This is a genomic window from Actinocorallia longicatena (assembly GCF_039534125.1).
Classification (GTDB): domain Bacteria; phylum Actinomycetota; class Actinomycetes; order Streptosporangiales; family Streptosporangiaceae; genus Actinocorallia; species Actinocorallia longicatena.
Genome location: NZ_BAAAUV010000003.1, coordinates 1 through 55049 on the forward strand (window position 1 = coordinate 1; position 55049 = coordinate 55049).

A 55049-nucleotide genomic window follows, 5' to 3' on the forward strand; every position below is an offset into this window, starting at 1 on the left:
CCGGGCCGCCCGGGCGCCGCCGGCCAGCCCGGCGAGCAGGGCGGGCGGCGGGTCCGGCAGCCCGAGGACCAGCCGGGCCAGCCGTTCCCAGGGCGCCGCGGGGAGGCGGGCCGCGGCGCCGAGCCAGCCGACCAGCGGACCGGCCTCGGCCGGCTCCAGCGGGACGCCCGCCAGGAGCGCCGCGGCGAGCATGACCGGACGCCAGTCGTCGAGGGTCCGCTCGGTCCCCGCGGCCAGCGGCGTGGCGGCCAGCCACATCTGCTCGGCCTCGACCGCGCCGTTGCCCGCCAGCCGGTCCGCGAGCGGCCGGTCGGGGATGGCCGAGGCCCGGCCGCCGACGAAGTCGAACAGGTAGTAGCTCTCGAAGGCGCCCTCACTGAGGGTGAAGTCCGCGCCCGGGACCGTCCCCATCACGTGCTGCCTGGCCCGGCCGGGCCGGTGCTGGTAGGTCGCGAAGGACATCTCGCGGACCATCGCGGGCGGCAGCATGTAGGAGACCGCCGCGATCCAGTGGGCGATCCGGTCGGCGTCCCGCTCGTAGATGACGACCGACCGGTCCCCGATGGTGACGGCCCGCTCGACGGCGGCGAGCAGCGCCGGCAGCAGCCGCAGGAGGCCGCTCGACTCGAGGAAGGCGTCGACGGCCGGACGGGTGATCGGCCCGGTCGGCAGCGGCCCCGGCAGGGCGGGCAGGTCGGTGCCGTCAACGATCTTCCTGGCCCACACGGAACTGCGCCACAACTCGATGGGGAGCGTCCCGCCGGCCCGTCCCGAGACGGCATGGGCGAAGTAGTTGCCGAGCCGGCCGGAGTAGTCCTCGCCCACGAAGACGACCTGGGCCGTGACGTCGCCCTCGGGAGAGAAGCACAGGTTCACCGGGCAGGCCTCGATGTCGGCCTCCGTGGGGGCGTGCCCGACGTTCCGCGGCGCCTCGTAGGAGGTCAGCGCCTCGACCCTGCGCAGGATCTCGTCGGGGGTGCCCGGCGTGGCCGCGTTGAACTGGTACCCCGCGTAGCCGGACAGGCCCTTCTCGCACGAGGTGTAGTACATCTGCTGGTAGGACATGTCAGCTCCGGTGGTTGGCGATGACGTCGAAGCGGTTGAGCAGCCACAGGTAGGGGTCCTCGACCCGGTGCGGCCTGATCCCGTCGCCCGCGACCTTGCCGTTGCGCGGGACCGCGCCGAGCGCGGAGAGGCCGAAGAAGGAGTAGGCGGCGTAGTTGGCGCGCAGCAGCTGGTCGATCTGCCCGCCGTCCCACTCCTCCAGCAGCGCCCTGACGTGCTCGTGGACGGCCTCGGTGTCGGACAGGTCGAGGGCGGGACGGGCCGCGGAGGCCTCCTGGAGCAGGGGACTGTCCGGCTCGAAGGAGTCCCACAGGGCGTCCATCTTGGAGAACGCGACCGCGATCGGCGTCTTGATCTTCTTGCCGGGGCCGAGCCCCCCGGTCTCCCTCAGCAGGTCCGTCACCCGGGTCAGGACGTTGAAGGGGCTGTCGAAGCCCGCCCCCGTGCCGGGCATGGGGGTGTCGGGCCCGGCGCGGTCCCGGGCGCCCCGCATCTGCAACGGGTCGAGCAGCAGGATCACGCCGTCGGCCGAGCCCAGGTAGCGGGTGTTGAGGTCGACGCTGGCCCGGCTCGTCAGGTCCTCGCCCGCGGTGTCGAAGAACGAGGTGATGGTGTGCCGCTCGCGTTCGCCGAGCAGCCCGCGGCGCGGCAGCGACACCCGGTAGACCAGCGGCTGCATCTGCTCGGCGCCCGCGCTCTTGGTCGTGGCCGGAAGCGCGGACTGCTCGTAGAGCCCGTGCTCGAACCGCTGGGTGAACTGGTTGAGCGTGTGGTCGTCGCAGCCGTTCATGGACGCGTCGAACCGGCGGCCCACGCCGTGCATGAGCTCGTGCAGGAGCACCGTCATGTAGACGGTCTTGCCGCTCTCCTTGGCGCCGATCATGGCGATGAGACGGTTGTCGATCTTCCCGAAGTCGACGGGGAGCCTGCTGTGGCAGAACGGGCAGACCCGGTGGTGGGTCCTCGCCCCGCACAGTTCGTGGACGGCGTTCCGGTGGCGGCCGTTGCCCGCGAAGGTCGTGGGCAGGGCGTCCTGGATGCCGAACCGGTCGAACAGCACCGTGTCGCGGGTGAGCGGGCACTTCTTCCCGGCCGGGCCGATCAGCCCCGAGCAGCGGAACAGGATGCGCTTCTCGGCGAAGGAGTCATAGCAGTACGGGCAGACCAGGGTGGCCATTCACCAGGTCCCTTTCACTCGGTTGAGGATCACTCTGTCGGCGCCGTCTCCGTCGGCGAAGCAGACGAGCCAGGTGCGACGGGAGCGCGGCACGGTCAGGTCGACCTCGACCGGCGCCCCGGGGGCGAGCCGCGCCGCGGGGACGCGGCTCAGCACCTCGCCCTGCTCGGGGCGGAGCGGCAGGGTCGATCCGGTGCCGTGCACCACGATCAGGTCGGGCAGGTAGCAGGCCTCGTCGGCGGTGAGCCGCAGCCGGGCCCGCATCGGCAGGAACGGCAGCGACAGCCGCCGCCGGAACTGGTACCTGACCCGGACGCCCCGGGCCGCGATCCGGATCCGGACCGGCGGCGACTCCGCGACGCCCTCGGCGTCCCGGTCGATCACGTGCACGGCGACGCTCCCGCCGGACGCGCCGATCCTCAGCTCGCAGCCCCGGTTGTCGGTGAAGCCGCGCTTGCTGATCTCGCGGGTCTCGGCCGTGGAGGCCCCGGCCGGGGTCCAGGCGACCACCGCGGTCTTGGCGCCCTCGGGCCACTCCCAGCTCACCACGGCCTTGTCGCCGAGCCTGCGGCTGGTCAGGAACCGCACCGGCTGGACGACCTTGATCGAGCCGGTGGGGCCGATGATCGCGGTGCCGCCGCCGACCGTCACGGCCGTGAAGTACCGCCGCTCGGCGCCGATCGTCGTGGTCAGGCTCGACCAGACGCCGTCCTTCACGGGCGTGCCCGGCACCTCCCCGCCGTACCTGTCCACCTCCTGGACGGGCACCCGGTTCTCCTCCGCCCAGGAGGGCGGGGCCGCGGCGGACCTGATCACCACCCGTCCGCTGGAGGGGTCGCGCCAGCGGATCACGGCCGTCCCCGATCCCTCGGCCCGGACGGTCAGCGCCGCGACCCGGTGCGGGGCGGCCTCGGGGCGGGCCGTGACCTCGATCCCCTCGGACGCCTCGAGACCGCCGCCGGCCCGGTAGACGGCCTGGATCCGGTACCGGTACTCCGTGCCGGGCTCGACGCCGTCGTCGGCGAAACCGTCCCGGGACGCCCGGATCCCTTTGCTGGTCCTCCCGGCCCCGTCGAGCCTGACCACCCGGGCCTCGGCCAGGTCGGGATGGGCCGACCACGCCACCCGGACCGCCCGTTCGGTGGCCGTGACCACGACCTCGCCGACCTCGGGCAGATGCCGGACGGCCGGTGCCGGGGCCGGGGCCGACCACGCGCCCTCCGCCCGGCGGGAGAAGACCGTGTAGCGGGTCCGGACGCCGACCGGCGGGGCGGTGTCGGCGGCCTCGGTGCCGGTGAAGTCGCCGAGGACGGTCCCGTCGGCGGGGGCGGCGGCGGGCTCCCCCGACGTCCGGACGACCCGGTGGGTCACCGGTCCCGCGCGGACGTCCCCGGGCGTCCAGGAGACGGTCACCCGGTCGCCGGCCAGCGCCGCCGACACCCGGCGGACGGGCGGCGGCGGGATCGCGGCGAGCCGCCGGGGCAGTTCCTCGTCGTCGGCGGCCAGCCGGGCCGCGCCCGCGAGCTCCTCGGCGGCCTCCTCGCTGCGGCCCGCGGCGAGATGGGCGGACGCCCGCGCCGAGGCCTCTCCCACCTTGCGCAGGGACTCCTCGACCCGGGCCCTGACCTCGGCGTCCTCCGTGCCGAGCCCGCCCGCCAGCCGTTCCGCGGCCCGCAGGGCCCCCTCGGCGAGGGCCTCCTCGACCTGGGCGCGGATGCTCGTGCCCGCCCCTGCGGTGAGCCCCTCGGACAGGGCCAGCGCCAGGTCCTCGGCCTCCCTCGGGTCGAGGCCCAGGGCGATGGCCGCGTCGGCGATCAGCCTGATCGGCAGCCTGGCCTCCGCGGACGGCCGCAGGACCTCGGCGGTCTCCCAGACCAGCAGCGCGTCGACCGCGCCCGGCCGTTTCAGCGCGTTCTCCAGCACGCTCAGGATCCCGTCGGCCGCGGTCTTGCGCTCGTCCCGCGGACGGCCCCGGCTCTGCTCGACGACCTTCTGGACGTCCGCGGCCGTCAGCGCGGCGCCCGCGTTCGTCCGGAAGCCGCCGCGGAGCTTGAATCCCCGCCTGAGCACGTCCTCGCCGAACACGAGCTGCACCGAGAGCTTGAGCCCGAGCAGGGTGAGCTGCTCGCGCAGCGCCCGGTGCCCGGCCGGCGGGGCGGGCGGCTCCCAGAGCGGATCGACGACCCGCAGCCCGGCCTTCGCGAGATGGGCGCGGACGTCGGCCTCGCTCCACACCTCGCCCGCCAGATGCCGCACGGTCGCCCCCGACACGCACGGCGTGGTGGCCTTGAGGCCGTCGATCTGCTGGTCGAGCCGGGCCCGCGCGGCGGCGCGGCGGGCGGTCCGGTCGGCGGTGAACGCCTCCCAGGTCAGCTTCCCCGCCGCCGCCAGTTCCTGGTGCCCGGCCATCAGGGACTCGGCCAGCTTGAGGTACAGCCGCTTCTGGGTCAGGGAGCGCCAGTAGCGCTCCATCTCCTCCAGGTGGCGGGAGAACGCCGCGTCGTCCAGGCGCTTGTCCGGGTCGAGCGCGTACCGGACGAACAGGTCGTCCGGGCGGGCGCTCGCGGCGCGGCGGGCCGGGTCGAGCACGTCCCGCAGGTACGCCGTCTTGTCGATCACGTGTGGGCCCCCGCTCACTCACTCAGGGCGTAGCGGGCGACGGCGTCCCTGGCCTCGACGACGTCGTCGGCGGACAGGCCGTCGATCCTGACCTCGATGACCAGGTCCTTGCCGGTCCGCTGCTCGACCGCGTGCACCCGCAGGGTGCCCAGCTCGTCCATGGCGAAGGTGATGTCGAGCGGCGAGCCCTGTGGCAGCGCGGGAAGCCCGGAGATCTCGCCCTCGCCGATCCGCTTGTTGTCGCCGAGCATCGGCGACTCGACCGCGCCCGCCTGCTCCCAGATCTCGATGACGACCGAGGTCTGCTTGTCGTAGGCGGTGAAGAACCGCTCGGCCGGCGGGGAGGCCGGCAGCGGGCTGTTGGCCTTGAGGACGTGCTCGACCTGGAAGACCTGGCCGGCTCCGTCATCGGACTCCAGCACCTTGACCCCGAACGCCCGCGGCACGACGGCCGTGACCCGCTGGCCCGCCAGCTTCCGCACCTTCTCCGGTTCGAGCCCGAGCTGGTCGGCGATCTCGGCGACGGCCGCGTCCGACTGCTCGCCCGCGCCGCCGTCCGGGAGCTTGACCTTCACCGACTCGATCAGCGCGAACCTGGCCGCGCCCTTGGCGACCGCCAGATCGGGGTCGTGCAGCTTGGGCGCGAAGCCGAACCGCTCACGCAGCCCCGCCTCGACCGCGGGCATCCGGACCGAACCGCCGACCAGGAGGACGTCGTCGAAGGACATGACGCCGCGTTCCCTGGCGAGCTCGATGGTCCGCTCGGTGATGGTGAAGGTCCTGGTCAGCAGGTCGGCGGTCAGCTCGTCGAGCTTGTCGCGGGTCAGCTCCACCCGGGCCACCGCGCCGTCGAAGCGCATGTTGTGGCGGCGGGACTGGGCGCTGCTCAGGCCCTTCTTCAGGTCCTCGGCCGCGATCGCGAGGTCCTGGAGGAAGTCCTCGCTGTCGGCGGCGGAGGAGCCGGGGTTCTCGGCGAGGAAGCCCTCCAGCAGGTAGTCGGCGATCCGGGTGTCCCAGTCGGCGCCGCCGAGCTTGTGGTCGCCGTCGGTGCACACGACGTTGATGTCGCTGCCGTCGATGCGGATGACCGTGGTGTCGAAGGTGCCGCCGCCGAGGTCGTAGACCAGGATCGTGCGGTCGCCCTCGGTGGTGATCGCCTCGTAGTGCAGGGCGGCGGCCACCGGCTCGGGCACCAGGTTCAGCACGTTCAGCCCGGCGATCTTCCCCGCGTCGAGGGTGGCCTGGCGTTCGGCGACGCCGAAGTAGGCCGGGACGGTGATGACCACGTCCCTGACGTCCTCGTGGGTGAGCTCGGCCGTGGCCCGGGTCAGCTCCCGCAGGATGATCCCCGAGATGGACTGCGGGGTGTGGACGACGCCGTCGAACTCCAGCTCGAGCTTCTCGCCCATCTGCCGCTTGATCAGCGAGACGACCTTGTCGGGGTCGAGCAGCGCGGACTTCTTGGCCTCCGCGCCGACGACCACGTTCTGCGGGTTCTCGAAGTAGACGACCGAGGGGGTCGTGTCGTCGCCGAGGAGGTTCTGGGCGATCACCGGACGGCCGGAGTCGTCCATGTAGGCGACGCAGGAGTAGGTGGTGCCGAGGTCGATGCCGTACGTGGGCATGGGTCACTCGCTCTCTACGGTCCCGGCGGGGGCGCCGGGCTCGGGGTCGGGGGCCGGCTCCGGGGCCGGATCGGCGCCGGGGGCGGGCCGGTGGTTCCAGAACCGGACCTTCGCCGGGCGGCGGACCCGGCCGGTCTCCTGGTCGGTGAAGCCCGCGCCGAGCACCTTCTCGACGGTGTTGTGCAGGCCGGGGTCCTCGGCGGGGACGGTGCCGACGGGCGTGTGCCGGGACGGGTCGAACGCCTCGCCCCTCTTCGGGGCGAAGACCTCCAGGCCGCAGCGCTCCAGCGCCAGCTCGACGTCGTCGGCGAAGCTGCCGAACAGCCGGCCGACGGGCTCGCCGGACAGGCGCTCCGCCTCCCGGCCGAGGGCGTCGTACAGGCGCATGAGGTCGGTGACGACCGGTTCGAGGATGGCGCGGCGGATCCCTCCGCGCAGCACCTGGTTCTCCTCGTGCAGCCGGTCGATCACCAGCTCCCGGTGCTCGGACCTGCGGTGGAACCCGCTGATCTGTTCCTCCATCGCGTCGAGCCTGGCCGTCATCTCCGCGAGCGGCTCGGGCTCCGCCGGTGGCGCGGCCGGTGCGGGCGTCTCGTTCTCGAGCGTTTCTTCCATGGGTCCGTCCTTCGGTCAGCTGCGCGGCAGTCGGATCCGGGCCCTCGCCCGGGCGACCTGGTAGTTGATCCACTGCGCTCCCCGCACGTCGGTCAGATCGACCGACGTGCCGACGGTGAACAGGGAGTCCGTCGGCTCGCACCGGTCGCCGAACAGCACGACCGCCTTGTCCCCGCGGCGGCGCAGCGACGGCCAGACCATCCCGTGCGCCCCGGGGGCGTGCTTTCTGATCCAGGCGGCCCAGCGGCGGGTCCGGTGGTAGTCGCTCTGCGGGGCGTCGATGAGCCAGTGGTCCTGGGCGAGGGCGTTCAGCGCCTCCTCGGTCAGCAGGCTGACCAGGACCAGATCCCGCCGCACGCGCAGGCTCGTGGCGCGCCTGTCCGCGACCTGCCCGCGCAGGATCCGCCGGATCCCCTTCTCGTCGAAGGGCAGGTCGCGCAGGAGCGTCTCGGCCAGCGCGGTCGCGGGATTGAAGCCCGCGTACAGGAACGGGTAGGGCGCGGAGCGGGTGCCGTCGAACCTGTTGCCGCCGAAATTGTCGTCGGCGGGGCCGGGGTTGAACGAACCGGCCCCGTGCCCGGTCCCGTGGACGCGCCACAGGCGGGTGCCGCGGCTCAGCGTGACCAGCTCGGGCGTGGGGACGTACTTCGCCGGGGGCTCGTAGGAGGGCACCGTCATCCCTCCGTTCCGAGGGCGCGGGCGGCGGCCAGGAGCCGGTCGTCCGGGATCGCGCCGAGCAGGTCGGCCGGGACTCCGCCGAGCCAGCCGTTGCGGCCGAGCCACCACTCCGCCACCGCGAACGGGTCCTCGTCCGAGCCCAGCAGTGTGTTGATCTCCTGGACGACCGGCCGGGGCAGCCCGTCCGGGCCGAACTGGAAGGCGGGCCAGCGGGACGGTCCCGTCTCCGGATCGAGCCTGATCAGGCCGGGTGGATCGGGCGGCAGTCCCGCCGCGGCGAGATCGGCGGCGTCCAGCATCGCGGCGTCCGGGAGCAGGTCGGGGGCGGCGGCGATCTCCTCGCTGGTCGGCCGGGCCGGGTCGGCGCGCACGGCGAGGCGTTCGGCGAGCCCGAACCAGGCCTCGTCGTCCGGCCCGGCGCCGTGCTCGTCGCGGTCGCCGCCGCGCAGCTCCGCCCGGATCTCGTGCTCGTCGCCGAGGTCGAGCAGCAGCCGGGCGACCCGGACGGCGAGCGCCCTGACCACGACCGGATCGCCCTCGTCCGCGAGCTGTTCGACCAGGTCGTCGAGTTCCTCCCCGCGGCCCTCGGGAAGGGCCGAGCGGACCTCGGCCCAGTCCTCCCACAGCATCGTCAGGGCCCGGTGGGTGCTCACGAGGTCACCTCCGTGCGGGCCACGAGGCCGGTGGCCTCGGCGACGGCGGCGTCGTCCATGCCGATCGTCAGGTCGAGCTTCAGCTCGGCGCCGGTCCTCGGATCGGCGGCCGTGACGGTCAGCAGGCCGGTCTCGGAGACGTAGAAGGTGATGTGGAGCATCGTCCGGGCGGGGGTGCGCGGCGGCAGCCGGAGGACGCCCCGCCCGATCCGGACGTTGTCGTCCAGCTCGTCCGAGGGCGGGCCCGGCCGGGACTCCCAGACCTCGACCTCGACCATCGGCTGGTTGTCGATGACGGTGACGGCCGGGACGGGCCCGGTGTCGGCGGGCAGCCGCGTGTCGGCGTGCAGCAGATGGAACACCTTCAGCCGCACGTTGCCGGGGTCGGTGTGCAGCCTCGGATCGCTCTCGTCGGCGGTCTTCACCCCGAACGCCCGCGGCAGGACCCCGGTGGGCCGGCGCTTGCGCATCAGCTCCACCTGCTCGGTGGTGACGCCGAGCTGGTCGGCGACCTCCTCGGCGGGGCCCGGCAGGCTGATCCGGGCGAACAGGGCGGCGCCCCGCGCGACGGCCAGATCGGGTTCGTGCTGCCGCACCTCCAGCCCGAACCGCTCGCGCAGCCGCTCCGCGACGACCGGCATCCGGGTCATCCCGCCGACCAGCACGACCTCGTCGATCTCCTCGGGCCGCAGTCCCGGCGCCGCCGCCAGGGTCTCCTCGGTGATCTTCAGCGTCTTCTCGAGGAGATCGTTGGTGAGACGTTCGAGATGGTCGCGGGTGAGCGTCACGCGGGTGATGCGGCCGTCGAACCGGACCGGGTGCTGCCGGGACTGGACCCCGCTGAGGTCCTTCTTGATCTGCTCGGCGTGGTCGCGGAGGTCGAGCATGAAGGCGGCGTCGTCGGCCGGATTGCGGTCCGGGTGCTCGCGGACGAAGCCGTCGAGCAGGTGATCGGTGATCCGGGCGTCCCACTCGGTGCCGCCGAGCCGCAGGTCGCCGCCCGTGCACAGGACCGTGGCCTGGACGCCGTCGACCCGGATCACGCTGGTGTCGAAGGTGCCGCCGCCCAGGTCGTAGACGAGCAGGTGCCGGACCCGGTCGCTCTTGTGCGCCTCGATGTGGGAGAGCGCGGCCGCGACCGGCTCGGGGATGACGTCGAGGACGGTCAGCCCGGCGATCTGCCCGGCCCGCCGGGTCGCCTCCTTCTCCGCGACGCCGAAGTACGCGGGAACGGTGATCACCACGTCCGTGGCGGGCCCGCCGAGCTCGCGGGAGGCCGCCGCCGCCAGGTCCTTGAGCAGGTACGCCGAGATCGTCTCGGGGGTCTGCCGGATCCCGTGGAAGGCGTACTCCGCGTCCGGGTCTCCCATCTTCCGCTTGAAGAGCCGGGCGACCAGTTCGGGTGCGGCGAGCGCCGCGTTCCTGGCGGCCGCGCCGGTGATCACCTCGTGCGGTCTCTCGAAGTAGACGACCGACGGGGTGAGCCGTTCGCCGAGCGCGTTCCGCAGGACGACCGGATGGCCGGAGGCGTCCACGTAGGCGATGCAGGAGTTGGTCGTGCCGAGGTCGATGCCGAAGGCGGTCATGTCACCTTCCCTGGTAGGCGAAGGCGGCCCACGCCCCCGCGTCGGTCAGCGGGGCCCGTCCGGCCTCCTTGAGGAGGTCGCCGAACAGGTCGTCGGGGAGGTCCCGATCGGGGTCGAGCATCCATCGCTGGGTGGCGCGCAGCGCGCGGGCCGGGTCGGGCTCCCCGGTGGCCAGCAGGTGGTGGAACCGGATCATGAAGAAGGCCGAGGCCAGGTCGTTGACGGGCCAGCGCGTCCCGACCACGCCCGCCGCGCCCGCGTTGAGGAAGGCGGTGGCGAGCGTCAGGGACTCGTCGTGGTCGTCGGCGGACAGGTCGGTGCCGCACGCCCCGATGACGACCAGCGGTCCGGACGTCACGGGGGCCGCGGTGCGGTCGAGCAGTTCGTGCATGGCCAGCTCGGAGCCGCCGCTGAGCTTCAGCACCGTGTCGATCGGCCGGGCCTTCGCCTGGGCGTGGCAGCTGAAATGGATCATCGACGCGGTCCGGATCAGGCGCTTGACGTCCCCGGGCGTGGGCGGCTCGTACTCGTCGAACGTCACCGCGCCGGGGTGGATCCGGCCGAGGCCCTCCTGCTCGACGGACGACCAGAGGAGCCCGCTGTCGGGGACGCGCACCAGGGCCGCCTCCTCGCCCCAGGGCCGGGTGGTCCGGCCGGCCGCCTCGATGAGCTGCCGGGCCGACGCCGCGTAGCTGAGCACCGCGTCGGCGCAGACGGGACGGTCGCGGCCCTCGACGGCGCGGGTCGCGGCGTGCCACGGGACCTGGCTGAGCTCGCCCACCGGGACGAGGACCAGCCGGGGATCGGTGAGTCCCCGGTCCTCCGCCCACTCCAGGACCGTCCGCATCGCCGCGGGCCACGCCCACCGGCGGACGTCCTCGAGCGCGGCCGTCCAGGTCCCGTCCGGTCCCGTCTCGTCCAGGCGGGACCGCTGGGCCCGGACGAACGCGGGGACGGGTCCGCTCTCCCCCACCGTGAGATCGGGGAGCCGGCGCAGGTGGATCTCGCCCCGGGCGTCCACGACGGCCGCCGCTCCGCCGCCGTCCGGGACGGGCAGCGCCTCGGCCCGGGCGTCGTCCCTGGGCAGCAGGTAGACCAGGGCGTCGATGCCGCGGGCGGTCAGGACCTTCCCGATGTCGGCCGGGCCGGTCCTCGACCAGAGCCGGTCCTCGACGAAGGTGGAGCGCAGCTCACGCCTGACCCGCTCGCGCAGATCGTCGGGGACGGGCGGGACGACGCCCTCGTCCAGGAGCGCCGAGAAGAGCGTCCCGGCGTCGACGTCGAGCCTCGGGATCGGCGCTCCGGCCCTCGCCCACTCCTCCGCCATGCCCTCCCTGCCCTCGTCGGCGAGGATCTGTGCCGTGTTCCGGTCGGCGGTCGCGGTGTAGAGGATGAGGGCCCGCCCCGCCTCCAGGGCCTCGACGACGCCCTCCTTGATCCCCGCCGCGAGCGCGTGCCGGGCGACGTCCGCGGCCTCCCCGACCATCCGGGAGGCGATGGCGGCCGCCTGGCCGAGCGAGGACTGCGTCAGGACGGTCCACGCTCCCTCGTCGAGCATCGCCAGCCCGGCCTCGACCGAGCGGGCGCCGTCGCCGAGGTTGGCGTCGCCGCGCCGCCGGTGGAACTGGGCGAGCAGGGCGAGCACCGGGTAGCGGATCACCGCCAGGCCCGCGGCGGCGCACTCGTCGGCGCAGCGGGTGAGGACGACGATGGCGTCGCTGAGATCGGCGCGGTCGCCGGTCAGCAGGGACCTCATGCCGAGTGCGCCGCCGTGCTGCAGGGACGCGACCTGCCGGAGGAACCCCCCGTTGCCGGTCCGGTCGAAGCATCCGGCCGCCTCGACCGCCAGCCTGACGGCCTGGTCCAGGTCCGCGGGGCGGCGATGAAGCCCGCCGAGCACCGCCGAGAGGTTCGACGCCCTCAGCAGCTCCATGCCGTGGAAGGGCTGGTCGGGATCGAGGTCTCCGGCGGCGTCCAGCGAGGCCCGGATCTGGTCGATCAGCGGTTGCAGGGACGCGGCCAGGTCCTCGCGGTCGAGCGTTCCCGCCTGGGCGAGCTCGGTGACCGCCCGGAGCGTCTCGAAGCCGTTGATGCCGCGCTCCGTCGAGCCGTCCGGGTCGGCGGCTCCGCCGGACAGCGCCTCGATGTAACGGTCGAAGTCCTCGGTCCTCAGCTGCATCCGGGGCATGCCGCCCACCTCGCCGAAGGCGCCCGCCAGCCCGTCGCCGCGCAGGCGCGGCGGCCGCTCCGGATTCAGCGTGTCGAGGGCCGTCCGGGCGAGGTTCGCGTACACCCCGCTGGCGGTGAGGTCGTCGATCCTGCCCTGGTTGAGATGGCGCATCGCCAGCAGCGCGGAGATGATCTCCAGGGTCTGGACGAGGAGGCCCTGGTCCTCGCCGCCGTTCCGGAGCGAGGCCTCCAGGGCCTCGATCGCCGTGTCGAGCTCGATCAGCTCCCCGGAGTTCTGGGCCCGGAAGTAGGACATCAACGCGGTGACCAGGGGCAGCATCGTCCGGGTGACGACGTCGTCGGCCAGGCCCGCGCGCTCGGCGACCAGGGCCTCGATCCGGGCGGTGCGGGCCGGGGAGGAGTCGAAGCGCAGATGGCGCAGGGAGATCGCCATCAGGTGCGTCAGGGTGTCGAGCCTGCGCGGGTGCCGGGCGGGGAACTCGCGGAGCGCGGCCTCCAGACGTTCCAGCAGGGCCTCGCCGTCGCGGCGGGTCTCCGGGCCGTGCCTGGTGAGGCGCGCCGCCATGTCGAGGAGGGTGAGCAGGCCGGGGTGCAGCGGGTGGGCGGGACCGAGCGCGCGGGCGGCGTCCGTCAGATGGTCCAGCACGGTGACGAGCCGGGTCGGCCCGCCCGCGTCCAGGTCGAGGGCCGCGGCGACGCCCCGCACGATGTCCGCGATCGGATCGGCCGGGTCCGGGCTCGCCAGGCCGGCCGGGCCACCGGCGGCGGCGAGCCGGCCGATGACGGTGAGCCAGGCCGCGGGCGTCGCGAGATCGGCGGAGCGGACGTGCCGGAGGCGGGCCAGGGCCTCCGTGCCGTCGGCCGCGCCGGGCAGCAGCGCCGGATCCGCGACCAGGGAGACGAGGGTCGCCTCGGACGGCATCAGGCTCCGCAGCCAGGCCGGGGCCGGGCCGAGGAGCAGGACGGCCGCCCGCAGGAAGTGGTCGAGTTCGATCTCCTCCGCACCCGGCGGGGCCGCCGGGGGCCCGCCGAGGCACCCGAACGCCAGTGCCCGCGTCCTGGCCAGGAGCCTTCCGGCCGCCTCGTCGCCGGGGTCCTCCGCCAGGCCCGCCGCGAGGTCCTCGACCGCGACGGCCGCCTGGAGACGGGTGTCGGCGGTGACGCCGCCGGTCATGACGTCCCAGACCACCCGGCGGGCCAGCGCGGTGCCGAGCAGGAGCCGGAGCCCGGGATGGGCGGGCCTCAGGGCGAACGCCTCGCCGAGGTTCTCCGCGGCGAGGACGAGAAGGTGACGTGCCGCCTCCGTGAGCGCGTCACCGGCCTGCGCCAGTAGTTCGGTCCCCTGCCCGAGCAGCCGTTCCGCGGCCTCTTCCGGATCCTCTCGGAGATCATTCATCAATGATCTTCAAGTGCATGATCTTTCATGTCTTTCCGCTGATGGATTCCCCGTACCGTGCGCGGAGATGTTAATTCCGGATCATCCGGCCCTGCCACGGCTTTCCGCTTTTTGTCACCGATTCATGCCATTCACGTGACCTCAGTGGATCGGGCCCAGATTTCGGCGAACTGTTTGACCCAGTAGCGATACCAATGTCCGCTCTCACCGGGTGTCAGGGTCAGATGCATTCGCGCGGAACTGCTGTCGTTGGCGACCCCGTGCAGTTCGACCACGACGGTCCCGTCCTCCTCGGGGTCGATCGCCACGAGGCTGAAGCCGGGGCTGTAGTCCATGACCCGGCACGACAGCTCGCCCGGCAGGTCCCAGCTCCGCATCAGCCGCAGCCGGGACAGCGCCGTGTCGAGCGCGGCGGGCAGCGGCTCGATCGAGTGCTCCCCGGTGAGCTGCTCGGCGGCGATCCGCACGGCCTCCGTCGCGGACGGGTTCAGCACCACGCAGCGCACGGACGCACCGGGGTCCGCCAGCACCGACCGCAGCAGGGTGCAGTGCTCGGGGCTCAGGAAGTTCTTCCCCGCGGGCGCCAGGACCCAGACCTCCCTGGCCCGGGCCAGCCGCGGCGCCAGCGGGTTTTCGGCGAAGATCTTCCGATCGGCGAGGACCGATCCGGCCGCCCCTCCCCGGACGGCCGGATCGGTGCTCCGGTACACGAGCAGGGAGAGCGCGGCCAGGCAGACCGACCAGCGCAGACCCGGCGTGAGCACATCCCCGAAAACGGATAGCCCCGCCATACCGGCGGTCAGGACCGAAACCGCGTAAGCCTCCAAGTGCCGCTGTGCACGAAAATCTCCACTTATCCGGCGAAATGTGCTACGCACGATACTGGCCTCCGCTGACATATTCCCGCCGCGCGCCTCGTCCCGAAAATGGCAGAATGCTGCCAGAAGACGGACAGAAAGCGGCAGTGATCACTCATGGCGGACAGCGATGGCTTGTACCAGGAGCTCCGCGCCCTCAGCCGGGGCCGCGGCGTCCCCGGCAGTGATCTGCCGAGCCGGCTGGGCCCCTGGATCCCCGGCGACCGGCTCCAGATCGAGACCGAGCTCCGCCGCCGGATCGAGCTCCTCGCCCCCGACCTCGCCCTCGTCGCCCTGGCCTCACTCGGCCTGCATCCGGAGATCGCCGACCGGTTCCTCGCGGGCCGTCTCACCGCCCTGTCGGCCCGGCTCGGCCGCGACGACCGCACGGTCCGCCGCGCCATCGACCAGGCCTTCCGGCTGATCGCCGCCCGGCCGGCACCGGAGATCCGCGGCGGCGGCGTGACGCTCGAGGTCTGCCCGATCGAGCTCCTCACCGACGTGGACGTGCTCGTCTGCTCCGGCAACACCTACGTGGAGCTCGCGCAGAGCTACAAGTCCTCGGTCGCGGCCGCCCTGCGCCGGGCCGCAGCGGGCAAGGGCCCGGCCGGCGAGATCGTCGACGACGTCCTGGCCCGTGAGCTGTCCGCCTGGACCGCCGAGCACAGCCGCCCCGGCCTCCAGGTCGCCCCCGGCACCGTCATCCCCCTGGACCCCGGGGCCCTCCGCTCACGCGGCGTCCACCGCGTCTATTACGTCGCCATGGCCGTCGCCGTGCCGGGCTCGAACGACTACTCGCCGGCCCCCGAGTCGGTCGCCCACGCCGTCTCCGCCGTCCTGGAGACCGCCAGGGCCGACCCCGCGGTCCGCTCCGTCGCCCTCCCCTTCCTCGGCGCCGGCCGCTGCGGCCTCCCCGTCGAGACCAGCGCCCTGTGGACCAGGACGGCCCTCGAGAAGGACTTCTCCCGCGGCACCCCCCTCCGCGTCCACCTCGTCACCCGCCGCCCGTCCTACGCCCCCGTCCTCACTCCCCTCCTGAACTCCCTCCCGTCCTTCCGCTGACCGCCTCCCGGTGGGCGTCGAGCTCCTCGACGGCGCGTCCCTCGACGGCCCGGGCCACGGGAACGGCCAGCAGAGGAGCGAGCGAGAAGCGCATCCCGTCCACGAAGCGCAGGCCGTGGCCGGTGAGGGAACCGCTACCGGTGATCACCTCGAGGGTGCGGGCGACCGCGAGACGCCAGCGGGCGAACTGGTGGGCGGCCTCGGGAACGGCCGCCAGATGCCGCGCCCAGAACCCGGTGACCGCGAGGAAGGCGTAGGCCCCCTGCAGCAGCCCGCTGAGCGGCCGCGGGTCGGGCCGCCACGGCGCGTGGTACAGCGCACCGTCGTCGGCGTCGATCAGCGGCAGGAGATCGATGAGCGCACAGAGCTTAAGGTGCTGGGTCTCATGGACGAACGTGAGCGCGAACGTCAGCGGATCACCGGGCAGCGACAGGGCCAGGGCGCCGAACGACTCGCCGGACGTCGCGGCGACCTGAACACCGGAACCGGTCTCCAGAGGCACCACCGAGCGCAGTCCCGCGGCGGTCTCGGCGGCCGCGGCCGGGTGCTCGCGCGCCAGGAGCGTCCAGGCGTCGGCGAACCGGCGCCGCCAGCGCCCGTGGTCGGCGGGCGAGAGCCGCGCCGCCAGCGGAAGGTCGCCGGGGAAGCGGAACGGATCGAGGTCCTCCACGGACACGGTCAGGCCCGGCACGTCCAGCGTGCGCAGGGGGGTCCAGCCGGGACCGCCGATCCGGACGGCGGGTCCCGTGTCCGGAGTGATCGTCCGGTCCGCCGCCGAGACGACGGCCCTGGTCGCCCCGGGAAGGCTCGCCCGGCCGAGCGAGGGCAGGCTGAGCGCGGACCCGGTGACGGCCGTCTCGACCTCGGCGCGGAGCCCCGCCCGGAGCGCCGCCGCGGCCCCGACGGGAGCCAGCGCCTGACGGTCTCCGCGCCGCATCACGTGCAGGAGCCGGGCGCCGACGGCCGGATGGCGCAGAACGGCGTCGACGGCCTCGGGCGAGCGCCGGTGCGCGGAGGCGAGCACACCGCCGCGGTCCGCGTCGAGCGCGCGCAGCAGGAGCAGGGTCTTGCTGTACTGCGCGGCCGCCAGCAGCCGGACGGCCTCGGCGCCTCCCCCGCCGTGGGACAGCGCCGCGAAGACGCCCGGCGGGATCCTGTGACGGGTCGGTTCAGGCATGGCTTCCGATCCGGGTGAGGTCGTCGGTGAGGCGGCCGCGCACGGACGTGATGAGCGCGTACAGGTCGTCGCAGTAGACCGAGGGGTTGGCGAAGCCGCTGCCGGCCCGGTAGCGGTGGGCGTAGAGGCCGCCGCCGCAGACCCGGACGACCGGACAGGCTCGGCACTGCTCGCACAGGGCTCCGAGGCCGGTCTGCCGGGCCCTGACCGAGGGCAGCGGCAGGGCCGCGTCGAACGGATCGGTGGCGACGTGCAGGCCGGTGCCGGACGCTCCCTGGAACGCGATCTTCAGGATGTCCGACTGCTCGATCGAGCCGTCGGTCTCCACCACCGCGACGGCGACGGGGGCCAGCCCGAGCCCCTCGGTGCTGGTGCGCCCGCCGAGCAGCAGATGCAGCAGATCGCGGAACATCCTGACCTCGGTCACGGGCCGGGTGCGCCAGGCGTCGAAGGCCCTGAGCAGCCAGGCGGCGTAGGGCGTCCCGGCCGAGGGGAGCCCGGGAGGAGGAGCGCTCCAGGTGCCGTGCGGGAGGAGGAAGTCGATCTCGGGCGGATCGTGGGCGAGCAGGGCCTCGTAGACGGCGACGGGGTCGTTGCGCAGGTCGACGGTGCAGAGCAGCCCGCCGAAGAGGCGCCGGTGGCGGCCGTTGAGCAGGGCGATCCCCTCGGCGACCCGGGCGTGGCTGCCCCGCCCGTCGGCGTGCCGCCGGAGCCGGTCGTGCGCGGCGGCGTCCCCGTCCAGGCTCACCCCGATCCTGACGTCCAGGTCGTCGAGGGTGTCCAGGAGCGGCCCGGTGAGGAGGGTCCCGTTGGTCTGGAGGTGGAAGGAGACGGGCGCGCCGGCGTTCTCGCGCACGGATCTCACCACCTCGGCGATCCGCTCGCCCCCCGCGAGCAGCGGTTCGCCGCCGTGGAGGATCACCCGGACGCCCGTGAGACCGTGGGCGGCGATGTGCTCGCCGATGCGGGCGGCCGTCGCCGCGACGGTCCGCGGGGACATGACCCGGGGCTGATCCCGCCATCCCTGGTCCGCGGCGGTGTACATGTAGCAGTGGCTACAGGCCAGATCGCACCGGCTGTGTATCTTCAGGACGAATTGCCGGAACGGCACAGGGCGCCACTCCGCTTCCGCCGAGCCGGCGTCGCGCACGATTGTCGCCTCCATGGGCTTGGTCGCTCTCCTGTCTACCACTGAGATGCGGAACCTCTGGGGGGATTCTCGCGTCATACGAACGGCTGGTGGATCCCGTCCGAAGGGATTGTCGTCATGCGCTATTTGGTGCCATTGTTCGCCTTCTGGGCGGTTCTTCTTGTTTCTCCGCCCGTTTCCGCGGACCAGGCGGGCGACGATCGCGGTGTCGCCTACTGCCTGGTGAAATCGCACCGGGCGGCGCTCGCCCAGACCGCCGTCGGCCTCGGCCTCGCGTCCTCCTCCACGGCGGACAGCGTCGTGGTCGACGGCACCCTCGTCAGCCTCGAGCGGTGGCGCGAGGAACACGACGAGGACTTCGAGCGGGCCTGCGCGGCGATCGCCCCGAAACCATCGGGCGACGCGCTCCCGCCGCTGGTGGCGTTCCTCATCCCGGCGCTGCTGGGCTATCTCGCCGCCGAGCTTCCCCGGATGCGCGACCGGGGGCGGGCCGAGGCCGCCCAGCTCCGCGCCGCGTCGGCCGCGTTCCGCAAGGCGGCCGCCGGCTACCTGGACGAGCGCGGGAAACGGACGCACCGCCCGGAGACCGGCCCCCTCGACGCGGCGCGCGACCAGCTCCTCGCACAGCTCAACCTCGCCAGGGAGCGGCGGAGGCGGTGGAGATGGCCCGCCCCGCTCGCGGAAGACCTGATTTCCGGAAGTTTCGGGTACAGCCTGGCCACCGGGTGGGAAGATCCTGCGAGGGGCGGCGGCGGGGACCGCCTGACGGAGACGCGCGAGGCCATCGGGGACTTCAGCAGGCGGGTCGAGCGGCTGGCGATCGCTCTGGAACGTCCGGTGCGTTCCCTGCCGCGCATGCTGTTCACCAGTCCGCCCAGTGTCCGCACAGGAGAGGCGAGTGGCTCTGGAACTGTTCACCCCGCATGACGAACCGCTCGACCCCCTGCACCACGTCTACGCTCCCGTGGACCGGTCGGGCGAGGCCTACCAGGATTTCTGCCGGCAGGCCGGGCCACTGCTGGCCGCGGACGCGAGAGCCATGGCCAAGGGCCACGTCGTCCAGATCACGGGCGGGGATCTGTGCGGCAAGACCAGCCTGGCCCTGCGCTGCGCGCACTGGGTGGAGACGACCGCTCCCGCGAACCTGATGCGGGTCACCAAGATCGACCTGACGCCCCTGGAGGGCACCGCGGAGGAGTCCTTCGGCGACCGCAATCTCCGCCTGTTCGAGGCGGTCGTGGACGAGCTCGTGGAACGCCTCACCCCGGCCGAGCAGACGGAGCTGGCCTCGCTCGTGAACCCCGACACCAGGGATCCCGAACGCGCCTACCGGAGGCTCGTCCTGCTGCTCAGCCCGCACGGCGAGCCGCCACCGCTGCTGGTCGTCGTGCTGCCGCGGATCGAGGTCAAGGGCGAGACCGAGTGCTATCTGCGCTTCGCCGTTCCCGGGCTGATGTTCATCACCGAGGCCACCGTGGGCGATCCCGCAGCGGACTGCGTGCTGAGGCCCGGCCGCGAGCGGGCGGTGATCTCCCTGTCGGTCGGAACGCTGGACGAGGACGACGGCTGGGCCTTCATCTGCGCACGCGTCGCCGGCCGGGATGACCTTCTGCGCGAATGGGAATCGTGCAAGGAACACGTCGACACCTATGTGAGGGATCGCTCCTCGACCGGAAGCGGCCTTTCGATCGGGCAGTTCCTGAAGGTGATGAGGATGGCACATGACATCGCCATCGCGGAAAGCCGGAGTACCCTCGACATGGGAGACATCGGGCGCGCCTATGCGCGAAGCGGGGTGAACATATGACCATGAGCGGCGCGGCGGCACCCGGACCCAATCCCTTTCCCTTTTCCGGTACCGCCCGTGTCGGCCAGACCGCGGTGACCACCCTGACCGAGGCGATCGGTTTCACGCTCACCCAGGCGGCCGGCTTCGTGAACGGCGCCGGTTCCGGTGGGCGGATCCTCGCCGTCGTGGGCGGGCCCGGCTCCGGCAAGACCCACCTCGCGGCCGAGCTGCACCGCCTGGACGGCGACGTGCGCTTCGTCTATCTGGACGCCCTGCTCGACGGCGTCCTGGCCCTCTACCGGCACGGGTTCGTGCGGCAGCTCGATCTGGGCGAGGCCGTCGCGGCCGTCTCACGCCACTACGCCGAAGTGGTCGCCGAGGAGCTCGGCGACTCCCCCTTCACCGCGGAGCTCGTGGCGAGCCTGCGCTCGGGTGCGGCCGATCCGCAGGTGGTCGTCGAGGAGATCGGCCTGATGGCCGGCAGGCTGCGGCGGACCCTGCGCCAGCGGCTGCACGCGCTCACCGGCGACGAGTCCCTCGGCGCGGCCTTCGCCCTCCTCCTGGTCCCCGATCTGCGCTCCTCCGTCTGGGAGTGGCTGTCGGGCAATCCCCCGACCGCCCCGCTGCGCGAACGGGGCGTCACCGCCTCGATCGGCGACGACGGCCTGGCCCTCACCGCGATGGGCGCGTTCCTCAAGCTGTTCGGCACGGTGGGCCGCCGCCTCATGGTCGTGGTCGACGGCCTCGACGATCCGCTGCCCCAGCGGGTCAGGCCGGGCTTCCGGCGGCTGCTCGACATGTGCACGGGTCCCGACGTCTTCCTCGTCCTGTGCTGCACGGGTGAGTTCCTGCGCTCCCTCGGCCAGGACGTCCGCCAGCGGATCGACACGACGGTGGCCCTCCAGCCGCTGGCCGGCCCCGAGGTCGAGCAGCTCGTCCACGATCACACCGGGGGCACCGGCTTCCCGGTCGAGCTCGTCCCCGAGATCGCCAGGCTGACCGGGGGGAACGCCCGCTGGATCATCCGCCTCTGCCACCGGGCCTACGAACTGGCCGCTTCCGGCGAGGTCACCCCGCGACGGCTCCGGCGGGCCGCCGAGCAGGTGATGGCCGGCAGCATCGCCCCCGATCTGCACGGCGAGATCAGCAGGATCCTCGACGACGAGGGCTCTCCGTATCTGGCCGGGATCGACGTCGACGACCGCGAGGGCGCCCGTGCCGACTTCTGGATAGCGGTCGGCGACGACGGGGCCGGCTGCGCGATCATCGTGTCAGGATCGGTGTTCCAGTCCGCGGAGGCCGCTGCCCTGGAGAGCCGCGCGGCCGGTCTTCACAAGATCCCCGGTCAGCGGGTGCTGCTCGTCGTGAACGGCGAGATCGCCCCCGACCTGACCGGCCTCGGCCCGTCCTTCGACAGCGTCCCCCTGCTCTACCACCCGGCGACCTTCGCGACCGAGCTCATCGAGCTCGTCCGGCGGATGACCCGCGGGCTGGAGGAGGAGCGCGAACGGCGCCTCATGCGGGAGATCCACGACGCCGTGGTCCGGCCGCAGGCCGGCGTGCAGGCCAAGGTGCAGACCGAGGCGCTCGTGGCCGAGCTCTCCCAGCGCATGGACACCCAGTTCCTCGCGATGCGCAGCGTGATCAGCGGGCTGGTCGGCGCCCCCGACTTCGGCCGGAGCCCGCAGCCCCTGCCGGCGGGCCTCGACGAGCACTTCGACCGGGTGCTGGCCGCGGTGACCGGGCTCACCGGACCGGAGAGCGAGCGGGAGATGGTCCAGCGGGCGCTGAGCATGGACGAGTCCGGCCGGGCGCAGCGCCAGGCCTTCCAGGACCCCGGTCTGTACACCGGGCTGGGCGCGGCGGCGGTGCTCCGCGTCCTGCTGGTCTGGCTGCGCGAGAACGTCGCCCGGTGGTGCGCGGCCGTGTCCGTGCCCCCCACGGCGGTGCAGACCGACCAGCTCGACGCCACCTGCAAGATCTTCGCCGACCTCTACACCTCGATCCCGCTGAGCAAGCTGGTCGTGACGGGCCCCGGGGCCAACGCGGCGGAACGGGTCAGGCACCGCGACACCCTGGACGTCTTCGCCGCCCAGCTCCGCCAGCTCGTCCTGGGCGCGATCGCCGGTTCCGACGCCGCTAGCGCAGCTGAACCGCCAGGCCTTCCAGCCGCGCGTCGGCGAAGTACACCTGGCTCTGGTGAAGCGTGACCCCGAGAAGGTACGCACCCGGACGCAGCGGAATCTGGTAGAGCGCCCCCTCCTCGACGTCCAGGACCGTGCGGTGCAGTTCGCCTCCGACGGCGGTCTGCAGCCTCTGGCCGAGCCCCCGCAACGGGTTCACCAGCCGGTGGTGGATCGTGCGGTACCGCTCCCTGCGCTCCGCGACGGAGATCCCGCGGAAGTAGTGCACCAGCGAGGGATCGTCGAGGACGTCGGCGGAGCAGGACATGCGTCCGTCCGTCACGATCCCGACGTAGTGCAGGGTCTCGGGTGAGAGCTGAGAGACCACCAGGTCCGGTGGAGGGGGCGTCCCCTCGAGGTGCACCGAGCGCAGCGGATCCGGCGCGGCGACGAGCTCTCCGCCCGGCAACCGGTCGGTGGGGGCCTCCCAGCCTCCGGGGTTCTGGCTCCCCCTGCGGTACAGCGACCGGATCTCGGTGACCAGCCCGGCGACGGCACGGTCGGCCTCACGCACCATCCCCTCCCGGGCGACGCCCACGAGGTACTCCCGGTCCCTGGTCGTGAAGTAGAGGGCGGCGCCGCTCTCCGTCTCGAACACGGCGCGGATCAGCTGACCCGACGCGAGGCTCTCCAGCGGCTCGCCGAGGGAGGACGTCGCCTGGTCGAGATAGCGTCCGAGGCGGTGGAGGCTCTCGGCCGTCGTGGCGTCCATGTCGTCGTGCACGGCGAAGTCGAAGACCCCGAGGGTGAAGTGGCCGAGATAGCGCAGCCCGCCGGAACGCTCGAACGCCTCGTGCGCCCGTTCGACGAGCGGCCCGTTCGCCCGGGACAGGGATGGGGTCTTGACGACTCGCGTCACGGACTGCGCCTCCTAGTAGACCGGCTGTTCCACATCGATGCCCCGGTGGCGGCCGTCCGCGGCCTCGGCGGCGATCCGCGTGTGGGGATGGTCGGGTCCCAGCGTCTCTCCCAGCCCCCTGAGAGCCAGCCGGGCCAGGTCCGCGGCGGGTCCGTCCTCGCCGTCGCGGGACAGGCACAACGCGTGGTTCAACGCCGCGGCGAGCGCCATCGGATGGTCGTCGGCCAGCCGGGACCGCAAGCCTTCGTAGGCGGCCTCCGCGTGCTCGCCCGCCTCATCCGGACGCTCCGACGTCAGCAGGTACAGGGCGAGATCGGTGCGGCAGATCAAAGTGAACGGATGCTCGGCGGAGTAGAGGCGGCGGTAGCCCTCGTAGGCGATCTCCGCGTGTTCCAGTGATCGGTGGTGATCGCCCTGGAGCCGCAGGTCTCCCGCGTGCCCGAGCCGGCAGGCGAGGGTCCCGACATGGTCGCCGCCGTAGGCGCGCTCCAGCCGGGACAGCGTGATGCGGCTCAGCTCCGCCGCCTGGTGGAGGAAGCCCCGGTCCTCCTGGTGCTCGCCGGTCATCCGGTAGGTCATCGCGAGGCTCCGGTCGGTGCGCATGGACTCCACATGGTCGCTCTCGCCACGCGAGCGCAGCGCCGAGGACGCCTCGGCCAGCCAGCGCAGCGACTCATCCATCTTGCCCAGATACCGGTAGATGTCGCCGAGCCTTCGCGACGACCGGCATGTGGCGATGGCCGAGGACCCGAGCAGCCGTTCCCTCCGGGAGTGGTTCTGCAGCTCCCTGCGCAGCGCCTCGTTGAGGTCGCCGGCCAGGATCAGGGAGATCACCAGATTGTTCGCGGAGCTCTGGGTCACCGGATGGTCGATGCCGAACGTGAGCAGGCAGCCCTCGTAGGTGGAGTAGTCCTCGGCGCGGGCGTCCTCGAACTCGCCGAGCATCCGCAGGTCGGCGGCGAGGCTGTTGGCCGTGATGAGGGTGCGCGGATGGAACTGGAGCAGCGCCCGGCGCTGGAGCTGCAGGGTCTCGCCGTTCAGGCGCCGGGACTCCGCGTGCTCGCCCAGGGCGCGATGCAGGTTGGCGAGTCCTCCGTTCAGCCGCATGAGCACGGGGTCGTCCTGGGCGAACAGCTCCAGCCAGCGGGCGCGCAGGTCCGAGGCGAGCGCGCGGCCGATCCGCCAGTTGTGGAGATCTCCCGAGCGCCACAGGTGGTCGACCTGGCCGCAGAGCCAGCGCCGCACCTCATCGGTCGTCCCCTCGGCCGCGCCGGCCGGCCCGAGATGCCGCTGGAGCTCGGTGTAGCGGTCCCGCCGGTCGGCGTCGCTCATCTGCTCGTCCACCGGAGCGTAGGCGGCCAGGACCGCCTGGACCCCGGGACGCGCCTCCTCGGTCCGCAGGACGTCCTGGACCAGCCGGTGCATGCGGAGCATCCCGCCGGGCGCCTGGTTGTAGGCGGCCAGCTCCAGCCGGGCGACGATGTGGAGGACCTGGTCGAGCCGGAGAACGTCCTCGAGATCGGAGTCCTCCTCGGCGATCAGCGCGACGAGGTTCCGCGAGTACAGCAGCCGCGGCGAGATCCCCTCGGGTGACAGATGGGCGGCCACGTCCAGCAGACGCCGGATCGCCGGTCCGAGCGTCTTGATCGTGAGCTGTTCCAGGGTGAGCCGGACGGCGGTCGTCACGGGGTCGCCGGAGCTCTCCCTGTTCCGCCGGTAGTCGGCGAGGTACTGGTGCAGGGCGTTGCTCCGCGCCCTTCCCCGCCACTCGCCCATCTCCTGGAGGAAACGGATCCGCTCCTTGATGCACGCCAGGGCGAGCCGGACGGCCAGGGGGACGTCGTCGAGCAGGTCCAGCAGCTCGTCCTCGCCGGGGATCGGCAGCGTGTCGAGGAACTGGCGGATCAGCATGATCGAGTCCGGGCGCGGGAACCGGCCGACGGTGGCCCCGCCCGGCCCCGCCGCCCGGGTGGTGATGATGACGTGCCCCGAAGCCGTGCTCTGCGGCCGCAGCAGATCGATGGAGGACGGCCCGTCGTCGACGTTGTCGTAGACGAGCAGCCAGCTCGTGTAGCGGACCCCCTCGTTGAGCTGCTCCTGGAGGAACGCCACGGGATCGGCCGCCGCGGCCCCGCCGAGCAGCCGGGCCAGCTCGACCAGCGCGCCGCGGGTCCGGTCGTGGCTCTCGGCGGGGATCCACCACACGACGTCGTAGTCCGAGGCGAACCGGTGGGCGTACTCGAGGGCGATCTCGCTCTTGCCCGAGCCGGGATCCCCGCTCAGCACGTACGGCCGGGGCGGGGAGTCCGGGGCGGGCGTCCGGCGGAGCCCGTCGCGCAGCCGTTCGAGGTCGACGTCGCGTCCGACGAACGCCGGGTCCCGCGGCGGGATCCGGAGCAGCGCGGGCCTGCGCCGGGGGAACCGCACGCTCGGCCCGCCGGGCTGCTCGGCGGGGGGCTCGCCCCCGGGGGCACCGAGGATCCGCTCCCGCAGCCGGGCCGAGGCGTCGGCCTCGCCGAGGCCGCGCAGGTCGACCAGCAGGTCGGGTTCCGAGGGGCCGAAGGAGGCTCCGTTCCCGACCTTCACCCCCAGCACGAGCGGTGGAAACACGGACCCGCCCGACGGGGCGGCGCCGAGGAGCGGCGGGGAGGGATCGGCCGAGCCGATCACCACGAGGACGTCGTCCGGGCCGAAGCGCCCGTTCGCCGGCAGCCGGACCCGCAGGCCCATGCGCACGAGCTCGGCGGCGACCCAGTCGGCCCACACCCGGTCGATCGGCGCGTAGACGAGCCCGAAGGTCCGGTCGGGCTCGGGCTGGTCCCCCAGGCCGAGGGCGATCTTGTACCGGTCGCGCAGGGACTCGCCGAACTCCCCCGTGAGGGGGGCCCGGAGGACGAGCTCGGTCAGCCGCCGGTAGCAGGAGACGGTCCCGGCCCCGGGCGGGTCGAGCAGGACGGCCAGGGTCGTGTCGTCCGGATGCTCGGCGTGAGGGGGCAGGATCGCCTTTTGCCAGTAGTCCTCTTCGTCCGTTTCCGCGACGTCTTCGAGCGCCCAGGAGAAACGCCGCCTCGCGAGCTGGAGATTCGCCTGCTCCGTCTGCTTCCGATGTTCCTGAGCCGGTGCGGCGACGGGCAGGAAACGGATGTCGCGCGCCGCGGTGTTGCGCAGATGATAAGCGACGCGTTCGATCCGCTGTATGGTCCGGGAATCCAGTGGATACAGCAGGACCAGAATGTCGATGAGGTCCGCGAGAATCGCCGAGACCAATTCGGACGATCCCGGTGGAGCGTCGACCACCACATAGTCGTAACCGGAGGACAGGAAAGACTTCCGGAGCGCGCGGATGAAGGCCGAATGGTCGATCCGCGGCGGCGCGCTTCCGGGTTCTTCGGCCCCCGCTGCCCCCGCGGCCTCCAGGAGGTCGACCGTGCCGTCGGCCCCCGTCAGGATCGGCACGACGAGGTCACCGAGCGCGGGCAGGGCACCGGCCGTCGCGAAGTCGAGCGGCAGGTCCGCCCCGCCGCGCCGGACGGGCCGCGCGAACAGCGGCGCCAGAAGCGCCCGCAGATCCTGTGCGGACGGGTCGAGCCGGACGACGAGAACCCGGTGTCCGGCCGCGCCCAGCAGAAGCGCGATGTTCGCCACGGCCATTGCGCGGCCGGGGACGCCGGAGTGGGAATAGAAGGTCAGGACGCTGGTAGAACGTTGGCGCTCATCAAGGCTCACTACCGGTCTCCGCCAGGGCGTCGGGGGAGAAATTAGTATAGCCAGGACGGGCCCTGCCGGGCCGTGCCGGACGACTCAAATATAGGACTCGAAGCCGGAGAAGGGTTCGGTTTCGGAGAGGCACTCCAGCTTGACCCGTCTCAGCGCACGAGAGACCACCGAATCGGGAAGCGCCGCCAGGTCCTCGAAAGATATTTCGGTCAGGTCCAATAGCTCGGACACGTAGTCCTCATCAGCCACGCTCGCCCCCCTTTCATGATCTCCGATCATAGCGGTGCGCCCCGCCCGGCGCCGCCATCTCCCGAAGGGTCCTCTCACACCGATCGCGGAACACGAACCGCGCCTTTCCCGCCGACTGGATGGAACGGACAATGGCTGCGACTTCGGATGGGCGGGCGGCTCGGCCGTCAGGAGTCGCGGCCCAGTTCGTCGTGGACGGCTTGCAGGGCCTGGACGCTCGCCGCGGGATCCAGGGCCGCGGCGGACAGCCCGTCCATGATGCGCCGGTGCTCGGCGACGTCGGCGGGCTTCTCCAGGTAGAGGGCGCTCGTGATCTGTTCGAGGTAGACCAGGTCGGTCATGCCGTCCTGCACGAAATGCAGGATGGAGAACGCGCATCCGGCCGCGGCCTGCCGGGCGGCCTCGAACGGGACGACCTGCAGGGTGAGGTTCGGCAGGTTCGCCATCTCGATGAGGCGCCGTATCTGGGCGCGCATGACCTGATGGCCGCCGAGCGGACGCCGGAGCGCGGCCTCGTCGATCACGAAGTGCAGGTCGAGGCCGTGCGGCCGGGTCAGCAACCGCTGCCGGCGCATCCGGAGTTTCGTTCGCCGGTTCAGCTCGTCCTCGGGGGCGTCGGCGTACCAGAGGGAGACCACGGCTCTCGCATAGTCCTCGGTCTGCAGAAGGCCGGGGATGAACTGCACGTCGTAGCCCTGGATCGTGGTGGCGACCTCTTCCAGGCCGATGTAGATCTCGAACCAGTTCGGCAGGACGTCGCCGTACCGGTGCCACCATCCGGGCACGTTCGCCTGGCGGGCGAGGACGAGCAGGGCCTCGCGCTCGTCCTCGTCGTGCAGTCCGTACAGGGTGAGCAGGTCGTCCACGTCGCGCTCCTTGAAACCGATGCGCCCGGTCTCGATGCGGCTGATCTTGGACTGGCTCGCCCGGATCCCGTCGCCCGCCTCCTCGGCCGACAGCCCCCTCGCCTCGCGAAGCCGGCGCAGCTGGGCGCCGACGATGATGCGCAGCACGGTCGGACCGCCGGATGCCTGGAAGGGCAGAATCCGGGGGTCTCCGCTCTCGGGTCCGGTCACTGGGGGCTCCTTCGCCTCGCGGCTATGACGCGGTCGGCGGACGTCGGCCGTCCGGGCCGGGACGGGCCTTGAGCCGGCGCAGGAACAGGGCCATGTCGGCCGAGGCGTAGACCAGTGCGGCGCCGTCGGGGTGACGCGAGTTCCGGACCGCGACCGATCCGCTCCTCAGGCGACGGATCTCCACGCAGTTCCCGGCCGGATTGCTGGCACTGCTCTTCCGCCAGCACTCCTCCGCTCCATGGTGGATCATCACGCTCTCACCCACACCGGCAACCCTTCCGCACCCGCCGTCGCACCCTGCCCCGACCGGGACGAGACCAAGATCGTCTCACCCTGCGACGCCACCAACACACCCTACACACTGCATATGCATCGCCCTGCAAATCCTGTGCTGATGCACTTGCTTATGCATATGCATCTGCGGGACCATGCTTTCAGCGATGAGTTGAGAGACGGGTGATCTGGATGGCTCTCCGACCGGCCGATCCGCCACCGAGCTCGAGCGGCCTTCGGACCCACCGGAACCGGCCGGTGCCCCACCGGCACCGGCCGCACCCGTCCCCGCAGACCGTCCGCCCCTTCCTGCCGGCCGGCTCGGCGGACGGTCCCGCCCACGGGCTGCGCCCGCGCATCCACACCACCATGCTCGCGGTCGACATCTGCGCCTTCGGTGATCCGCGCCGGGACGACACCGCCCAGCTCCGCCTGCGCCAGGAGATGTACGACCGGCTTCGCGACGCCTGCGGCCACGCCCGCCTGCCCTGGCAGGACTGCCATCGCGAGGACCGGGGCGACGGCGCCCTGGTCATCGCGCCTCCGGAGACACCGACGGAGCGCCTCCTCGACCCGCTCGCGCGGAACCTGGCCGACGCGCTACGCGACTACAACAGGCGGGCCCCCGACCACATGCGGCTCCAGCTCCGCCTCGCGGCCCACAGCGGCCTGATCAACCGCGACGCCTACGGTGTCACCGGCCAGGCCCTCGTCCACCTCTTCCGCCTCCTCGACGCCCGCGCCTTCAAGAAGGCGGTCAAGGACTCCGGCGCCTCCTTCGGCATGATCATCTCCGAGCGCTTCTACGGCGACGCCCTCAGCCACGGCGGACTCCCCGCCCCCGCCGACTACCAGCCGATCTCCGTCAAGACCAAGGAAACCCGCACCCGCGCCCACCTCCACATCCCCGCCGGATAGCGGACAAACGAAGTCATGAAAATGTTAGTGAGCGCAAAGTAGCCACAATGAGCGGCGTGCTCTCTTTCCGATGTAACAGCAGGTTAGACGCCCAGGCTGCGGCCGATGATCTCCTTCATGATTTCGGTGGTGCCGCCGAAGATGGTTTGGATGCGGGCGTCCTGGTAGGCCTTGGCGATGGGGTATTCGGTCATGTAGCCGTAGCCGCCGTAGAGCTGGACGCAGCGGTCGACCACGGACTTGAGCATCTCGGTGTTCCACCACTTGAGCATGGCGGCGGCTTCCGGAGTGAGGGTGCCGGCGTTGTCCTCGAGGATGCACTGGTCGGTGAAGGCGCGGGCGACCGTGATCTCGGTCTTCATCTCGGCGAGCTTGAAGCGGCTGTTCTGGAACTTGCCGATGGGACGGCCGAAGGCGGTGCGGGACTTGCAGTACTCGAGGGTCTGCTCGAAGGCCGTCTCGGCGCCGGCGAGGGCCGTCGCGCCGATGCACAGGCGCTCGCGGGCCAGGTTGGTCATCAGGTAGATGAAGCCCTGGCCCTCCTCGCCGAGGAGGTTCGCGGCCGGGACGCGGACGTTGTCGAAGAACAGCTCGGCGGTGTCCTGGGCGTGCATGCCGACCTTGTCGAGGTTGCGGCCGCGCTCGAAGCCCGCCATGCCGCGCTCGACGGCCAGCAGGGACACGCCGCGGGCGCCCGCCGCCGGGTCGGTCTTCGCGACGACGATCACCATGTCGGCGAGGATGCCGTTGGAGATGAAGGTCTTGGACCCGTTCAGGACGTAGTGGTCGCCGTCCTTGATCGCGGTGGTCTTGATGCCCTGGAGGTCGGAGCCGGCGGCGGGCTCGGTCATCGCGATGCCGGTGATCAGCTCGCCGGAGCAGTAGCCGGGGAACCAGCGCTGCCGCTGCTCCTCGTTGCAGAGCTGCTTGAGGTAGCCGCCGTTGATGTCGTTGTGCACCGAGAAGCCGGGGCCGTGGACTCCGGCCCTCGCCAGCTCCTCGTTGAAGATGACGTAGTAGCGGTAGTCGTCGTTGCCCCCGCCCCCGTACTCCTCGGGCAGGTTGATGCCGAGCAGCCCGGCGCGGCCCGCGGCCGTCCAGACGTCGCGGGAGACGACGCCGTCCTTCTCCCACTGCTCGTGGAACGGTGTGATCTCCTTCGCGATGAAAGACCGCACCATGTCGCGGAAGGCCTCGTGCTCTTCGTTGAAGATCTCGCGCGCCACGCCTGCTCCCAGAAGTAAGTGACTACTGACAGGCGCAGAATAGCACTACCCGATCAGCATCCTGGAGCGGGTACTGACGATCTGCCTCGTGACCGGGAAGGTGTGCCACGCGCGCCACTCCAGACCCCGCCTGACCTGGCGGATCATCACCCCGGACAGGGCGTCCGGCTGGCCGGGAAAGCCCGCCGCGAGGGTGTCGTCGCGGCCGGACAGGTAGCGGCGCAGGAAGTCGACGGCGCGGGTGAAGTCGGCGTAGTCGCGGCGGTAGACGTCGGCGGTGAAGCCGTAGGACCAGCCGCTGACCTCGCGCCGGAGCTGGTAGGGCAGCGGGCCGTCGAGATCGTCGAGCTGGGCGACGGTCTCGACGACCGTCCCGGCGAGGACCTGGTGGCCCGATCCGAGCAGCCGGAGGTCGACCTCCATGCCCGCGACCCGGCGGACGCGCTGGGCCTGGGGTTCCCGGCCCGGTTCGTCGAGGGTGAAGGCGAGTGCGTCGGCGCGGACGTCGGCATGGGGGCGTGCCAGCTCCAGCATCGGAACCTTCCAAACGGGCCGGGGGAAATCGAGGGCGTTGGCCTGCATTGTAAGGACATCGCCGGGGATGGTCACGACCCGTTTAGGAAGGAACATTGACGATAATCGGGCCACCGATATCACCCCGTGGTGACGGAACGCCTGCCGCTCGGCCCGTTCACAGGGTGAGGCGAAGCAGGCGGAGGAGTTCGGTGGACTCGGCCGGGGTGAGGGCGGCGAGGAACTCGCGTTCGGCGGCGGCGCGGGCGGTCTCCGCCGAGTGGAAGCGGTCGCGGCCGCCGGGCGTCAGCTCCACGATGTTCCGGCGGCGGTCCTCGGGGCTGCGGCGGCGCTCGACCACGCCCTTCGCCTCGAGGGCGTCGAGGAGGGCGACCATGGTCGTGCGGTCGACGCCGAGGCGTTCGGCCGCTTCCAGCTGGGAGAGGGGCCGCCCCTCGGCGAGGACCGCGAGGACGGCGAGTTCACGGCCGCCGAGCCCGTGCGGCTCGGTCGCGGCCTCGACGAGCGCGCCCAGCCGCAGCTGGGCGTGTTTCAGCAGGTATCCGAGACGCGAGGTCAGCACTTCCACAGCTCGAATATAGCCGCAGACTGATCGTCAGCACTGCTGACGATCAGCTAGTCTGCACATATGACGCTGACCTTCGGCATGAAGACCACGCCCATGCACGTCCACCACCGCGACATCCTGCGCGCCTGGGAGGACGCCGACGCCCACCCCGAGATCGCCGACGCCTGGCTCTGGGACCACCTCCTGCCCGTCGCGGGCCCGGGCACCGGCCCCGTCTACGAGGGCTGGACGCTGCTCAGCGCCCTCGCCGCCCGGACCGAACGCGTCGGCCTCGGCCTGCTGGTCACCAGCAACCGCCTGCGGGAACCGGCCGTCCTCGGGAAGATCGCGACGACCGTCGACGTCCTGTCCGAGGGACGTCTCATCATGGGACTCGGGGTCGGCGGCACCCGCCAGCCGCCCGGTGCCGGCGGCATGCCCGGCGCCAACCCGGCGATCGCCGAGTACGCCGCCTACGGCCTGCCGCTGCCGGGCCCGGCCGAGGGACTCTCCCGCCTCGCCGAGACGATCGCGATCCTGCGCCACATGTGGTCGGGGCGGGAGTTCGACTTCGACGGCCCGCACACCACCCTGCGCGGCTGCGTGAACTCGCCCGGGCCGGTCCGTCCCGGCGGGCCGCCGCTGCTGCTCGGCGGCTGGGGTCCGCGCATGCTGCGCCTCGTCGCCGAGCACGCGGACATGTGGAACATCCCGGGCCCGCCGCACAACTCCCTGGACTACATCGAGGAGCGCATGAAGATCCTCGACGCGCACTGCGCCGACCTCTCCCGCGACCCGGCCTCGATCACCCGGTCCGTCCAGCTCATCGTCGACTACGCCGACCCGTCCGCGACCGTCCGCCAGGTCCGCGACCTCGCCTCGGCCGGCCTGACGCACATCGTCCTCTCCCTGCCGCGCCCCTACCCGGAACGCCCGGCGGCCTGGCTGGTCGAGGAGATCATCGCCCACGCCTGAGCCTGCGGCCGGCCAGGATCGCCCGGCGGGCTGCCGAAAGAGCCCTGCCTGACCGTCCGCTTCGCCGGGTAAGCCGCACCACCGGGCAAGCCGAGCGCCCAGCCGAAGCGCGCCGCCGGTTCAGGTGAGGCGGGTGACGGCCTCGGCGATGCGTTCGTCGGTCGCGGTGAGGGCTATGCGGACGTGGTGGGAGCCGGCGGTGCCGTAGAAGTCGCCGGGGGCCACGAGGATGCCCAGGGACGCCAGGTGGGCGACGGTGTCCCAGCAGGGTTCGTCGCGGGTGGACCAGAGGTAGAGGGAGGCCTCGGAGTGGTCGATGCGGAAGCCGTGGGCCTCGAGGGCGGGCTTCAGGGACGCGCGGCGGGCGGCGTACCGGGCGTGCTGCTCCTTGACGTGCTGGTCGTCGCCGTAGGCGACGGTCATCGCCGCCTGGACGGGCGCAGGCATGATCATTCCGGCGTGCTTGCGGACCTCGAGCAGCCGCTTGACCAGGGCCGGGTCCCCGGTGACGAACCCCGCACGGTACCCGGCCAGGTTCGACCTCTTCGACAGGCTGTGGATGGCGAGCAGCCCCTCGTGGGAGCCGCCGCAGACATCGGGATGCAGGATCGAGACCGGCTCCTCGCCCTCCCAGACGAGCTCGATGTAGCACTCGTCGCTGATCACGATGACGCCGCGTTCGCGCGCCCACTCCACGACCTTGCGCAGGTGGGCGGCGGGCAGCACCTTCCCGGTGGGGTTCGACGGCGAGTTCAGCCAGACGATCTTCGGCGTCGCGGGGCCGAGCGTCAGCAGGCCGTCGGCGGCGACTCCGGTCGCGCCGACGATCCGCGCGCCGATGTCGTAGGTCGGGTAGGCGAGCGCGGGGAACACGACGGTGTCGCCCGGACCCACGCCGAGCAGCAGCGGCAGCCAGGCGACGAGTTCCTTGGTGCCGATCGCGGGCAGCACGGCGGCGGGGTCGGCCGCGACGCCGAGGCGGCGGTCCAGCCAGCCGGCGACCGCCTCGCGCAGGGCGGGGGTGCCGTAGGTCAGGGGGTAGCCGTGCGCGTCGGACGCGGCCGCGAGGGCGTCGCGGACGAGCTGCGGGGTGGGGTCGACGGGCGTGCCCACCGAGAGGTCCACCAGCCCGCCGGGGTGCGCGGAGGCCGTCTTCTTGAACGGTTCGAGCCGGTCCCAGGGGAAATCGGGCAGCAGCATCTGTTCCTCCTCCTGACATGCCTCTCGGCCGCGCCCCGAGGGGTCGCGGCCGAGAGGTCCAGACGTGTGAAGCTATTCGCCCTGGGGCGGAAGCGCGGCCACGATGGGGTGGTCACGCTCGATCTTGCCGACCTTGGAGGCACCGCCCGGCGAACCGAGCTCCTCGAAGAAGTCCACGTTGACCTTGTAGAAGTCCTTCCACTGCTCCGGGAGGTCATCTTCATAGTAGATGGCTTCCACGGGGCAGACCGGCTCGCACGCACCGCAGTCGACGCACTCGTCGGGCTGGATGTAGAGCTGGCGCTGGCCCTCGTAGATGCAGTCGACCGGGCACTCTTCAATGCAGGCCTTGTCGAGAACGTCCACGCAAGGCTGCGCGATGACGTAGGTCACGCCGTACTCCTCTCAGAACTTCCCGGCCCTAGCCGTCAGCCACGGCTCACCGTAAGCATGTGGGCAATAGTATTGCTGGCGCCGGGTATTCATTTCGACGTGGGGGTGCCCCTTGTCATCCCGTTTCGCCGCACAGCTCGTCGTAACGGTCACGCCAGCCGATGTCGGCCAGCGGGTCTCGCTGCGCAGACGTCTGCCCACGGGAGAGTACAGCGATGTCGTCGGCATCCTCGAATCCTGGTCCGACGGCACCCTGACCGTCCGCAGGCGCACCGACGAGATCGTCACGATCGCCGAGTCCGTCCTCGCCGCGGGCAAGGTCGTCCCGCCGATGCCGCCCCGCCGGCCGCGCACCGCCTGACGTGACGCTCCGTCAGTTCTCGAGGTGCTTCGGGAACTCCGGGACGCGCGGAAGGTCCTTGGAGACCGACATCGGGAACACCGCCGGACGCTTCTCCAGGAACGAGGTGACGCCCTCGGCGGCGTCGGGCGCGGCGCCCAGCTCGGCCATGAGGCGGGAGTCGGCGGCATGGGCCTGCCAGGGCGTCTCGGCGGACAGGCCCGCGTACATGAGGCGGCGGATCGCGGCGACGGCGACGCCCGAGGTGTTGTCGGCGACCTCGCGGGCCAGCGCGTAGGCGGTGGGCAGCAGGTCCTCGGGCTCGACGATCCGGGAGACCAGCCGCCCTTCGAGGGCCTCGGCGGCGGGGAAGACGCGGCCGGTCATCGCCCACTCCATCGCCTGGGAGATCCCGACGACGCGCGGCAGGTACCAGGACGAGGCGGCCTCGGCGACGATGCCGCGGCGGGCGAAGACGAACCCGAACTTGGCGTTGCCGGAGGCGATCCGGACGTCCATCGGCAGGGTGAAGGTGATGCCGACGCCGACCGCGGCACCGTTGATCGCGCCGATGACGGGCTTCAGGCAGGCGGCGATGCGCAGCACGACGGTGCCGCCGCCGTCCCGCGGGTTGCCGTCCTCGAGGAGGTCGTCGCCGAACATGTCGTCGCTGGCGTCCTTGTTGAAGGTCTCGCCGCCGCTCTGCAGGTCGGCCCCGGCGCAGAAGGCGCGGCCCGCCCCCGTGACGACAACGGCGCGGACGGCGTCGTCGGCGTCGATCCGGTCGAAGACGTCGATCATCTCGGCCCGCATGACGTTCGTGTAGGCGTTCATGCGGTCGGGGCGGTTGAGGGTGACCGTCGCGATCCCGTCCTCGACCGCGTAGGTGATCTGCTCGTAGCCCATGATGCCTCCGCGCCTGAAGATTGGTGAGCCAGATTCTAGAAAGTCATTCTAGGCAGAGCCGCAACGGGTGGGCCCCCGAGCCCCCGCAGGAGGGGAATAGTCGGATATCTTCGCTTCATGAACTGGGGCGTCGCCACCTACGACTCCGCCTTCGGGTATGTGTCGGCCCATGGCGCACCGCTGATCGACCTGCTCGATCCGCAGCCCGGTGAGCGGATCATCGACCTCGGCTGCGGCGCGGGGATGCTCACCGCCGAGCTCGCCGCGCGCGGCGCCGAGCCGCTCGGCCTCGACGGGAACCCGCATCTGATCGCCCAGGCGAGCTCCCAGTTCCCCGAGCTGTCCTTCGCCGTCGGGGACGCCGCCGACTTCACCGTCGCCGACCGCTACGACGCGGTGATCTCGATGTCGGCACTGCACTGGATGGCCCGCGACCCCGACGCCGTCCTGGCGCGGGTGCACGCCTCGCTCCGTCCGGGCGGGCGGTTCGTCGCCGAGATGGGCGGGGCCGGCAACTGCGCCGAGCTGATCGCCGCGATGCAGACCGCCTGGCGCGACTACGACCTGCCCGAACCCGAGCTGCCCTGGTACTTCCCCACCCCGGCCGACTACGCGACCCGTCTCGAGGAGGCCGGGTTCACCGTCAGGCTGCTGGAGTACTTCGACCGTCCGACCCGGATGACCGACGCCCCCGACGGGGCCGCCGACTGGGTCCGGCTGTTCGCCGCCGCGCCGCTCGCCGGGGTCCCCTCCGAGCTGATCGAGCCCGTCCTGTCGCGCGTCAACACCCTCGCGGCGCCCGCGCTGCGCCGCGAGTCCGGCTGGGTCGCCGACTATGTCCGGCTCCGCTTCGCGGCCGTCCGCAAGGCCAACGGCAAGCCCGTCCAGGAGATGCCGCTCCTCGGCGCGATCTGAGCCCGCCCAGCCCGGATCAGTACTTGCCGAGGTCGCGGACCAGGTCGAGGCCGAAGACCAGATCGAGGTGGACGGCCGTCTCGAACTTCGCGCCCGGTTCCAGGTCGGAGGCGGCGAGATCGTCGAGGACGGCCAGGGCCGCCGGGGCGTCGAGATCCTCGCAGAGGGCGGCGATGGCGCGGTCGGCCGTCGGCTGGTGGAGGGGCCGGGCCGTTGTGGTCCCCCAGCGGGCGATGTCGCGGCGCCAGGCGTCGAGGCGGGATTCGGCCCCGGCGAGGGATTCCGGTCCGATCCGGGCCTCCGCACGGTAGTGAACCGAGAGGAGCAGGAGGCGCACCGCCAGCGGATCACCCGGTGGCGCCGTCCACTCCGCGACGGCCACCTCCGTTGCGGACGTGACGTTTCCCACACTCAGCGACCCCGGCAACGGGTCCCCGCCGTGCAGCGGGGGGATGTTCCAGGGGGTGTGATCAACGTCGTGAGCTGCTGTGGTGAGGGTGCGGCGGCGCAACCGGGGGGCCAGGCGGCGCAGAAGGTCCGCGGTGAGGCAGACGCGCAGGTCATCCGGCTGCTGGACATAGAGTTTGAGGGGCCCGGGCCGGACTCCGACGACCTGTCCGGTCCGGGTCTCAAAGAGGCGCAGCATGCCCCCACCCTAGGCGGGCCGCGCCCGACACCCGGCGGGCCCCCGGGGTTGACGTGACGCTCGCCACCCCTCCCCGCCACCGGGCGGATCCCCGGCCGGCTGTCCTTACCGGTTGGTAGCCTGCCGCTCTGATGATGAAGACAGCGCCAGGATTCGGGCAGGCACAGGTCGCCCTGCCGATCACCGCGGAGAGCCAGCCCGACCTCTGGATGCTCGTCCAGGACACGGCCGCGCGGCTCGGCGTTCCCGCCCCCCGGCGGATCGAGATCTACCCGGTGCCCGAGGTCGCCGCCGCCCCCGGACGCCTGCTGCTCGGCCTCCCCTACGTGCTCGACCTGCCGGCCGACGAGCTGGCCGCGGTGATCGCCCACGAGCTGGTGCACCTGCACGCGAACGTCCCGGCGGCGGACGCCCTGGTCGCCCAGGTCGTCTCGCCGGAGTCCGTCGCGGCGGCGCTGGTCCACGGCTCCTACCTGTCGCTGACGTTCGAGCGGTTCGTGCTGCAGTACGTCAGCCCGCTGGCGGCCGAGGGCTGGTACCCGGTCGACCTGTGGGACGCCTGGCGCTGGACCCTCCGGCAGGACCGGGACCGCTTCCCCCTGCCCGAGCTGGCGGGGCGCGTCACGGCGCTGCTGGGCAGTCCCGCGCTTCCGCCGCCCGCGCCCGGGGTGCGGCCCGTCCCGCTGCGCCCGCTGGGCGTCGAGGTCGAGGCGGCCTTCGCGAAGCTGCTGGCCGAGCGCCTGACGGCCGCCCGCACGGCCTCCCCGGCGCCCAGTGGTCATCTGATCCCGTTCGGCTCCGTCCCCGTCGCCGGGGCGGGACTGCGGGCCGTCACCTTCGACACCGCCGACCAGGGCGTGTGGGACACCGCCATCGCAGCGTGCGCCCAGCGCATCCGCGAGACCGTCGCCGGGATGGGCGGGGGGCACGTCCTCGACCTGGTCCGGCGGGGCCGGGCGACCGAGCTCCTGCGGCGCTGCGGAGCCGAGTCGCCCGACCTGTTCCCCGTCGTGCGGAGCCTCGGTCCGCTGCTGGCCGACGCGCTGCACCGGCGCGGCTACCGGCCCGAGATCCTGCTCCAGCAGCATCTGCTGACCGGGCCCGCCTTCGACAAGATCGATGTGCATTCCCTGATCTCACCGTTCGAGCAGGGGGCGGCTCCGTCGCCGCTTTTGCTGGACCTTCTGGCCTGATAATGTGACTTCGCGTTACCATATTGTTTCCCAGGGTGATGTTCCGCTGGTCAAGAGGGCTTTAAGCTGCGGCCATGCGCGAAGCGTTCGGGCTGCTCGCGGCCGTCCTCCTCACGGGGTGCGCGGCCGGGGCGGAGGAGTTCAGGCCGGCCGGTACGCCCCCCGCGGCGCCGGTGGCGTCCCCGGCGGCCGATGATCGCCGGGGCTCGGTCCTGGCGGCCTACAGGGAGTTCCAGCGGGTCTTCGAGAGCGCGCTGGCCACCAACGACCCGGGTGAGATCGCCTCGGTGGCGGGACCGCCCGTCGCCGGGAACCTGATCGCCCAGGTCGAGCGGCAGGGCCGCGAGGGGGTGGTGCGGCGCAGCCACTCGGCGCTGAATCCGAGGATCGTCCGGATCCGGCGGGGACGGGCCGAGGTGCTCGACTGCGTGACCGCCTCCGGGTTCTCGACCTACGACGCGGGGACGGGCCGCAGGCTCCCCGCGCGGCCGGTCAGGGAGCGCGGGCTGCTGCACGCGACCCTGCGGGACCACGGCGGCTGGAAGGTCGTCGGGCTGGAGCTGCTGGAGCGCCGATGCTGATCCTGCTGCTGCCTGCGGCGGCGGCCGAGCCGCCCGCCTCCTGCTCGGTGGCCTCCCTGCACTGCCTGGTCACCGCGGGCGGCAAACGGCCCGGCCACGGCCGCCCGCACAAGGGCGGGGTGCGGCCCGTCGAGCTGATCGGCTGCCCGAAGACCGAGCGGATCTGCGCGACGACGCTCGTGCCCGTCCCGAAGGTGTCCACCCGCGACGTCGTCGAGATGGCGGTCGCCGGGCTGGAGCTGGAGTTCCCCCGCCCCCGCACCTACTCCGCGCCGGTGACCTGGGTGCGGGTGCCGACCGCGCTGTGGGTGCAGAGGAGCGCGTGGCGGCCGGTCCGCGCGTCGGCGAGCGCGGGCGGCCAGACGGTCGTCCTGCGCGGACGGCCCACGCGGATCCGCTGGGACCTCGGCGACGGCGACGAGGTCTGCTCCTCGCCCGGCTCCCGGAACGGCCCCTGCTTCCACACCTGGCAACGCTCCTCCCCCACCCCCTACGAGGTGACCGCGACCGTCGAGTACCGCCTCACCTGGACGTGCGAGGGCCGATGCGACCGGCGATCCGGCGACATCGGCCCCCTCCCCTCCACCGGCCGGACCACGATCACCGTCCACGAGGTCCAGACGGTGACCGGTCCTTAGACAGCCACCGGCTCCGGCTCCGGGACGGACTCGGCGACCTGCCGGCGGCGGAGGGTGGCCAGGGCCAGGGGGACCGCCAGGGCGACGATCACTCCGGCGACGACCAGGGTGAACTGGTAGGCGTCCAGGAAGGCGGCGGGGGTCTGGTCGGTCTGGCGGGCCGAGAGGATCGCGCCGAGGACCGTCACGCCGAGCAGGCCGAAGACCTCGCGCGAGACGTTGAGCATGCCGCTGGCGATGCCCGACTCCGACGCCGGGACCCCGCTGATGATCACGTCGGTGAGCGGGATCAGCATCCCCGCGCCCATCCCGTAGACGAGGAACGGGGCGAGCAGGTCGAGGTAGCCGCCGTCCGCGCCGATCGTCGAGATCCAGCCGACCGACAGGCCCATCAGGCCCATGCCGACGGCGACCGTCACGGCGGCGCCGATCCGCTTGACGAGCTGGTCGGAGACCGCCGCCATCACGGCCATGACCAGCGCGAGCGGCACGAACGCCGCACCGGCCTCGGTCGGGCTGAAGCCCAGGACGTTCTGCAGGTAGAGGGTGAGGAAGAAATAGATCCCGAAGACGCCGAACGCCCAGAGCCCGGTGATCAGCAGGCCCCCGCTGAAGCTGACCTTCCGGAACAGGCGCAGGTCGATCATCGGGTCGGCCGACCGGAGTTCCACGAGGACGAACAGCGCGGCGGCGACCGCGGCGACCGCGAACGAGCCGATGATCAGCGCGGAGCCCCAGCCGTGACCGTCGCCCTCGATCAGGCCGAAGGTCAGGGCGAACAGGCCGACCGAGGAGGCCAGCAGCCCGGGGACGTCCACCGGGCGGCGCGAGCCGGAGTCGGCGGGCAGGTGCCGGACGGCGAGGACGGCCGTCACGACGCCGAACGGGACGTTGATCAGGAAGATCCACCCCCAGGAGGCGTGTTCGCTGAGCACCCCGCCGATCAGCGGGCCGAGGGCCAGCGCCAGCGCCCCGGTCCCGCCCCACAGGCCGATGGCCTTGGCGCGCTCCGCGGGCTCGGTGAACAGGGCGGCGATCGCCGACAGCGCCGCCGGCGCCAGCAGCGCCGCCCCGACACCCTGCACGGCGCGCGCCCCGATCAGGAGCTCCGGGCTGCCCGCGATCCCGGCGAGCGCCGAGGCTGCGGTGAAGATCGCCAGCCCGCCCAGGAAGGTGTTCCGGACGCCGAAGACGTCGGCGAGCCTGCCCCCCGCCATCAGCAGACCGGCGAAGACGAGGATGTAGGAGCTGACGATCCACTCGAGGCCCGAGATCGAGAGATCGAGGTCGCGCTGGATGGACGGCAGCGCGACGTTGACGACGTTGTTGTCCAGATAAGTCATGAACGTGCCGAGGGCGACGGCCCCCAAGGCGACCCAGCGGTTCACCGGAAATCCCTCCTGTACGACGTACTTGTACGGTGTACATGTACGACGTACATCAGAACTTGTACGGCGTATAGTTGTCAAGTCGTCCAGATCAGGGAGGTGACGCGGGCGATGGCACTCACCAGGGAGGCGGTCGTCGAGAGCGCGTTGAGGCTCGGCGACGCCGAGGGGCTCGACGCGGTCACCATCAGACGGCTGGCACAGGAGCTGGGCGTCACGCCCATGGCGCTCTACTGGCACTTCAAGAACAAGGATCTGCTGTTCATCGGCATGATCGACGAGCTGATGGCCGACGTCTGCGTCGACCTCGGCACCGATCCATGGCTGGCCGGGGTGCGCGGCCAGGTCGACGCCCTGGTCGCCGGGCTGCGCGCCCATCCCTACATGCCGGAGCTCTTCCAGCTCACCGAGAAGATCCGGTCGGAGAACTTCGCCAGGGCCACCGAGGCCGCGCTGACGTTCCTGACCCGGGGCGGCTTCCCGCTCGGACGGGCCTACCAGGTGGCGTCCTACCTGCTCCAGGCGTCGTGCGCGCTGGTCGCCAACCAGCCCTGCCCCGTCGCGCAGCAGCTCGTCGACCCCGGCGCCTGGCTGCACCAGATGCGGCTGGGCCTGAGCCGGTATCCGAGCACGGTCTTCCCCCTGCTCAACGCCTACAGCGAGGAGCTCGTGGAGCGTCCGGATCTCGACGACTACTACGGGTACGGCGTCGAGCTGATCATGGCGAGCATCGAGACGATGGCGGCCCGGGAGCCCTGAGAAAGGCGAGACGGCCCCGGACTTGTGGTCATGGGGCCGTCGGGCACCGGACCGCGGACCCTGGTGGGGATCTCACGGCAGTGGAGCGGTCCGGGCGGCTCCGCGGAAGCGCCCGCCCGGACCTGCTCGTCAGGAAGCCTTCGCCGTTCGGCGGGCTCCGCCCCTGCTGCGCAGGTTCACACCGTGGTCCACGAGGAGCCGGTGAACGGCCCCGTAGGACCTCCCGGTCTCCGCCGCCAGCTGACGGATGCTCTGGCCGGACGCGTACTTGGCGGCCAGATCCTTGGCAAGCTGGTCCCGGCGGTCACCGGTCAGACGCTCACCCTTCTTCACGGCTTCGGACATGACGCCTCCATCCATGGTGGTTCGCTCGTCTAGATCACAGTAACTCCGGAAGATCGCACTTGCTACGGTCGGGGGGAGACTTCCGTCACGGATGGCAGTCAATCAGTACGGATTTGTAGGTTTTTTTCCTTCAGGACAGACTGGTGAACATGACCGTCAAGATCGCCATTGCCCCCGAGAACGCGCTGGCAGGCGTCGGCCGCAGCACGGACGTCGACCTGGCGGCGCTGCGCGAGAAGGTCGCCGGGGCCGTCGCCGAGGGCGGCGGGAAGGTCGTCCCGGCGGCCGAGGCCGAGGGCCTGGTCTGGCTGCTCCCCGGGGGGCCCGAGCCGCTGATCGAGCTGCTGAACGATCATCCGGCCGTCCGGTGGGTCCAGCTTCCCTGGGCGGGCGTCGAGCACTTCGCCCCGGCCTTCGCGCTCCCGCCGGTCTTCACCTGCGCCAAGGGATCCTTCGCCCCGCAGGTCAGCGAGCACGCCCTGATGCTGATCCTGGCCTGCCTGCGCGACGTGACCCGCAAGGCCAGGACCCGCTCCTGGCTGTCGATCAACCCGCGCTCCCTGCACGGCCGGACCGTGACGATCCTCGGCGGCGGAGGCATCGCGGGCGACCTGGTCGACCTGCTCAGGCCGTTCGGCTGCCGGATCAACATCCTGCGGCGCCGTCCGGACCCGATCCCCGGCACCACGCCCATCACCGATCTCCACGCGGCCCTGCCCTCGACGGACGTCCTGGTCGTGGCCCTGTCCCTCACGCCCGAGACCCGTCACATCGTCGGCGCCCCGGAACTGGCCCTGCTGCCGGACCACGCGGTGGTCGTCAACGTCGCCCGCGGCCCCCACATCGACACCGACGCCCTCGTGACGGCCCTCCGGACGGGCGGGATCTCCGCGGCCGGCCTGGACGTCACCGACCCCGAGCCGCTCCCCGCCGACCACCCCCTGTGGACGTGCGACACCGCCCTGATCACCTCGCACAACGCCGACTCCTCGGTCTACGTCGCCGAGATGCTCTGCGAACGCGTCACCCGCAACGTCGCCGCCTTCGCCGCCGGCGCTCCCCTGGAAGGCGTCGTCGACCCGGCCACCGGTTACTAGAAGTCGGGTTCGCGGGGCGCGGCGCGGCGGGACTCGAAACGGGCCCGGTCGGCGGCGCGGCTCAGCCTGCCGGGGTCGCGGGGGTCGGTCAGATCGCGGTTCTCGCGGTGCTCGGCGAGGTTCTCGCGCGGGACGGCCCGGTAGTCCTGGCCGGGGATCCTGGAGACGTCCGAGGCATCCACCCAGGCCCGCGAGCCGCGCCAGCCGCCCTCACCCGTCAGCTCGATCCACAGCAGCTGCGCCCACCAGGAGCGGTCCGGCCTCCTGCCCCAGGAGAGCAGGTAGGCGGGACCACGCGCCATCCGGTAGAGGACTACCGGCGGAACGGGCATGACGGCGACTCTGAGCTGCGGACACGTTCGAACACGTGTCCGGTTTTACCGCATTACACACCCGAACGCCAGTTCGAAGCCCGGGCGGATCCACGGCTCAGGCGGACTCGATCGCTTCGCGCACGGTCTCGTGCAGCCGGAGCGACTGGTCCAGCCTGGTCGTGCGCAGCACCCGGGCGATCCGCGGGTTGGCCGCGGCGAGCGCGAACGACCCGTCCTGGTTCCGCAGCCGCTGCCAGATGCCGACCAGGACCGCCAGGCCGGTGCTGTCGAGGAAGGACACGGCCGTCAGATCGACGACCAGCTTCCGCATCCCGTCGTCGAGCAGCCCCAGCAGGAACTCCCGGAGCACCGGCGCGGTGAAGACGTCGACCTCACCGGCCGGGCTGACGACGGTGACGCCCTCCTCTTCATAATGATCAAGACGCAACCGTTCCTCAGCTTTCACCATCGCCACCCTCCACATGTGAGCCGATCAGAGACAAATCAGATGTGCCGTATCCCTCCTCACGGCTTTTATGCGCGATACGGCGGCTGACCTCCGAACGGCCCCGGCTCCGGCCCGCCGTAGGGCCCCTGCGGCTCCCCGCCGGATCCCGGCGAGTCCCCACCTCCAGGCTGCCCGCCATAGGGCCCCGGCACTCCACCCCCGAACCCGCCACCCTCCCGCGCCCCATAGGGCGACGGCCCGTCCTGCGGCCCGTAGGGCGACGGCCCGTCCTGCGGCCCGTAGGGCGACGGCCCGTCCTGGGGCCCGGCCCCGTAGGGCGCCGGCGGCCCTCCATAGGGCCGGACGGCCGCCGGCCTCGCGCGCCATCTCTGCGGCGACACGCTCGCGACCAGCAGCAGCACCCCCAGAACCAGCAGCATCCCGGACGCGGAGAACCCCAGGATCCTGGTCCGGATCCAGTCCGGCCCCAGGTCGTCGACCAGCTTGAAGGCGTTCCTGAAGTCGAACGCCAGCCACAGCCCCAGAGCGAGGAACACCGTCCCGGGCACCAGCGACGCCAACGGCGAGACCCGGGCGTTCACCGCGATCCCCACCAGCAGACCCGCCCCGGCGAGTGCGAGGATCCCCAGGATGAGCTCGGGATCCTGATCCCCCCGCCCGAAGCTCCGGGAGATGGACTCCTGCATCCGTGAGCTCCCCCACGCCGCCAGCCCCAGCACCAGCGGCACGGCGAAGATCCCGAGGATCCCCCCGAGCACATGCCTGACCCCGTTGACCATGAAGACCCCTTCCTCAGAACAAGGAGTCTCCCCCGTCACCCCCGGCCCCCTCTAGGGCCTGTCCGAGAAATAACGACGCGATCCACTCCGGCCTGGGCGATAACGGTTCTGACGTGAACCTTTTCCCGGATCACCCACATGAGTACGCTTTCTCGTTGCGCACTATCCCGCGACGCAGGATTGAGCCCGAGCCATGACCAACCCCAGGAACACCGCCCTCTACGCCTGTTCCTTCCTGCTCACCCCCTTCCTGCTCTCCTGCTCCTCCCCCAGCGACCCCGGCACCTTCCACCCCGCCGGAACCCTCGCCCCGCCCCTCGGCCCCGCCGCCACCGCGACCTCCTCGACTCCGCCCTACAGCAGCGCTCAGATCAACAGCAACGTTCTTGACCGCTACCGCGCCTTCCAGGACGCCTACAAGAACGCCTACGCCACAGCCGATGCCTCCGGCCTCCCCGCTCTGGCGATGGATCCCCTGTTGACGATCATCACCGAGGACGTCGACGAACAGGCGCGGAAGGGCGTCATCTGGCGCTTCAACAACGCCTACAACCCGAAGGTCGCGTCCAAGACAACGGACGGCACCTCGGTCGTGGTCCTGGACTGCGTCCGGACGATCGGCGTCGCCAGGTTCTCTGCCAAGACCGGAAAGCGTCTCGGCATCTCCCGGGGAAGCACCTACATCTACCAGGCTCGCTTCCTCTGGGATGGAACCCAATGGAAGATCGCTGAAGCTCGGAAGGGAAAGCGATGCTGACCAGAACGAAGACCCCTCTCCTGGCCGCCCTCGCCGCGCTCGCTCTCGTCGCGTCTCCCTTGGCCCCCGTCAACGCCCATGCCGCTCCCTGTGACTTCACCAATCCGGACCAGTACGAGTGCGGAGCCGAAGGCGAGAACGGTGGCGGCGGGGGCGGAGGAGGCGGCGGCGGGGGTGGAGGAGGCGGTGGGGGCGACGGCGAACCCGACCCCGTCCCCCGCGACGAGAACGGGCAGATCGTCGTCGCTCCCGAGGACGCGGACGCGCCAGCCGCGGACCCCTGGCAGACCGCCGCGCAGGCCCGGGACAACATCGACTTCCCGAATCCAGAACTTCTCAGCGCACCGCCCAACAAGTCCTTCGTCCGGGTGAAGACCTCGTTCTGGATCGACAGGAACATCGAGACGAACGCGTACACCGCCGACGCCTCCGTCGGAGCGCCGGAAGGCGTCCAGCCCCAGACCATCCATGCCGAAGCCCACCTCACCTACATCGAGTGGAGCTTCTTCGAAGATGGCGGCGAACCCGTCAAATGCGTCGGGGCGGGGCGAGAGTTCGGCACGACCGCCGGCGAACCCTGCGAGCACACCTTCAAGTACTCCTCGGTGCACGAAGGCGCGGAAGCACACCACATCACCGCCACGCTGCACTGGCGGGTGGAGTGGATCTGCGTTGTCGGCTGCCCGAACGGACCCCAGAACGGCGTCTTCCCCGATCACGCCTCGGGACCTCCCATCCCGTTCGTCGACCTCCCGATCGACGAGATCCAAGCCGAATCCGATTGACCGAAAGGCCGAAATTGCCCGCGACTCGTGCGAGCGCTGTCCTCCTGTGCCTCACCGTCATGGCCGGGCTCCTCGCCACCGGATGCAGCGGAGACAAGGACGAGACCGGACCATCGCCCTCGCCCTCGACGGGTCCCTCCGGCACACCGCCTCCGGTCTTCACTCTGGAACAGGTCGAGACCGCTCTTCTCACCCGGGGTGACTACGGTAAGAACTGGGCCGTCCCCGCACCGGAGCGCCGGAGGACGAGCCTCGTCAAGAAGCAGATCGAGACCTGCACCTACGGAAAGCTGGATCCCCCCGGTACCCCTCAGTTCGCCGCCCAGCAGTACAGCGAGAAGAGCGGAAGGCTGGACGGCGGCAACCGCAGCGAGCTGATCATGGTCTATCCGACCGCCGAGGAAGCATCCGGCGCATTTGCCAGAACGCAGGAGAAGCTCAAGGACTGCCGACCCAAGAAGCGCGTCCCCCCTTCCCCGATCCCCAGCTCGACGAGGTTCCTCGCATCGTTCGACGCGACTTGGACTCCTACCGAGGAACCGATCGGGGAATGGAGGCGTTCCGGCGGCCTTCAGAAGGGTGTCTACAGCACCTACATCAAGCACAACATCGCTTACACCTTCTTCGACTACGCGTTGCGCGGCAACGTCCTGGTCTCTTCCATCTATTGGCAGGCGACGGAGCCCCGGACGAAGGTCGATCCCATCAAGAAGAGAGCAGAGGAGCTGCTCACCAAACAGTTGGAACGCATCGGGTGAGTTCTACCGGACCGCTTTTCGAGTACACGGAGCTCCGAGAACTCGGGCGAGGGGCGCAGGGGCGTGTCGTCCTCGCCCGCCGTGCTTCCTCCGCCGACCTGGTCGCCATCAAGTACCTCGCCCCCGAACTGATGGTCGACCATGCGCATCTCAGCGAGTTCCAGCGAGAGGCCGGCATTCTGGCCCAGGTCACGAATCCTCATGTGGCGAAGATCCATCAGTACATTCAGACCGACGACCAGGCCGCGATCGTGATGGAGGCCGTTGAGGGCGTCTCGCTCAAAAGGCTCCTCAAGGAGCATGGTTCGCTCGATCCAGAGGCCGCTCTGACCGTTCTCAAGGGCTCTCTTCTGGGCCTCAACGCAGCCCATGAGAAGGGCATCGTCCATCGCGACTACAAACCCGCCAACGTCATGGTCACGGAGGCCGGTGAAAGCAAGCTTATCGACTTCGGGATCGCGGGTCTGGCAGGCGAGCGCTCGATGAGCGGAACTCCCATGTACATGGCTCCCGAACAGTGGAACGGCGGGAGTGCCACTCCAGCGACGGACGTCTACTCTGCGACCTGCGTCTTCTACGAGTGTGTCACCGGCAGAGCGCCGTACAGAGCCAGGACCCATTCCGAACTGGCCGCCGCGCACACCGCCGCGCCGATACCTTTCGAAGACGTCCCGGAGGAGCTGCATGAGCTGATCAACGCGGGAATGGCGAAGGCCGCCGTCAGCCGCCCGCCTAGGGCGAGTGCGCTGGTCGACCATCTCGAGCACATCGCGTCCCGGGCCTATGGGCCCGACTGGGAGCGCCGTGGCCTCGCGGCGTTGGCCGCGGGAACCGCCGCGCTGGGCGTCCTCTTTCCTCTGGCGCTTCTCGCGGGCTCAGGCGCCGGGCAGGCGGGTACCTCACTGGGCTCGACCGCACTCGGCGGAGGAGCAGGAAAGACCGGCCTGCTCTCCAAAATCGGCAGCGGAAAAGCCGCCGTGGCAGGGGTCGGCGTCGCGGGAGCCGGTATCGCCACCCTGCTCTTCCTGAACAATGATCCCGACATCGGAGGCGCCCGGACCTCCACGTACAGGACCTTCTTCCAGCAGCCCGGCAAAGTCGTCGCCAACGCCACCATCCCGGACGGCAGTAGAGCAGGCCCTTTTCGCCAGTTCACCCTGACCGTCACTCCCTCGACCGTGAAACGCGGTACGCGGGTACGGCTGCGTGTCGACCATCTCGACCGGGCCACATGGGGCCTGGAGTATCGAGGCGAAGGCGACTACCGCTGCCACGGGCCGAAATCAGAGAAGGGCGACGCCTACCACCAGTCCTACGGCTTCAGCTCCGGCGGGGAAGCCGACAACCGGGACATCGCCAAGAATCCCGACACCAGGATCTGGCTCTACAAGGCCCCGAAGAACCCGACTGGCCTGCCTCCCGCCACCACGACCTTCGTCACCGCCCGGGGTTCGATCGAGAAGAAGACCACGAGCGAGTACCGCATGCCCGAGTGCTCCTATTACTTCAGCACCATCGAAGTTCACGAGTTCGTCGTGCCGAGGAGCGTCAAGCCAGGGCGCTATCTCCTCGCGACCCAGAACCCGCCGTCGATCACCGAAGTCCACATCACCTCGAACGGGAAGTACATCAGCGTGCCGCCGAGTTCTGTCGGGGCGACGTCTGAGGGAATGTTGCCTGTGCTCACCGTGCTCGGCTGAGCTCAGGGTGCCTCAGCGGCCTTCTTCAGGCCCTCGGCCTCCATGTCGACGTAGCGGTGGATCAGTCTGCGGCTGAAGAGGGTGGTCAGGGGGGCGAGGAGGCCCCACTGGTCGAAGACGAGCCGGACGGTGACCGTGCCGTCCTCGCCGGGGATGAGGTGGTGGGCGGCGACCGAGGTGAGGGCGGGAGTGGCCGAGGCCCAGGTGAAGTGGGTGCCGGGGGTGAACTCGGTGACGGTCCAGACGGTCACCGGGAGGCGGGGCTGGCGGATGCGGACCTGGGAGCCGGGCGCCAGTTCGGTGCCCGCGACCAGGTCCAGGGCGACCATGGAGTCGGTCCAGGTGGGCCAGCGGGCGACGTCCGTGAGGATCGTCCAGACGTGGTCCGCGCTCGCCTTGATGTCGACCGACCGTTCGTAGTGCATGGAGGCCTCCCGGAGTACAGCCGATCACGTCGCGGACGATCTGAAAAGGGTCTGATCCACTGAAGAGGCTCTAGGCTCCTGGGAGCGCTCTCAGGGGAGGGGTCGGTGGTGGTCGTGGTGACGGGGTCGCCTGGCAGTGTCGTGGATGTGCGGCGGGGGAACCGGGCGGCGGTGTTGAGAGCGCTCTATCTGCAGGGGCCGAAGAGCCGGCAGCGGCTGGTCGGGATGACGGGGCTGAGCGTGGGGACCGTCAGCTCGCTGGTCACGGGGCTGATCGGTGAGGGGTTCGTGCGGGAGGCCGGGGTGCTCGGGTCGGACGGCGGGCGGCCGCGGACCCTGGTGCGGATCGATCCGGAGTACGGGTACGTGGTGGGGGCCGTCGTCGAGGAGACGCGGCTGCGGGTGGAGCTGTTCGACGCGGCGCTGGGCGGGGTGGCGCGGGCGTCGTGGCCGCTGGCGCTCGGGGTGCAGGGGGCCGAGATGGTCGCCGCGCGGGTGCTGGAGGGGGTCGAGGAGCTGCTCGCCGAGGCCGGGGTCGCGCGGGAGCGGGTGCTGGGGGTCGGGCTCGGGGTGCCCGGGGTGGTCGAGCAGGTGCCGGAGCCGGTGCTGCACGCGCAGGCGTACGGGCTGCCGCGGGTGCCGCTCGGGGCGCTGCTGAGGGCCGGGACGGACCTCCCGGTGTTCCTGGAGAACGGCGCCAAGACGCTCGGGCAGGCCGAGCAGTGGTTCGGGGCCGGACGGGACGCGGAGGATCTGGTCGTCACCCTGCTCGGGACCGGCGTCGGGGCGAGCATCATCAGTCATGGGACGCTCTACAGGGGTGCCTCCAGCAGTGCCGGGGAGTGGGGGCACACGAAGGTCGAGCCGGGCGGGCGGATGTGCCGGTGCGGGGTGCGCGGCTGCCTGGAGGCCTATGTCGGGAGCGGGGCGTTGCTGGAGCGGTACCGGGAGGTGACCGGGCGAGACCTGTCGGGCGGAGACGAGGAGGAGGCCGTCGCGCTGCTGTTCGCCGATCCGGCCGCGGCTCCGGTCCTGGACGAGGCCGTGCGCCATCTGTCCGTCGCCCTGTCGAACCTGATCAACCTGCTCAATCCCGGACGGGTCGTGCTCGGCGGATGGCTCGGCCAGCTCCTCGGACGCTCGAGGCTCACCGAGATCAGAACGGCGACCGGGGCCCTCACCCTGACCCATCCCTACGCCGGAACCGAGATCCGCGTCGGCGAGATGGGCGGCGACGCCGTCAGCGTCGGAGCGGCCCTCCTGGTCGTCAATCACCTCATCGGCCCCACCACGCCCGCCGGAGCCGAGCCGTGAGCGTCCCGTGAGCATCGGATGCAGGACCGCGCCACGGCGCTGTTCGCCCCGCCCCCGAGGCGATCAGCCGACGGCCCGCCGAGGCCGAGGTCCTGGTGTTCACGCGAGATCGTGCCGGATGGGACCGCCCGGCCGGGAAGGTTGCCCGGCCGCGCCCGGCAGGGCGGTCCGCTGAGGGTGGTGCTACTTCTTGCCGCGGTTGTTGCCGCCACGGCCGCGCAGTTCGACGCCCGCCTCGCCCAGCAGCTTGTGGACGAAGCCGTACGAGCGGCCCAGCTCGGTCGCGAGGGCACGGATGCTGGCGCCCGCCACGTACCTGTCGGCCGCGGTCTTAGCCAGGTCCGCCCGCTGGTCGCCGGACACCCGACGACCCTTGGAGACTTCTTCCGTCATGCCCGCTCCTCACCTGATGTGATCTGATTCCGCACCATAACCAGCGGTTGATCACGTCCAGGCCACAAGATCGAGTCAGTTCGTCGCGTTAAGGGACGACAGGGGCCTGCGGAGTGACGACCGGGGGCGTGAAGGGGACGGACCGGGTGGGGACCGGGGCCGGTTCGACGGCGTCGTCGCCGCCGTTGCAGCCGGTCAGGAAGGGGGCCATGACCAGCAGAGAGGTCAAGAGAAGTCGCACATCGTCTCCAGGGGGTTTCCGTAGGGCAACGGCAGCGGGACGCCGAACGGCACCCGGGAGGACTGCTGGTAGTCGCCGTCGATCGGGATGTCGAACAGGACGGCCTCACCTGCGTCCAGATCGAACAGCAAATACGAGGAGACGCCCGCCTCGGCGTAGAAAAGCCGCTTCGCGTCTCGATCGTCTTCGGCGTCGGGGGGCGAGGCCACCTCGACGGCCAGCGCCAGATCCGAGCCGAGCACGACCTCGCCCTGCCAGCCGGCCCCGGCCCTGACATAGCTCAGATCGGGATGGACGTAGGACCGGCCGCGCGGCATCAGCACGGTCGCCGCCCGCTGGGCGCCCCAGTCGCGCCCGGCCGCCAGCCCGCCGAGCCGCGCCTCCACCGCGCCGACGGCCTGGTCGTGCCGCAGGTCGGGGACGCCGGACACGACGATCCTCCCGTCGTACAGCTCGACCCTGACGCCGTCCGGCAGCTCCCCCGCCAGCCGGGCCGCGAGCTGCCGGGGATCGCGGCCGCCGTCGACCCGCACCCGGCCTCCGGTCAGGGTCATCGTGCAGCCGCGCGGCATGGACAGCGCGGCGTAGAGCTTCTCCGCGGTCGGGGGCCACGCGACGGGCCTGCGCAGCAGATGCTGCCTGCCGGAACGGATGAGCGACAGCCGGGGTGGGCGGGAACGCAACGCCATATCGGTCACTCTACGGCAGCGTCCGTTCACAGAAGGTCTCATTCGGACTCATGAGTTCTTCACCTCTTTCCGTGATCAATCCGTTAGATTCACCGATCGTCTGAATTCCACGCCCCCGGGGGACTGATGATCCGAACGACCATGATCTTCGCGGCAGCCGCGTGCGTCACCGCCGCGGGACTACCGGCGATCTCCGCACAGGCCGCGGAGAAGCCGGTGCTCCGCCTGATCACCGCTTCCAAGACCGCCACGGCCGACCGCTACGAGGGCGAGCCGGCCGTCTACCTGAACCTCGGCGCCTACATCGCCGCGGACCGTCCGTGGGAGCTGCGCGTCAAGCGGCCGTCCTACGCGCGTAAGCCCGTCGTCTACCAGCGGATCGGCGGCAAGGACCGCAAGCTGCCCGCCGGTCTCGTCGACGACTTCTCCGGCCTCCCCGACTTCCTCAAGCTCTCGATCAGGAGCACCGACGGGAAGATCGAGCAGAAGCTCTCGCAGACGTTCTGCCCGCTCGGGCCGTCCAGCCGGATCAAGAAGGAGGCCGTGGCGACCAACAAGTACCCGGACTCCTGCTCCTACAACCCGTTCACGCTCGGGTCGGTCTGGGGCATCCAGAAGGGCTGGGCGGTCAACACCGCCAGCGGCTACTACGGCCCGGCCCCGGCCTCCGCCGACCTGCCCGCGGGCACCTACGACGTCGCGGTCTCGGTCGCGAAGAAGTACCGGAAGCTCTTCCGCATCGGCGGCGGGACCAAGCACGTCAGGCTGACCGTCCGGCTCATCCAGAACCAGGACGCCCAGGGTCGTAAGCGCGCCGCGGGGGCCGCTCTCAAGGCCGTGCGTCCCACCGGGAAGCCGAGGATCCCGAAGGGCCCCAGGCCCGACCTGCGGGCGCTGCCCGCCTACGGGATCGCCATCAGCCAGGACGAGACGGGCGCCATCCCGATGCCGCCGATGCCCGGAATGCCCACCCCGGCTCCGGCACCCGCCCCGGCCGTGCCCGCACCGGTCCACGACTACCTGCAGTTCGCGGCGAACGTCTGGAACGCCGGGCCGTCGCCGCTGATCGTCGACGGGTTCCGCCGGGGGCGGCAGGGCCTCATGGACGGTTACCAGTACTTCTACGACACCAGGGGCAAGCAGGTCGGCTACCAGAGGACCGGCCAGTTCGAGTGGGACCCGCGCCCCGGCCACGAGCACTGGCACTTCAAGGACTTCGCGACCTACCGGCTGCTCGGCGCCGACAGGAAGCTGATCGTCCGCAGCCAGAAGGAGGCGTTCTGCCTCGCCGCCACCGACGCCATCGACCTCACCGTCAAGGGCGCGAAGTGGAAGCCGTCCAACACCGACCTGGCGACCGCGTGCGGCGACGTCACATCGCTGTCGGTCCGCGAGGTGCTCGACGTCGGCCAGGGTGACACCTACACCCAGACCCTGCCCGGCCAGTCGTTCGACATCTCCGCGCTCAAGAACGGGACCTACTACATCCAGGTCATCGCCAACCCCAAGCACCGCCTCATCGAGCGGTCCACCGGGAACAACGTCTCCTACCGCAAGGTGATCCTCGGCGGTGTGCCGGGCGCCAGGACCGTCAGGGTGCCGAAGGTCGGCATCGTCGACGCCCCGTAACGCGAGACCGAAATGCGGCCGGGCTCCCGCTAGGGGAGTCCGGCCGCGCTAGTGTTCCGCCTGTGACTCAAGCTTCTGAATACAAGGCGACCTTCGACCTCATCGACGCCGACGGGGACGGGTTCATCGACGTCGGCGAGCTCGGCTCGCTGATGCACGCCCTCGGCCACGACGCGGACTTCAGCCGCGTCGTCGAGGTCATGGTGACCGCCGACAAGTCCCGCGACGGCAAGATCTCCCTGGACGAGTTCGCCGCCTTCATGCAGCGCGCCGCGAACTAGACCGGAAGTTCCCTGTCGGCGACCACGATGCCGTCGTGGTCGCTGTAGAGCCATGCGCCGGGGCGGAAGTCGACGCCGCCGAAGGAGACGGGGACGTCGACCTCGCCCGCGCCGTCCTTGGCGGACTTCTTCGGGTTCGAGCCGAGGGCCTTGACGCCCAGCCGCAGGGTGGCCAGCGTGACGGTGTCGCGCACGACGCCGTTGATCACCAGCCCGGACCAGCCGTTGTCGACCGCGGCCTTGGCGATGAGATCGCCGCACAGCGCGCTGGCCAGGGAGTCTCCCCCGTCGACGACCAGCACACGGCCCTCGCCCGGGCTGTTGAGGATCTTCTTGACGAGCCCGTTGTCGCGGAAGCAGCGGATCGTGCTGATCCGGCCGCTGAACACCTGGAGCCCTCCGAACTGGCGGAACTGGGTCTCACAGCTCTGCAGTTCGGCTTCGAAGTCGTCGATGAGGTCGGCGGTCGCGAAGGTCATGGCCACGGATCCTATCGACCCGCCCTCTCCCGCGATCAGCGGAGGTGGCCGGAACCGCCCGTCCGCGGCGACGCGAAAGCCCGCCCCACACCGTTGTGGGACGGGCCTGCGGTCTCACCCCTGTCAGGTGGGTGGATTGCGAGAGAAGCGCGCGCACCGGATACCCCCCGGAACCGGGCGCGGCGCTCCCCTCGCAGCTTGTGGGGCCTGAGCGTTCGGCCTGAAAACGGCCTAGGCGTCGGCCAGGGCGATCTCGAGCTGGTCGACGGCCCAGTCGAGCTCTTCCTTGGTGATCACCAGCGGCGGGGCCAGGCGGATGATCGTCTCGTGGGTCTCCTTGGCGAGGACGCCGAGCTCCTTGAGGCGCTCGGAGACCGGCCGGGCCTTGCCGTGGAGCTGGATGCCGGCCCAGAGGCCGCGGCCGGTGACGGCCTTGACGTTCTGGAGCCGTCCGAGCCGCTCGTGCATGTAGGCGCCGAGCTCGGCGGAGTGCTTCTGGAAGGTGCCCTCGTTGAGGATGGCGACGACCTCGCGGCCGACGGCGCAGGCCAGCGGGTTGCCGCCGAAGGTCGAGCCGTGCTGGCCGGGCTTGAACACGCCCAGGACGTCCTGGTCGGCCACGACCGCGGAGACGGGCATGATGCCGCCGCCGAGCGCCTTGCCCAGGATGTAGATGTCGGGGACGACGCCCTCGTGGTCGGCGGCGAAGGTGCGGCCGGTCCGGCCGAGCCCCGCCTGGATCTCGTCGTCGATCATCAGCGCGCCGGCCTCGGTGCAGATGTCGCGGACGGCCCGGAGGAAGCCGGACGGCGGCACGTTCACGCCCGCCTCGCCCTGGATCGGCTCGATCAGGACGCCCACGGTGGAACCGTCGACGGCCGCGCGGAGCGCCTCGACGTCGCCGTAGGGGACGGACCGGAATCCCGGGGTGAACGGGCCGAAGGAGTTACGGGCGTCCGGATCGTCGGAGAAGGAGACGATCGTGGTGGTGCGCCCGTGGAAGTTGCCCTGGAAGGTGACGATGTTGGCCTGGTCGGCCGGTACGCCCTTCACCTCGTAGCCCCACTTGCGGGCGGTCTTGAGCGCGGTCTCGACGGCCTCGGCGCCGGAGTTCATCGGCAGGACCATGTCCTTGCCGCACAGCTCGGCGAGCTCGGTCACGAACGGGCCGAACTGGTCGTGGTCGAAGGCCCGGCTGACCAGGGTGACCCGGTCGAGCTGCTCCTTGACCCTGCCGATGAGGCGCGGGTTGCCGTGGCCGAAGTTGACGGCGCTGTAGGCGGACAGCATGTCGAGGTACCGCTTGCCCTCGACGTCGGTCACCCAGGCGCCCTCGGCCGTGGCGATCACGATGGGCAACGGGTGGTAGTTGTGCGCGGAGTGCGCCTCGGACAGCGCCCGCAGCTCAGAGGTGGTCGTCATGTATCTCAGGTTATGGT

At 71.4% G+C, this 55049-nt stretch carries 55 protein-coding genes; 20 read left to right on the forward strand and 35 right to left on the reverse strand.

Annotated elements, in window-relative coordinates:
- The 10 genes from ABD785_RS05670 to ABD785_RS05715 all read right to left on the reverse strand — a co-directional run.
- The coding region (locus ABD785_RS05670; RefSeq protein ID WP_486303540.1) for a GAP1-N2 domain-containing protein at positions 1-1065 on the reverse strand (1065 nt) is incomplete at its 3' end.
- A gap of 1 nt (position 1066) precedes the next feature.
- The gene (locus ABD785_RS05675) at positions 1067-2242 is read right to left on the reverse strand and encodes a TRAFAC clade GTPase domain-containing protein (RefSeq protein ID WP_344822912.1); all 1176 of its coding nucleotides are present in this window, start codon (positions 2240-2242) and stop codon (positions 1067-1069) included.
- Positions 2243-4861, reverse strand: a complete 2619-nt coding sequence (locus ABD785_RS05680) for a SaeA-related protein (protein WP_344822914.1) — start codon at positions 4859-4861, stop codon at positions 2243-2245.
- A 14-nt stretch (positions 4862-4875) separates the two neighbouring features.
- Entirely contained in the window at positions 4876-6486 is a 1611-nt protein-coding gene (locus ABD785_RS05685; protein ID WP_344822916.1) for an Hsp70 family protein, read from the reverse strand.
- Positions 6487-6489: 3 nt separating this feature from the next.
- Positions 6490-7101 (reverse strand): nucleotide exchange factor GrpE, encoded by a 612-nt coding sequence (locus ABD785_RS05690; protein ID WP_344822918.1) that lies wholly within the window; start codon positions 7099-7101, stop codon positions 6490-6492.
- Positions 7102-7116: 15 nt separating this feature from the next.
- Positions 7117-7779 carry an RES family NAD+ phosphorylase gene (locus ABD785_RS05695; RefSeq protein ID WP_344822920.1) on the reverse strand — a complete coding sequence of 221 codons (663 nt, stop codon included), beginning with the start codon at positions 7777-7779 and terminating at the stop codon, positions 7117-7119.
- Positions 7776-8432, reverse strand: a complete 657-nt coding sequence (locus ABD785_RS05700) for a hypothetical protein (protein WP_344822922.1) — start codon at positions 8430-8432, stop codon at positions 7776-7778. Before ABD785_RS05700 ends, ABD785_RS05695 begins: the two co-directional genes overlap by 4 nt.
- Entirely contained in the window at positions 8429-10018 is a 1590-nt protein-coding gene (locus ABD785_RS05705; RefSeq protein WP_344822924.1) for an Hsp70 family protein, read from the reverse strand. The genes ABD785_RS05700 and ABD785_RS05705 overlap by 4 nt, the downstream gene beginning before the upstream one ends.
- A 1-nt stretch (position 10019) precedes the next feature.
- Positions 10020-13604 (reverse strand): CHAT domain-containing protein, encoded by a 3585-nt coding sequence (locus tag ABD785_RS05710; protein WP_344822926.1) that lies wholly within the window; start codon positions 13602-13604, stop codon positions 10020-10022.
- 131 nt (positions 13605-13735) lie between these two features.
- The gene (locus ABD785_RS05715; protein WP_344822928.1) at positions 13736-14368 is read right to left on the reverse strand and encodes a hypothetical protein; all 633 of its coding nucleotides are present in this window, start codon (positions 14366-14368) and stop codon (positions 13736-13738) included.
- Between the two features lie 210 nt (positions 14369-14578).
- On the opposite strand from ABD785_RS05715, the gene ABD785_RS05720 reads away from it, so the two are divergent.
- On the forward strand, positions 14579-15523 hold the full coding sequence (locus tag ABD785_RS05720; protein WP_344822930.1) for a hypothetical protein: 945 nt from the start codon (positions 14579-14581) through the stop codon (positions 15521-15523).
- Here ABD785_RS05720 and ABD785_RS05725 read toward each other — a convergent pair.
- Together ABD785_RS05725 and ABD785_RS05730 are read right to left on the reverse strand one after the other, a co-directional pair.
- A complete protein-coding gene (locus ABD785_RS05725; RefSeq protein WP_344822932.1) occupies positions 15486-16700 on the reverse strand; it encodes an HEXXH motif domain-containing protein in 1215 nt (404 codons plus the stop codon). The genes ABD785_RS05720 and ABD785_RS05725 overlap by 38 nt on opposite strands.
- Positions 16693-17865, reverse strand: a complete 1173-nt coding sequence (locus ABD785_RS05730; RefSeq protein WP_344822934.1) for an FxsB family cyclophane-forming radical SAM/SPASM peptide maturase — start codon at positions 17863-17865, stop codon at positions 16693-16695. Before ABD785_RS05730 ends, ABD785_RS05725 begins: the two co-directional genes overlap by 8 nt.
- A 102-nt stretch (positions 17866-17967) precedes the next feature.
- On the opposite strand from ABD785_RS05730, the gene ABD785_RS05735 reads away from it, so the two are divergent.
- The 3 genes from ABD785_RS05735 to ABD785_RS05745 are packed head-to-tail and all read left to right on the forward strand — an operon-like array spanning position 17968 to position 21849.
- On the forward strand, positions 17968-18777 hold the full coding sequence (locus ABD785_RS05735; RefSeq protein ID WP_344822936.1) for a hypothetical protein: 810 nt from the start codon (positions 17968-17970) through the stop codon (positions 18775-18777).
- Positions 18749-19657, forward strand: a complete 909-nt coding sequence (locus tag ABD785_RS05740) for a hypothetical protein (protein ID WP_344822938.1) — start codon at positions 18749-18751, stop codon at positions 19655-19657. The genes ABD785_RS05735 and ABD785_RS05740 overlap by 29 nt, the downstream gene beginning before the upstream one ends.
- A gap of 2 nt (positions 19658-19659) precedes the next feature.
- Positions 19660-21849 carry a hypothetical protein gene (locus ABD785_RS05745; protein ID WP_344822940.1) on the forward strand — a complete coding sequence of 730 codons (2190 nt, stop codon included), beginning with the start codon at positions 19660-19662 and terminating at the stop codon, positions 21847-21849.
- On the opposite strand, the gene ABD785_RS05750 is transcribed toward ABD785_RS05745, so the two are convergent.
- From ABD785_RS05750 to ABD785_RS05770, 5 genes are all read right to left on the reverse strand, one after another.
- Positions 21779-22681: a hypothetical protein gene (locus ABD785_RS05750; protein ID WP_344822942.1), complete on the reverse strand. Its 903-nt coding sequence runs from the start codon at positions 22679-22681 to the stop codon at positions 21779-21781. The two genes, ABD785_RS05745 and ABD785_RS05750, sit on opposite strands and share 71 nt — an antisense overlap.
- A 12-nt stretch (positions 22682-22693) precedes the next feature.
- On the reverse strand, positions 22694-26407 hold the full coding sequence (fxsT, locus tag ABD785_RS05755) for an FxSxx-COOH system tetratricopeptide repeat protein (protein ID WP_344822944.1): 3714 nt from the start codon (positions 26405-26407) through the stop codon (positions 22694-22696).
- Positions 26408-26482: 75 nt separating this feature from the next.
- Entirely contained in the window at positions 26483-26647 is a 165-nt protein-coding gene (gene fxsA, locus ABD785_RS05760) for an FxSxx-COOH cyclophane-containing RiPP peptide (RefSeq protein WP_344822946.1), read from the reverse strand.
- A gap of 167 nt (positions 26648-26814) precedes the next feature.
- Complete coding sequence (locus ABD785_RS05765; RefSeq protein WP_344822948.1) at positions 26815-27723, reverse strand: helix-turn-helix domain-containing protein; 909 nt, start codon at positions 27721-27723, stop codon at positions 26815-26817.
- A gap of 22 nt (positions 27724-27745) precedes the next feature.
- Positions 27746-27988 (reverse strand): DUF397 domain-containing protein, encoded by a 243-nt coding sequence (locus tag ABD785_RS05770; RefSeq protein ID WP_425547739.1) that lies wholly within the window; start codon positions 27986-27988, stop codon positions 27746-27748.
- A gap of 266 nt (positions 27989-28254) precedes the next feature.
- On the opposite strand from ABD785_RS05770, the gene ABD785_RS05775 reads away from it, so the two are divergent.
- A complete protein-coding gene (locus tag ABD785_RS05775) occupies positions 28255-28914 on the forward strand; it encodes a hypothetical protein (RefSeq protein ID WP_344822950.1) in 660 nt (219 codons plus the stop codon).
- A gap of 83 nt (positions 28915-28997) precedes the next feature.
- Here the strand turns inward: ABD785_RS05775 and ABD785_RS05780 are convergent, their stop codons facing one another.
- From ABD785_RS05780 to ABD785_RS05790, 3 genes are all read right to left on the reverse strand, one after another.
- Positions 28998-30140 (reverse strand): acyl-CoA dehydrogenase family protein, encoded by a 1143-nt coding sequence (locus tag ABD785_RS05780; protein ID WP_344822952.1) that lies wholly within the window; start codon positions 30138-30140, stop codon positions 28998-29000.
- A gap of 45 nt (positions 30141-30185) precedes the next feature.
- A complete protein-coding gene (locus ABD785_RS05785; RefSeq protein WP_344822954.1) occupies positions 30186-30674 on the reverse strand; it encodes a DUF2617 family protein in 489 nt (162 codons plus the stop codon).
- Between the two features lie 157 nt (positions 30675-30831).
- Positions 30832-31242 carry a MarR family winged helix-turn-helix transcriptional regulator gene (locus ABD785_RS05790; RefSeq protein WP_344822956.1) on the reverse strand — a complete coding sequence of 137 codons (411 nt, stop codon included), beginning with the start codon at positions 31240-31242 and terminating at the stop codon, positions 30832-30834.
- A gap of 60 nt (positions 31243-31302) precedes the next feature.
- On the opposite strand from ABD785_RS05790, the gene ABD785_RS05795 reads away from it, so the two are divergent.
- Entirely contained in the window at positions 31303-32196 is an 894-nt protein-coding gene (locus ABD785_RS05795) for an LLM class flavin-dependent oxidoreductase (protein WP_344822958.1), read from the forward strand.
- Between the two features lie 120 nt (positions 32197-32316).
- Here the strand turns inward: ABD785_RS05795 and dapC are convergent, their stop codons facing one another.
- A complete protein-coding gene (gene dapC, locus ABD785_RS05800) occupies positions 32317-33396 on the reverse strand; it encodes a succinyldiaminopimelate transaminase (protein ID WP_344822960.1) in 1080 nt (359 codons plus the stop codon).
- A gap of 72 nt (positions 33397-33468) precedes the next feature.
- Entirely contained in the window at positions 33469-33789 is a 321-nt protein-coding gene (fdxA, locus tag ABD785_RS05805) for a ferredoxin (protein ID WP_344822962.1), read from the reverse strand.
- Between the two features lie 112 nt (positions 33790-33901).
- On the opposite strand from fdxA, the gene ABD785_RS05810 reads away from it, so the two are divergent.
- Positions 33902-34150 carry a putative acetyltransferase gene (locus ABD785_RS05810; RefSeq protein WP_344822964.1) on the forward strand — a complete coding sequence of 83 codons (249 nt, stop codon included), beginning with the start codon at positions 33902-33904 and terminating at the stop codon, positions 34148-34150.
- Between the two features lie 12 nt (positions 34151-34162).
- On the opposite strand, the gene ABD785_RS05815 is transcribed toward ABD785_RS05810, so the two are convergent.
- Positions 34163-35035, reverse strand: coding sequence for a crotonase/enoyl-CoA hydratase family protein (locus ABD785_RS05815; RefSeq protein WP_344822966.1), 873 nt, complete (start codon positions 35033-35035; stop codon positions 34163-34165).
- A gap of 117 nt (positions 35036-35152) precedes the next feature.
- On the opposite strand from ABD785_RS05815, the gene ABD785_RS05820 reads away from it, so the two are divergent.
- The gene (locus tag ABD785_RS05820; RefSeq protein ID WP_344822968.1) at positions 35153-35950 is read left to right on the forward strand and encodes a class I SAM-dependent methyltransferase; all 798 of its coding nucleotides are present in this window, start codon (positions 35153-35155) and stop codon (positions 35948-35950) included.
- Positions 35951-35966: 16 nt separating this feature from the next.
- On the opposite strand, the gene ABD785_RS05825 is transcribed toward ABD785_RS05820, so the two are convergent.
- On the reverse strand, positions 35967-36596 hold the full coding sequence (locus ABD785_RS05825) for a cysteine--tRNA ligase (RefSeq protein ID WP_344822970.1): 630 nt from the start codon (positions 36594-36596) through the stop codon (positions 35967-35969).
- 131 nt (positions 36597-36727) lie between these two features.
- Between ABD785_RS05825 and ABD785_RS05830 the strand changes: the two genes are divergently transcribed.
- The 3 genes from ABD785_RS05830 to ABD785_RS05840 all read left to right on the forward strand — a co-directional run bounded on the left by ABD785_RS05830 (position 36728) and on the right by ABD785_RS05840 (position 39008).
- Positions 36728-37789 carry a M48 family metallopeptidase gene (locus ABD785_RS05830; RefSeq protein ID WP_344822972.1) on the forward strand — a complete coding sequence of 354 codons (1062 nt, stop codon included), beginning with the start codon at positions 36728-36730 and terminating at the stop codon, positions 37787-37789.
- Positions 37790-37863: 74 nt separating this feature from the next.
- Complete coding sequence (locus tag ABD785_RS05835; protein WP_344822974.1) at positions 37864-38370, forward strand: hypothetical protein; 507 nt, start codon at positions 37864-37866, stop codon at positions 38368-38370.
- Positions 38364-39008, forward strand: coding sequence for a hypothetical protein (locus ABD785_RS05840; RefSeq protein ID WP_344822976.1), 645 nt, complete (start codon positions 38364-38366; stop codon positions 39006-39008). Before ABD785_RS05835 ends, ABD785_RS05840 begins: the two co-directional genes overlap by 7 nt.
- Here ABD785_RS05840 and ABD785_RS05845 read toward each other — a convergent pair.
- Entirely contained in the window at positions 39005-40396 is a 1392-nt protein-coding gene (locus ABD785_RS05845; protein WP_344822978.1) for an MFS transporter, read from the reverse strand. The two genes, ABD785_RS05840 and ABD785_RS05845, sit on opposite strands and share 4 nt — an antisense overlap.
- Positions 40397-40507: 111 nt before the next feature.
- Here ABD785_RS05845 and ABD785_RS05850 point away from each other — a divergent pair, with 111 nt between their 5' ends.
- Complete coding sequence (locus ABD785_RS05850) at positions 40508-41155, forward strand: TetR/AcrR family transcriptional regulator (protein ID WP_344822980.1); 648 nt, start codon at positions 40508-40510, stop codon at positions 41153-41155.
- Between the two features lie 129 nt (positions 41156-41284).
- On the opposite strand, the gene ABD785_RS05855 is transcribed toward ABD785_RS05850, so the two are convergent.
- On the reverse strand, positions 41285-41500 hold the full coding sequence (locus tag ABD785_RS05855; RefSeq protein WP_344822981.1) for a helix-turn-helix domain-containing protein: 216 nt from the start codon (positions 41498-41500) through the stop codon (positions 41285-41287).
- Between the two features lie 149 nt (positions 41501-41649).
- Here ABD785_RS05855 and ABD785_RS05860 point away from each other — a divergent pair, with 149 nt between their 5' ends.
- A complete protein-coding gene (locus tag ABD785_RS05860; RefSeq protein WP_344822983.1) occupies positions 41650-42597 on the forward strand; it encodes a D-isomer specific 2-hydroxyacid dehydrogenase family protein in 948 nt (315 codons plus the stop codon).
- Here ABD785_RS05860 and ABD785_RS05865 read toward each other — a convergent pair.
- From ABD785_RS05865 to ABD785_RS05875, 3 genes are all read right to left on the reverse strand, one after another.
- Positions 42594-42929 carry a hypothetical protein gene (locus ABD785_RS05865; RefSeq protein ID WP_344822985.1) on the reverse strand — a complete coding sequence of 112 codons (336 nt, stop codon included), beginning with the start codon at positions 42927-42929 and terminating at the stop codon, positions 42594-42596. The two genes, ABD785_RS05860 and ABD785_RS05865, sit on opposite strands and share 4 nt — an antisense overlap.
- 97 nt (positions 42930-43026) lie before the next feature.
- Positions 43027-43380 (reverse strand): STAS domain-containing protein, encoded by a 354-nt coding sequence (locus ABD785_RS05870; protein ID WP_344822987.1) that lies wholly within the window; start codon positions 43378-43380, stop codon positions 43027-43029.
- Positions 43381-43445: 65 nt separating this feature from the next.
- Positions 43446-44159 (reverse strand): hypothetical protein, encoded by a 714-nt coding sequence (locus ABD785_RS05875; protein ID WP_344822989.1) that lies wholly within the window; start codon positions 44157-44159, stop codon positions 43446-43448.
- Between the two features lie 193 nt (positions 44160-44352).
- Here ABD785_RS05875 and ABD785_RS05880 point away from each other — a divergent pair, with 193 nt between their 5' ends.
- From ABD785_RS05880 to ABD785_RS05895, 4 genes are read left to right on the forward strand one after another with little or no spacing between them, the layout of a single operon-like run.
- Positions 44353-44916 (forward strand): hypothetical protein, encoded by a 564-nt coding sequence (locus tag ABD785_RS05880; protein WP_344822991.1) that lies wholly within the window; start codon positions 44353-44355, stop codon positions 44914-44916.
- Entirely contained in the window at positions 44910-45701 is a 792-nt protein-coding gene (locus tag ABD785_RS05885; protein ID WP_344822993.1) for a hypothetical protein, read from the forward strand. Before ABD785_RS05880 ends, ABD785_RS05885 begins: the two co-directional genes overlap by 7 nt.
- Before the next feature lie 59 nt (positions 45702-45760).
- On the forward strand, positions 45761-46459 hold the full coding sequence (locus tag ABD785_RS05890) for a hypothetical protein (RefSeq protein WP_344822995.1): 699 nt from the start codon (positions 45761-45763) through the stop codon (positions 46457-46459).
- Entirely contained in the window at positions 46456-48159 is a 1704-nt protein-coding gene (locus ABD785_RS05895; RefSeq protein WP_344822997.1) for a serine/threonine-protein kinase, read from the forward strand. Before ABD785_RS05890 ends, ABD785_RS05895 begins: the two co-directional genes overlap by 4 nt.
- A gap of 2 nt (positions 48160-48161) precedes the next feature.
- Here the strand turns inward: ABD785_RS05895 and ABD785_RS05900 are convergent, their stop codons facing one another.
- A complete protein-coding gene (locus ABD785_RS05900) occupies positions 48162-48584 on the reverse strand; it encodes an SRPBCC family protein (protein WP_344822999.1) in 423 nt (140 codons plus the stop codon).
- 171 nt (positions 48585-48755) lie between these two features.
- Between ABD785_RS05900 and ABD785_RS05905 the strand changes: the two genes are divergently transcribed.
- Positions 48756-49898: an ROK family protein gene (locus ABD785_RS05905; RefSeq protein WP_344823001.1), complete on the forward strand. Its 1143-nt coding sequence runs from the start codon at positions 48756-48758 to the stop codon at positions 49896-49898.
- A 183-nt stretch (positions 49899-50081) separates the two neighbouring features.
- Here ABD785_RS05905 and ABD785_RS05910 read toward each other — a convergent pair whose 3' ends face one another.
- The 3 genes from ABD785_RS05910 to ABD785_RS05920 all read right to left on the reverse strand — a co-directional run bounded on the left by ABD785_RS05910 (position 50082) and on the right by ABD785_RS05920 (position 51221).
- Entirely contained in the window at positions 50082-50291 is a 210-nt protein-coding gene (locus ABD785_RS05910) for a helix-turn-helix domain-containing protein (protein ID WP_344823003.1), read from the reverse strand.
- Positions 50292-50379: 88 nt separating this feature from the next.
- Positions 50380-50520 carry a hypothetical protein gene (locus ABD785_RS05915; protein ID WP_344823005.1) on the reverse strand — a complete coding sequence of 47 codons (141 nt, stop codon included), beginning with the start codon at positions 50518-50520 and terminating at the stop codon, positions 50380-50382.
- Positions 50517-51221 (reverse strand): Uma2 family endonuclease, encoded by a 705-nt coding sequence (locus tag ABD785_RS05920; protein WP_344823007.1) that lies wholly within the window; start codon positions 51219-51221, stop codon positions 50517-50519. Before ABD785_RS05920 ends, ABD785_RS05915 begins: the two co-directional genes overlap by 4 nt.
- A 126-nt stretch (positions 51222-51347) precedes the next feature.
- On the opposite strand from ABD785_RS05920, the gene ABD785_RS05925 reads away from it, so the two are divergent.
- Both ABD785_RS05925 and ABD785_RS05930 read left to right on the forward strand, forming a co-directional pair.
- Positions 51348-52850: a lysyl oxidase family protein gene (locus ABD785_RS05925; protein WP_344823009.1), complete on the forward strand. Its 1503-nt coding sequence runs from the start codon at positions 51348-51350 to the stop codon at positions 52848-52850.
- A gap of 62 nt (positions 52851-52912) precedes the next feature.
- Complete coding sequence (locus tag ABD785_RS05930) at positions 52913-53131, forward strand: EF-hand domain-containing protein (protein ID WP_344823011.1); 219 nt, start codon at positions 52913-52915, stop codon at positions 53129-53131.
- On the opposite strand, the gene rraA is transcribed toward ABD785_RS05930, so the two are convergent.
- Both rraA and rocD read right to left on the reverse strand, forming a co-directional pair.
- Entirely contained in the window at positions 53128-53610 is a 483-nt protein-coding gene (gene rraA / locus ABD785_RS05935; protein WP_344823013.1) for a ribonuclease E activity regulator RraA, read from the reverse strand. The two genes, ABD785_RS05930 and rraA, sit on opposite strands and share 4 nt — an antisense overlap.
- A 231-nt stretch (positions 53611-53841) precedes the next feature.
- Positions 53842-55032, reverse strand: a complete 1191-nt coding sequence (gene rocD, locus ABD785_RS05940; protein ID WP_344823015.1) for an ornithine--oxo-acid transaminase — start codon at positions 55030-55032, stop codon at positions 53842-53844.
- Between the last annotated feature and the right edge of the window lie 17 nt (positions 55033-55049).

Excerpts from the sequence above, each read along its gene's own strand:
- ABD785_RS05850 (WP_344822980.1), top strand. The coding sequence starts at position 40,508 with ATGGCACTCACCAGGGAGGCGGTCGTCGAGAGCGCGTTGAGGCTCGGC.
- ABD785_RS05820 (WP_344822968.1), top strand. The coding sequence starts at position 35,153 with ATGAACTGGGGCGTCGCCACCTACGACTCCGCCTTCGGGTATGTGTCG.
- ABD785_RS05730 (WP_344822934.1), bottom strand. The coding sequence starts at position 17,865 with ATGGAGGCGACAATCGTGCGCGACGCCGGCTCGGCGGAAGCGGAGTGG.
- ABD785_RS05690 (WP_344822918.1), bottom strand. The coding sequence starts at position 7,101 with ATGGAAGAAACGCTCGAGAACGAGACGCCCGCACCGGCCGCGCCACCG.
- ABD785_RS05920 (WP_344823007.1), bottom strand. The coding sequence starts at position 51,221 with ATGGCGTTGCGTTCCCGCCCACCCCGGCTGTCGCTCATCCGTTCCGGC.
- ABD785_RS05725 (WP_344822932.1), bottom strand. The coding sequence starts at position 16,700 with ATGCCTGAACCGACCCGTCACAGGATCCCGCCGGGCGTCTTCGCGGCG.
- ABD785_RS05840 (WP_344822976.1), top strand. The coding sequence starts at position 38,364 with ATGCTGATCCTGCTGCTGCCTGCGGCGGCGGCCGAGCCGCCCGCCTCC.
- ABD785_RS05900 (WP_344822999.1), bottom strand. The coding sequence starts at position 48,584 with ATGCACTACGAACGGTCGGTCGACATCAAGGCGAGCGCGGACCACGTC.
- ABD785_RS05695 (WP_344822920.1), bottom strand. The coding sequence starts at position 7,779 with ATGACGGTGCCCTCCTACGAGCCCCCGGCGAAGTACGTCCCCACGCCC.
- ABD785_RS05675 (WP_344822912.1), bottom strand. The coding sequence starts at position 2,242 with ATGGCCACCCTGGTCTGCCCGTACTGCTATGACTCCTTCGCCGAGAAG.
- ABD785_RS05795 (WP_344822958.1), top strand. The coding sequence starts at position 31,303 with ATGACGCTGACCTTCGGCATGAAGACCACGCCCATGCACGTCCACCAC.
- ABD785_RS05785 (WP_344822954.1), bottom strand. The coding sequence starts at position 30,674 with ATGCTGGAGCTGGCACGCCCCCATGCCGACGTCCGCGCCGACGCACTC.
- ABD785_RS05720 (WP_344822930.1), top strand. The coding sequence starts at position 14,579 with ATGGCGGACAGCGATGGCTTGTACCAGGAGCTCCGCGCCCTCAGCCGG.
- ABD785_RS05745 (WP_344822940.1), top strand. The coding sequence starts at position 19,660 with ATGAGCGGCGCGGCGGCACCCGGACCCAATCCCTTTCCCTTTTCCGGT.
- dapC (WP_344822960.1), bottom strand. The coding sequence starts at position 33,396 with ATGCTGCTGCCCGATTTCCCCTGGGACCGGCTCGAACCGTTCAAGAAG.
- ABD785_RS05860 (WP_344822983.1), top strand. The coding sequence starts at position 41,650 with ATGACCGTCAAGATCGCCATTGCCCCCGAGAACGCGCTGGCAGGCGTC.
- ABD785_RS05855 (WP_344822981.1), bottom strand. The coding sequence starts at position 41,500 with ATGTCCGAAGCCGTGAAGAAGGGTGAGCGTCTGACCGGTGACCGCCGG.
- ABD785_RS05890 (WP_344822995.1), top strand. The coding sequence starts at position 45,761 with ATGGCCGGGCTCCTCGCCACCGGATGCAGCGGAGACAAGGACGAGACC.
- rocD (WP_344823015.1), bottom strand. The coding sequence starts at position 55,032 with ATGACGACCACCTCTGAGCTGCGGGCGCTGTCCGAGGCGCACTCCGCG.
- ABD785_RS05735 (WP_344822936.1), top strand. The coding sequence starts at position 17,968 with ATGCGCTATTTGGTGCCATTGTTCGCCTTCTGGGCGGTTCTTCTTGTT.
- ABD785_RS05880 (WP_344822991.1), top strand. The coding sequence starts at position 44,353 with ATGACCAACCCCAGGAACACCGCCCTCTACGCCTGTTCCTTCCTGCTC.
- ABD785_RS05870 (WP_344822987.1), bottom strand. The coding sequence starts at position 43,380 with ATGGTGAAAGCTGAGGAACGGTTGCGTCTTGATCATTATGAAGAGGAG.
- ABD785_RS05825 (WP_344822970.1), bottom strand. The coding sequence starts at position 36,596 with ATGCTGCGCCTCTTTGAGACCCGGACCGGACAGGTCGTCGGAGTCCGG.
- ABD785_RS05685 (WP_344822916.1), bottom strand. The coding sequence starts at position 6,486 with ATGCCCACGTACGGCATCGACCTCGGCACCACCTACTCCTGCGTCGCC.
- ABD785_RS05875 (WP_344822989.1), bottom strand. The coding sequence starts at position 44,159 with ATGGTCAACGGGGTCAGGCATGTGCTCGGGGGGATCCTCGGGATCTTC.
- ABD785_RS05835 (WP_344822974.1), top strand. The coding sequence starts at position 37,864 with ATGCGCGAAGCGTTCGGGCTGCTCGCGGCCGTCCTCCTCACGGGGTGC.
- ABD785_RS05830 (WP_344822972.1), top strand. The coding sequence starts at position 36,728 with ATGATGAAGACAGCGCCAGGATTCGGGCAGGCACAGGTCGCCCTGCCG.
- ABD785_RS05710 (WP_344822926.1), bottom strand. The coding sequence starts at position 13,604 with ATGAATGATCTCCGAGAGGATCCGGAAGAGGCCGCGGAACGGCTGCTC.
- ABD785_RS05815 (WP_344822966.1), bottom strand. The coding sequence starts at position 35,035 with ATGGGCTACGAGCAGATCACCTACGCGGTCGAGGACGGGATCGCGACG.
- ABD785_RS05885 (WP_344822993.1), top strand. The coding sequence starts at position 44,910 with ATGCTGACCAGAACGAAGACCCCTCTCCTGGCCGCCCTCGCCGCGCTC.
- ABD785_RS05705 (WP_344822924.1), bottom strand. The coding sequence starts at position 10,018 with ATGACCGCCTTCGGCATCGACCTCGGCACGACCAACTCCTGCATCGCC.
- rraA (WP_344823013.1), bottom strand. The coding sequence starts at position 53,610 with ATGACCTTCGCGACCGCCGACCTCATCGACGACTTCGAAGCCGAACTG.
- ABD785_RS05865 (WP_344822985.1), bottom strand. The coding sequence starts at position 42,929 with ATGCCCGTTCCGCCGGTAGTCCTCTACCGGATGGCGCGTGGTCCCGCC.
- ABD785_RS05925 (WP_344823009.1), top strand. The coding sequence starts at position 51,348 with ATGATCCGAACGACCATGATCTTCGCGGCAGCCGCGTGCGTCACCGCC.
- ABD785_RS05910 (WP_344823003.1), bottom strand. The coding sequence starts at position 50,291 with ATGACGGAAGAAGTCTCCAAGGGTCGTCGGGTGTCCGGCGACCAGCGG.